General features: G+C 69.9%; 57 protein-coding genes and 3 pseudogenes (1 of these 60 running past the window's edge). 29 read left to right on the forward strand and 31 right to left on the reverse strand.

The features are described from left to right. The 4 genes and pseudogenes from ACFYO0_RS43160 to ACFYO0_RS43175 form a co-directional block, all read left to right on the forward strand. Window positions 1-99, forward strand: a pseudogene (locus ACFYO0_RS43160) (carbohydrate ABC transporter permease); the annotation flags it as partial. Between the two features lie 73 nt (window positions 100-172). Next, complete coding sequence (locus ACFYO0_RS43165) at window positions 173-1,216, forward strand: zinc-binding dehydrogenase (RefSeq protein ID WP_388687246.1); 1,044 nt, start codon at window positions 173-175, stop codon at window positions 1,214-1,216. A gap of 74 nt (window positions 1,217-1,290) precedes the next feature. Next, window positions 1,291-2,112 (forward strand): DeoR/GlpR family DNA-binding transcription regulator, encoded by an 822-nt coding sequence (locus ACFYO0_RS43170; protein ID WP_388687248.1) that lies wholly within the window; start codon window positions 1,291-1,293, stop codon window positions 2,110-2,112. Beyond that, complete coding sequence (locus tag ACFYO0_RS43175; protein WP_388687250.1) at window positions 2,109-2,846, forward strand: HAD family hydrolase; 738 nt, start codon at window positions 2,109-2,111, stop codon at window positions 2,844-2,846. The genes ACFYO0_RS43170 and ACFYO0_RS43175 overlap by 4 nt, the downstream gene beginning before the upstream one ends. 36 nt (window positions 2,847-2,882) lie before the next feature. Here ACFYO0_RS43175 and ACFYO0_RS43180 read toward each other — a convergent pair. The 5 genes and pseudogenes from ACFYO0_RS43180 to ACFYO0_RS43200 all read right to left on the reverse strand — a co-directional run bounded on the left by ACFYO0_RS43180 (window position 2,883) and on the right by ACFYO0_RS43200 (window position 5,898). Beyond that, window positions 2,883-3,148, reverse strand: a pseudogene (locus ACFYO0_RS43180) (DUF4235 domain-containing protein). Beyond that, window positions 3,145-3,648, reverse strand: coding sequence for a DUF3618 domain-containing protein (locus ACFYO0_RS43185; protein WP_388687252.1), 504 nt, complete (start codon window positions 3,646-3,648; stop codon window positions 3,145-3,147). Before ACFYO0_RS43185 ends, ACFYO0_RS43180 begins: the two are co-directional and overlap by 4 nt. Continuing rightward, window positions 3,645-4,064 (reverse strand): phage holin family protein, encoded by a 420-nt coding sequence (locus ACFYO0_RS43190; protein ID WP_388687253.1) that lies wholly within the window; start codon window positions 4,062-4,064, stop codon window positions 3,645-3,647. Before ACFYO0_RS43190 ends, ACFYO0_RS43185 begins: the two co-directional genes overlap by 4 nt. 133 nt (window positions 4,065-4,197) lie before the next feature. After that, complete coding sequence (locus tag ACFYO0_RS43195; RefSeq protein WP_388687255.1) at window positions 4,198-4,746, reverse strand: phosphatase PAP2 family protein; 549 nt, start codon at window positions 4,744-4,746, stop codon at window positions 4,198-4,200. 72 nt (window positions 4,747-4,818) lie between these two features. After that, window positions 4,819-5,898, reverse strand: a complete 1,080-nt coding sequence (locus ACFYO0_RS43200) for a YihY/virulence factor BrkB family protein (protein WP_388687257.1) — start codon at window positions 5,896-5,898, stop codon at window positions 4,819-4,821. 139 nt (window positions 5,899-6,037) lie between these two features. Here ACFYO0_RS43200 and ACFYO0_RS43205 point away from each other — a divergent pair, with 139 nt between their 5' ends. The 11 genes from ACFYO0_RS43205 to ACFYO0_RS43255 all read left to right on the forward strand — a co-directional run bounded on the left by ACFYO0_RS43205 (window position 6,038) and on the right by ACFYO0_RS43255 (window position 15,460). Beyond that, the gene (locus ACFYO0_RS43205) at window positions 6,038-6,391 is read left to right on the forward strand and encodes a hypothetical protein (RefSeq protein WP_388687258.1); all 354 of its coding nucleotides are present in this window, start codon (window positions 6,038-6,040) and stop codon (window positions 6,389-6,391) included. A gap of 151 nt (window positions 6,392-6,542) precedes the next feature. Beyond that, window positions 6,543-8,222 (forward strand): FAD-dependent oxidoreductase, encoded by a 1,680-nt coding sequence (locus tag ACFYO0_RS43210; RefSeq protein WP_388687260.1) that lies wholly within the window; start codon window positions 6,543-6,545, stop codon window positions 8,220-8,222. Between the two features lie 145 nt (window positions 8,223-8,367). Beyond that, the gene (locus tag ACFYO0_RS43215; RefSeq protein WP_388687262.1) at window positions 8,368-8,967 is read left to right on the forward strand and encodes a hypothetical protein; all 600 of its coding nucleotides are present in this window, start codon (window positions 8,368-8,370) and stop codon (window positions 8,965-8,967) included. A gap of 147 nt (window positions 8,968-9,114) precedes the next feature. Next, entirely contained in the window at window positions 9,115-9,903 is a 789-nt protein-coding gene (locus tag ACFYO0_RS43220; protein WP_388687263.1) for a class F sortase, read from the forward strand. 183 nt (window positions 9,904-10,086) lie between these two features. Beyond that, window positions 10,087-11,217 carry a SchA/CurD-like domain-containing protein gene (locus ACFYO0_RS43225; protein WP_388687265.1) on the forward strand — a complete coding sequence of 377 codons (1,131 nt, stop codon included), beginning with the start codon at window positions 10,087-10,089 and terminating at the stop codon, window positions 11,215-11,217. Window positions 11,218-11,319: 102 nt separating this feature from the next. Then, window positions 11,320-11,781, forward strand: a complete 462-nt coding sequence (locus ACFYO0_RS43230; protein WP_388687267.1) for a cupin domain-containing protein — start codon at window positions 11,320-11,322, stop codon at window positions 11,779-11,781. Further along, a complete protein-coding gene (locus ACFYO0_RS43235; protein WP_388687269.1) occupies window positions 11,778-13,046 on the forward strand; it encodes a beta-ketoacyl-[acyl-carrier-protein] synthase family protein in 1,269 nt (422 codons plus the stop codon). The genes ACFYO0_RS43230 and ACFYO0_RS43235 overlap by 4 nt, the downstream gene beginning before the upstream one ends. Then, window positions 13,043-14,284: a ketosynthase chain-length factor gene (locus tag ACFYO0_RS43240; protein WP_388687271.1), complete on the forward strand. Its 1,242-nt coding sequence runs from the start codon at window positions 13,043-13,045 to the stop codon at window positions 14,282-14,284. The genes ACFYO0_RS43235 and ACFYO0_RS43240 overlap by 4 nt, the downstream gene beginning before the upstream one ends. 63 nt (window positions 14,285-14,347) lie before the next feature. After that, window positions 14,348-14,605 (forward strand): acyl carrier protein, encoded by a 258-nt coding sequence (locus tag ACFYO0_RS43245; RefSeq protein WP_388687273.1) that lies wholly within the window; start codon window positions 14,348-14,350, stop codon window positions 14,603-14,605. A 1-nt stretch (window position 14,606) separates the two neighbouring features. Continuing rightward, window positions 14,607-15,089 carry an SRPBCC family protein gene (locus tag ACFYO0_RS43250; protein WP_388687274.1) on the forward strand — a complete coding sequence of 161 codons (483 nt, stop codon included), beginning with the start codon at window positions 14,607-14,609 and terminating at the stop codon, window positions 15,087-15,089. A 38-nt stretch (window positions 15,090-15,127) separates the two neighbouring features. Next, on the forward strand, window positions 15,128-15,460 hold the full coding sequence (locus tag ACFYO0_RS43255; RefSeq protein WP_388687395.1) for a TcmI family type II polyketide cyclase: 333 nt from the start codon (window positions 15,128-15,130) through the stop codon (window positions 15,458-15,460). 91 nt (window positions 15,461-15,551) lie between these two features. Here ACFYO0_RS43255 and ACFYO0_RS43260 read toward each other — a convergent pair whose 3' ends face one another. Both ACFYO0_RS43260 and ACFYO0_RS43265 read right to left on the reverse strand, forming a co-directional pair. Continuing rightward, complete coding sequence (locus tag ACFYO0_RS43260; RefSeq protein WP_388687276.1) at window positions 15,552-16,580, reverse strand: methyltransferase; 1,029 nt, start codon at window positions 16,578-16,580, stop codon at window positions 15,552-15,554. Between the two features lie 73 nt (window positions 16,581-16,653). Continuing rightward, entirely contained in the window at window positions 16,654-17,712 is a 1,059-nt protein-coding gene (locus ACFYO0_RS43265) for a nitrous oxide reductase family maturation protein NosD (RefSeq protein ID WP_388687277.1), read from the reverse strand. Between the two features lie 193 nt (window positions 17,713-17,905). On the opposite strand from ACFYO0_RS43265, the gene ACFYO0_RS43270 reads away from it, so the two are divergent. From ACFYO0_RS43270 to ACFYO0_RS43280, 3 genes are all read left to right on the forward strand, one after another. Beyond that, complete coding sequence (locus ACFYO0_RS43270; RefSeq protein ID WP_388687279.1) at window positions 17,906-18,619, forward strand: hypothetical protein; 714 nt, start codon at window positions 17,906-17,908, stop codon at window positions 18,617-18,619. Window positions 18,620-18,698: 79 nt separating this feature from the next. After that, complete coding sequence (locus ACFYO0_RS43275) at window positions 18,699-19,304, forward strand: sigma-70 family RNA polymerase sigma factor (RefSeq protein ID WP_388687281.1); 606 nt, start codon at window positions 18,699-18,701, stop codon at window positions 19,302-19,304. A 112-nt stretch (window positions 19,305-19,416) separates the two neighbouring features. Then, on the forward strand, window positions 19,417-20,178 hold the full coding sequence (locus tag ACFYO0_RS43280; protein ID WP_388687283.1) for a DUF1775 domain-containing protein: 762 nt from the start codon (window positions 19,417-19,419) through the stop codon (window positions 20,176-20,178). 30 nt (window positions 20,179-20,208) lie between these two features. Here the strand turns inward: ACFYO0_RS43280 and ACFYO0_RS43285 are convergent. Next, window positions 20,209-20,526, reverse strand: a pseudogene (locus ACFYO0_RS43285) (family 1 glycosylhydrolase); the annotation flags it as partial. 114 nt (window positions 20,527-20,640) lie between these two features. Next, the gene (locus ACFYO0_RS43290; protein ID WP_388687397.1) at window positions 20,641-21,330 is read right to left on the reverse strand and encodes an aerial mycelium formation protein; all 690 of its coding nucleotides are present in this window, start codon (window positions 21,328-21,330) and stop codon (window positions 20,641-20,643) included. 168 nt (window positions 21,331-21,498) lie between these two features. Here ACFYO0_RS43290 and dtd point away from each other — a divergent pair, with 168 nt between their 5' ends. Further along, a complete protein-coding gene (gene dtd / locus ACFYO0_RS43295; protein ID WP_388687285.1) occupies window positions 21,499-21,924 on the forward strand; it encodes a D-aminoacyl-tRNA deacylase in 426 nt (141 codons plus the stop codon). 20 nt (window positions 21,925-21,944) lie between these two features. On the opposite strand, the gene ACFYO0_RS43300 is transcribed toward dtd, so the two are convergent. The 4 genes from ACFYO0_RS43300 to ACFYO0_RS43315 form a co-directional block, all read right to left on the reverse strand. After that, the gene (locus tag ACFYO0_RS43300) at window positions 21,945-22,919 is read right to left on the reverse strand and encodes a YgfZ/GcvT domain-containing protein (protein ID WP_388687287.1); all 975 of its coding nucleotides are present in this window, start codon (window positions 22,917-22,919) and stop codon (window positions 21,945-21,947) included. Between the two features lie 34 nt (window positions 22,920-22,953). After that, on the reverse strand, window positions 22,954-23,421 hold the full coding sequence (locus ACFYO0_RS43305; RefSeq protein ID WP_388687289.1) for a Fur family transcriptional regulator: 468 nt from the start codon (window positions 23,419-23,421) through the stop codon (window positions 22,954-22,956). A gap of 208 nt (window positions 23,422-23,629) precedes the next feature. Then, window positions 23,630-24,448: an RNA-guided endonuclease InsQ/TnpB family protein gene (locus ACFYO0_RS43310; RefSeq protein WP_388687290.1), complete on the reverse strand. Its 819-nt coding sequence runs from the start codon at window positions 24,446-24,448 to the stop codon at window positions 23,630-23,632. Between the two features lie 81 nt (window positions 24,449-24,529). Continuing rightward, complete coding sequence (locus tag ACFYO0_RS43315) at window positions 24,530-25,105, reverse strand: FABP family protein (RefSeq protein WP_388687292.1); 576 nt, start codon at window positions 25,103-25,105, stop codon at window positions 24,530-24,532. A 278-nt stretch (window positions 25,106-25,383) separates the two neighbouring features. Here ACFYO0_RS43315 and ACFYO0_RS43320 point away from each other — a divergent pair, with 278 nt between their 5' ends. Beyond that, complete coding sequence (locus ACFYO0_RS43320; protein ID WP_388687294.1) at window positions 25,384-25,746, forward strand: DsrE family protein; 363 nt, start codon at window positions 25,384-25,386, stop codon at window positions 25,744-25,746. A gap of 6 nt (window positions 25,747-25,752) precedes the next feature. Here ACFYO0_RS43320 and ACFYO0_RS43325 read toward each other — a convergent pair whose 3' ends face one another. From ACFYO0_RS43325 to ACFYO0_RS43365, 9 genes are all read right to left on the reverse strand, one after another. Then, window positions 25,753-26,136 carry a VOC family protein gene (locus ACFYO0_RS43325; protein ID WP_388687296.1) on the reverse strand — a complete coding sequence of 128 codons (384 nt, stop codon included), beginning with the start codon at window positions 26,134-26,136 and terminating at the stop codon, window positions 25,753-25,755. Window positions 26,137-26,162: 26 nt separating this feature from the next. Beyond that, the gene (locus ACFYO0_RS43330) at window positions 26,163-26,429 is read right to left on the reverse strand and encodes a DUF3099 domain-containing protein (RefSeq protein ID WP_165343081.1); all 267 of its coding nucleotides are present in this window, start codon (window positions 26,427-26,429) and stop codon (window positions 26,163-26,165) included. Between the two features lie 433 nt (window positions 26,430-26,862). Then, entirely contained in the window at window positions 26,863-27,150 is a 288-nt protein-coding gene (locus tag ACFYO0_RS43335) for a DUF1416 domain-containing protein (RefSeq protein WP_033324392.1), read from the reverse strand. Window positions 27,151-27,187: 37 nt separating this feature from the next. After that, window positions 27,188-28,033, reverse strand: a complete 846-nt coding sequence (locus tag ACFYO0_RS43340; RefSeq protein ID WP_386353810.1) for a sulfurtransferase — start codon at window positions 28,031-28,033, stop codon at window positions 27,188-27,190. Window positions 28,034-28,187: 154 nt separating this feature from the next. Continuing rightward, complete coding sequence (locus ACFYO0_RS43345; protein WP_352376456.1) at window positions 28,188-28,271, reverse strand: putative leader peptide; 84 nt, start codon at window positions 28,269-28,271, stop codon at window positions 28,188-28,190. A 233-nt stretch (window positions 28,272-28,504) separates the two neighbouring features. Then, window positions 28,505-29,254: a DUF2993 domain-containing protein gene (locus ACFYO0_RS43350; RefSeq protein ID WP_388687298.1), complete on the reverse strand. Its 750-nt coding sequence runs from the start codon at window positions 29,252-29,254 to the stop codon at window positions 28,505-28,507. A gap of 338 nt (window positions 29,255-29,592) precedes the next feature. Further along, the gene (locus tag ACFYO0_RS43355) at window positions 29,593-30,795 is read right to left on the reverse strand and encodes a hypothetical protein (protein ID WP_388687399.1); all 1,203 of its coding nucleotides are present in this window, start codon (window positions 30,793-30,795) and stop codon (window positions 29,593-29,595) included. A gap of 326 nt (window positions 30,796-31,121) precedes the next feature. Beyond that, window positions 31,122-31,376: a MoaD/ThiS family protein gene (locus tag ACFYO0_RS43360; RefSeq protein WP_033324387.1), complete on the reverse strand. Its 255-nt coding sequence runs from the start codon at window positions 31,374-31,376 to the stop codon at window positions 31,122-31,124. Between the two features lie 49 nt (window positions 31,377-31,425). Further along, window positions 31,426-32,304, reverse strand: coding sequence for an alpha/beta hydrolase (locus tag ACFYO0_RS43365; RefSeq protein WP_388687300.1), 879 nt, complete (start codon window positions 32,302-32,304; stop codon window positions 31,426-31,428). A gap of 247 nt (window positions 32,305-32,551) precedes the next feature. On the opposite strand from ACFYO0_RS43365, the gene ACFYO0_RS43370 reads away from it, so the two are divergent. The 6 genes from ACFYO0_RS43370 to ACFYO0_RS43395 all read left to right on the forward strand — a co-directional run bounded on the left by ACFYO0_RS43370 (window position 32,552) and on the right by ACFYO0_RS43395 (window position 38,388). Continuing rightward, window positions 32,552-33,370 (forward strand): winged-helix domain-containing protein, encoded by an 819-nt coding sequence (locus ACFYO0_RS43370; RefSeq protein WP_388687302.1) that lies wholly within the window; start codon window positions 32,552-32,554, stop codon window positions 33,368-33,370. A gap of 23 nt (window positions 33,371-33,393) precedes the next feature. Further along, a complete protein-coding gene (locus ACFYO0_RS43375) occupies window positions 33,394-34,413 on the forward strand; it encodes a LacI family DNA-binding transcriptional regulator (RefSeq protein WP_386353820.1) in 1,020 nt (339 codons plus the stop codon). A 175-nt stretch (window positions 34,414-34,588) separates the two neighbouring features. After that, window positions 34,589-35,803, forward strand: a complete 1,215-nt coding sequence (locus ACFYO0_RS43380; RefSeq protein WP_388687303.1) for a S1C family serine protease — start codon at window positions 34,589-34,591, stop codon at window positions 35,801-35,803. 52 nt (window positions 35,804-35,855) lie between these two features. Next, window positions 35,856-36,074, forward strand: coding sequence for a hypothetical protein (locus ACFYO0_RS43385; protein WP_388687305.1), 219 nt, complete (start codon window positions 35,856-35,858; stop codon window positions 36,072-36,074). 113 nt (window positions 36,075-36,187) lie between these two features. Continuing rightward, window positions 36,188-36,922, forward strand: coding sequence for a response regulator transcription factor (locus tag ACFYO0_RS43390; protein ID WP_388687307.1), 735 nt, complete (start codon window positions 36,188-36,190; stop codon window positions 36,920-36,922). Next, a complete protein-coding gene (locus tag ACFYO0_RS43395; protein WP_388687309.1) occupies window positions 36,919-38,388 on the forward strand; it encodes a sensor histidine kinase in 1,470 nt (489 codons plus the stop codon). Before ACFYO0_RS43390 ends, ACFYO0_RS43395 begins: the two co-directional genes overlap by 4 nt. Before the next feature lie 22 nt (window positions 38,389-38,410). Here the strand turns inward: ACFYO0_RS43395 and ACFYO0_RS43400 are convergent, their stop codons facing one another. From ACFYO0_RS43400 to ACFYO0_RS43410, 3 genes are all read right to left on the reverse strand, one after another. Then, window positions 38,411-39,535 (reverse strand): CU044_5270 family protein, encoded by a 1,125-nt coding sequence (locus ACFYO0_RS43400; protein WP_388687311.1) that lies wholly within the window; start codon window positions 39,533-39,535, stop codon window positions 38,411-38,413. Beyond that, complete coding sequence (locus tag ACFYO0_RS43405; RefSeq protein WP_388687313.1) at window positions 39,532-40,209, reverse strand: RNA polymerase sigma factor; 678 nt, start codon at window positions 40,207-40,209, stop codon at window positions 39,532-39,534. The genes ACFYO0_RS43400 and ACFYO0_RS43405 overlap by 4 nt, the downstream gene beginning before the upstream one ends. Window positions 40,210-40,665: 456 nt before the next feature. Further along, window positions 40,666-41,553 (reverse strand): NAD(P)-dependent oxidoreductase, encoded by an 888-nt coding sequence (locus ACFYO0_RS43410; protein ID WP_388687400.1) that lies wholly within the window; start codon window positions 41,551-41,553, stop codon window positions 40,666-40,668. 83 nt (window positions 41,554-41,636) lie between these two features. Here ACFYO0_RS43410 and ACFYO0_RS43415 point away from each other — a divergent pair, with 83 nt between their 5' ends. After that, on the forward strand, window positions 41,637-42,023 hold the full coding sequence (locus tag ACFYO0_RS43415; protein WP_386353943.1) for a MerR family transcriptional regulator: 387 nt from the start codon (window positions 41,637-41,639) through the stop codon (window positions 42,021-42,023). Window positions 42,024-42,218: 195 nt separating this feature from the next. Then, window positions 42,219-43,988, forward strand: a complete 1,770-nt coding sequence (locus ACFYO0_RS43420; RefSeq protein WP_388687315.1) for an Imm49 family immunity protein — start codon at window positions 42,219-42,221, stop codon at window positions 43,986-43,988. Between the two features lie 399 nt (window positions 43,989-44,387). On the opposite strand, the gene ACFYO0_RS43425 is transcribed toward ACFYO0_RS43420, so the two are convergent. From ACFYO0_RS43425 to ACFYO0_RS43435, 3 genes are all read right to left on the reverse strand, one after another. Continuing rightward, on the reverse strand, window positions 44,388-46,382 hold the full coding sequence (locus tag ACFYO0_RS43425; protein WP_388687317.1) for a hypothetical protein: 1,995 nt from the start codon (window positions 46,380-46,382) through the stop codon (window positions 44,388-44,390). A 467-nt stretch (window positions 46,383-46,849) separates the two neighbouring features. Continuing rightward, on the reverse strand, window positions 46,850-48,085 hold the full coding sequence (locus tag ACFYO0_RS43430; RefSeq protein ID WP_388687319.1) for a DUF2993 domain-containing protein: 1,236 nt from the start codon (window positions 48,083-48,085) through the stop codon (window positions 46,850-46,852). 72 nt (window positions 48,086-48,157) lie between these two features. After that, complete coding sequence (locus ACFYO0_RS43435; protein WP_388687321.1) at window positions 48,158-49,972, reverse strand: bifunctional metallophosphatase/5'-nucleotidase; 1,815 nt, start codon at window positions 49,970-49,972, stop codon at window positions 48,158-48,160. A 374-nt stretch (window positions 49,973-50,346) separates the two neighbouring features. On the opposite strand from ACFYO0_RS43435, the gene mshD reads away from it, so the two are divergent. Beyond that, complete coding sequence (gene mshD / locus ACFYO0_RS43440) at window positions 50,347-51,273, forward strand: mycothiol synthase (protein WP_388687323.1); 927 nt, start codon at window positions 50,347-50,349, stop codon at window positions 51,271-51,273. A 20-nt stretch (window positions 51,274-51,293) separates the two neighbouring features. Here the strand turns inward: mshD and ACFYO0_RS43445 are convergent, their stop codons facing one another. The 3 genes in view from ACFYO0_RS43445 to ACFYO0_RS43455 are tightly spaced (each overlapping or abutting the next) and all read right to left on the reverse strand, a layout consistent with a single transcriptional unit that may run on beyond the window. Further along, complete coding sequence (locus tag ACFYO0_RS43445; RefSeq protein ID WP_388687325.1) at window positions 51,294-51,998, reverse strand: ABC transporter; 705 nt, start codon at window positions 51,996-51,998, stop codon at window positions 51,294-51,296. After that, complete coding sequence (locus tag ACFYO0_RS43450; protein ID WP_388687326.1) at window positions 51,980-53,512, reverse strand: ABC transporter permease; 1,533 nt, start codon at window positions 53,510-53,512, stop codon at window positions 51,980-51,982. The genes ACFYO0_RS43445 and ACFYO0_RS43450 overlap by 19 nt, the downstream gene beginning before the upstream one ends. Continuing rightward, window positions 53,509-54,092 carry the 3' portion of an ABC transporter ATP-binding protein gene (locus ACFYO0_RS43455; RefSeq protein ID WP_388687328.1) on the reverse strand. It continues 322 nt past the right edge of the window, so only the last 584 of its 906 coding nucleotides appear in the window; its start codon lies off the right edge, out of view; the stop codon is at window positions 53,509-53,511. Before ACFYO0_RS43455 ends, ACFYO0_RS43450 begins: the two co-directional genes overlap by 4 nt.

Consider the following 54,092-nt stretch of genomic DNA (forward strand, 5'->3'; position numbering starts at 1 on the left):
TGCGCCGCGGCCACCCTCGTCTCCCTGCCCGTCCTCATCGCCGGCTTCGCCGCCCAGGACAAACTCGTCCGCGGCCTGTCCCTGGGAGCAGTCAAGTGAGGACCGCGTCACGCAAGAACCAGATCCAGCCCGCTCCCGTCACCGCGTGAAAGCCCGAACCGAACGGACCCCCATGACCGAGCAGATCCGCCGGGTACTCGTCCGCTCCCTGGACGACATCGCCATCGAGCAGGTGCCCGTACCCGTCCCCGGGGACGACGAACTCCTCATACGTACCACCGTTGTCGGCGTGTGCGGCTCCGACACCCATGCGGCGGCAGGCCACCATCCCTTCATCGACCTGCCCTATCGCCCAGGTCACGAGGCGGTCGGGGTGGTCGCCGCGGGAGGAAGGGGAGCCGAGGACTTCGCGCCCGGCGACCGGGTGATCATCGAACCCAACCTGTACTGCGGCCGGTGCCCCCAGTGCCGCTCCGGCCACTACAACATCTGCCAGGAACTGAGGGTCTTCGGCTGCCAGATGCCCGGCGCCATGACCGACCTGTTCACCATCCCAGCCGACCGTGTCCACCGCGTACCCGTCGGCATGACCGACGTCGAGGCCGCCCTCGTCGAGCCCTTGGCCACTCCGGTGCACGCCGTGGCGAAGGCCGGTGACCTCACCGGCCGTACGGTCGCCGTACTCGGCGCGGGGCCGATCGGTCTGCTCACCCTCCTCGCCGCCCGGCACGCGGGCGCCGGCCGGATCGCCGTCACCGACCTGCTGGCAGGCAAGCGGGAGCGGGCGCTGCGCCTCGGTGCCGACACGTCCCTGCCCGCCGACGCCGCCGACCTGGTCGAGCAGGTCCACGCGGCGCTCGGCGGTCCGGTCGACGTCGTCTTCGACTGTGTGGCCCAGGAGCGGTCCATGGCCCAGGCCACCGACCTGGTCGCCAAGGGCGGTCACATCGTCGTGGTGGGCGTGGGCGCCGCCGGCCCGACCCCGGTCCGTCTGGACCTGGTCCAGGACCGGGAGATCCGCATCGAGGGCACCCTGATGTACACCGGCGAGGACTACCGCACCGCGATGTCCCTGATCGCCTCGGGCGCCGTCGACACCACCGAGATCGTCACCGCCACGTACCCGCTGGAGGACGCCGCCAAGGCATTCGCCGCTTCCGTCGATCCCGAGCAGGTCAAGGTGCTGGTCACGGTGGACGGTCTGGTGGTCCCGTGAGCCGGACGGGCTCCGGCCTCCATCGGCCCGTGTGGGAAACTGCGAGACCGGATCGACCGGGAAGGAGGGGCGCTGTGGCCGCGCGTACGCGACTGTCGCAGACCGCCGTCGAGGAGCGGCGCCAGACCGTGCTGCGGTACGTCGCCGAGCACGGCGAGACCCGTATCGACGAGCTCGCCCGGCAGTTCGACGTCAGCCTGATGACGATGCACCGGGACCTGGACGACCTCGCCGGGCGCCATCTGCTGCGCAAGGAGCGCGGACGGGCCGTCGCCTTCCCCGCTCTCACCATGGAGACCGCCACCCGCTTCCGGGAGAACAGCGCCCTCGCGGCCAAGAACGCGCTGTGCGCAGCCGTCGCCGACCGGATCAGGCCGGGCAGCACGGTGCTCATGGACGACTCGACCACCCTGTTCCCCCTGGTCCCCGCGATGGCGGGGCTGGACCAACTGCACGTCGTCACCAACTCCGTCGGCCTCGCACAGCGCCTCGGGTCCGCGCCCGGCGTGAGCGTGACCCTGCTGGGCGGCCAGTACCGCGGCGACTTCAACTCCTGCACCGGTCCCACCGTCACCCGCGCCCTGTCCCGGATCCGGGCCGACCTCGCCCTGATGTCCGCCACCGCCGTCCTGGAGGGCCGCCTCTTCCACCCCCTGAGCGACTACGTCGAGGTGAAGCTGGCCATGCTCGCCTCCGCCGAACAGGCGCTGCTCCTCGCGGACCACTCGAAGTTCGGCAAGACCGCCACGTACACGTACGGCACCGTGGCCGACTACCACGCCGTCATCACCGACACCGGCACTCCCGACGCGGAACTCGCAGCCATACGCGACCTCGGAGTCCCCGTTGAGACGGTCGAGGTCGAGACGCCCGAACCCGAAGAGCCCTCCCTGTGATCCACACCCTGTTCGAAACACCGAGCGCCTACCGCCCCAGCGACGCCGAGATGGCCGCGCCTGTGCCTCCGGTCGAGGCCGTCCTCTTCGACTTCAGCAACACCATCTTCCAGATGATCGACCTGGAGACGTGGCTCCGCCGGGTCGGCGCCTCCTCCGGCCGCCTCGCCGCACTGAACGAGCCCGGCGCGGTGGCCGAGATCTCCGATCAGTTGCGCACCGCGTTCCGGCTACCCTCCGTCGTCGCCCTCCAGGAAGGCCGGGACCTCTCCTCCGAGCAGCACCGCCGCGCCATGCACGGATGGTGGGAGCAAGTGGACTTCCTGCGAGGCGTGGAGGAGGAGGCCTACCAGGAACTCACCGCGCCCGACGCCTGGTTCCCCTACCCCGACACCGAACCGGTCCTGCGCGCCCTGCGCGAACGCGGACTGCGCATCGCCATAGTCAGCGACTTCGCCTGGGACCTGCGCACCCACCTGTCACACCACGGCCTGGACGCCCTGATCGACACCTGCGTCATCTCCTACGAGCAGGCCCGCGAAAAGCCCGATCCCGAGTTGTTCCTCAAGGCCTGCGCCGGCCTCGGCACCGACCCCCGCGCCGCGCTCATGGTCGGCGACAACCCGGTCCGCGACGGCGGCGCGACGGCCTGCGGTCTGCGCACCTACATCCTGCCGGCGGAACACCGCACCGGTGAGCGCGGCCTGGGGGAAGTAGTGCGGCTAGTGGACTGAGTGGGGGTCCGGCCTCTGGGGGCGCCGTAGGAGCAGTCAGCCGGGCCAGGTGCCCGTCAGGCGGCGGGTGGCGACGGCGCCGCCTCGGTCGACGGCGGCTTTGACGCCGGCGAAGATCGCGCCCTGCACGACGGCTGCCGACACGACCTCGCGCCAGGTCCGGTGCTCGTCGGTCGCGTCGGGGCGTCCTCTTCATGGCCGAGCCTTTTCCAGACCTGCTTGAACACCGAACCGGCCAGGACGCCGCTGAGGGCGCCCATGGCCATGCCGACCGGCTTGTAGGCGAACTTCGAGGCTTTCATCGACACCTCCTGGAGCGGCGGATGAGCACCAGCGCGATGAGCGCGCCCGCCGCGGCGAGCAGCGGGGTGCGGTTGGCCCGCGCCGCCTGCATGCCCCTTCCGGCCTTCTCACGAACCGGCTCCGGAGCCTTCTCCCGGGCCAGCTCTCCGACGTGCGCCGCCTTGACTCGGACCTGTCCGGTGGCGGCGGCGGCCTTGTCGCGGACTTGCCCCGTGGCGGCGGCGGCCTTGTCACGCACCGGCTCCGGGGTCCTGTCGTGCACCACGTGGGCCGCGTGCGCCGCCTTGTCCCGCAGCTGGGCCCTGACCTGTGTGCTCTTCTGAGCGACCTGCTGCTTGACGGCCACCGTCTTCTCCTGGGCTCGAGTCCTGACGTCCGCCTTCGCCGCGAGGGCCTCGACGGTCTCGCCGAGCTCCTCACGAGTCGCCTCGACCTGCTCACGCAGTTCCTCCGAAGAGCGTGCTGCCTCATCACCCGTGGGCGGCTTGTCCTTGGTCATCGCTGTGCCTTCTCCTTGATCTCGGCCACGTCGGCCTTGAAGCTGTCCATGGCCTGCTCGGGCCTCGGCGGGGAGGTCGTGCCGACCTGCTGCCTGCCGAGAGTCGCCATCAGCGCGGTGATGACGGCCAGGACACCGCTGACGATCAGCGCCGCCGCCCACACGTCCAGTACGAGCGAGAGCGCGGCGATCGCGGTGGCCAGCAGTGCCTGCAGGGTGAAGACGCCCACCAGGCCGGCGCCGCCGAACAGGCCGCCGCCCTTGCCGAACCGCCTGCCCTTCTCGGTCATCTCCGCCTGCGCCAGGCGCATCTCGTCGCGGACCAGTTGCGACAGCTGCTGCGAGGCACGCTGCACCAGGTCACCGACCGGTTCCTGCGATCCGTTGCCGGTGCGAGGGGAGCCCCCTGCCGTCATGGGTGCTCACCTGTCCTTCGTCGGTCGGTCCTTCGTCGGTCGGTCCTTCGTCGGCCTTTCCGCGAAATCTGCGGCCTCCTGTTCCGCCGTCCGGTGGGCCCCGAGTACCCCCGCGACGGCGCATCACCACACGTCAGAGCACATGTCGCCACGGCAGTCGTGGGGCGGCGCGTACCAGGGCGGCTGCGGCCAGCCCGATCACGCCGCCGGCAGCCACGTCGGAGGGGTAGTGCGCACCGCTGTGCACGCGCTCCGCGGCCACCATCACCGCCGACATCCCACAGGCGGCACCTGCGGCCGGCCACACCGGCGTGACGGCTCCGGCGAAGGCGAAGCCGGCAGCCGTGTGCCCGGAGGGAAAGGAGGAGCTGGCCGGGCGGCCCCTGAGGTCCTCCGGCGGAACCCATTCCCGTGGCGGGCGGCGCCGCCGGGACACCTGCTTGACGACCGCGTTGGAGAGCACCTGTGCCGTCGCCATGGACGCCACGCCGGCGACGGCAGCCGTACGGCCGCGCCACCCGCCGACAGCGGCCATCAGCCCGGCCGCCGCCCACCACAACTTGGTGTGCTCGGCCGCCTCCTCCACCGCGGGCATGACCTTCCGCACCCAGGGTGGCCGCCACCCGATCGACCACCTGGCGAGCCGGCGATCCCCGCCACGCAGATCCGCCATCGTTCCCATGACCAACCCCATGACCGGCAGACTTCCTGTCCAGGGCCCTCTCACGCCAGCTCGCGGCGATGATCCACCACCTCAGGATTCAAGGCGGCGGCGGTCCTCCTCGTCCCACTTCCGGGTGTCGCGCGGCTGCACATACGGCTCCTTCTCGGCCGGGTAGCCGCCTGCGACGGCACGCTGGCGGGCCAGCTCCGCGTCGAACTCCAGGCCGAGCAGGATCGCCAGGTTGGTGATCCACAGCCACACCAGGAAAATGATCACGCCGGCGAGCGCGCCGTAGGTCCTGTTGTACGAGCCGAAGTTCGCCACGTACAACGCGAACCCCGCCGAAGCGATCATCCAGATCGCCAGCGCCAGGAAACTCCCCGGCGTGACCCAGCGGAAGCCGCGGACCCTCGCGTTCGGCGTCGCCCAGTACAGGATCGCGATCATGATCGTGACCAGGACCACCAGCACCGGCCACTTCGCGATCGACCACACCGTCAGGGCCGTGTCACCGACGCCCAGGGCGGTGCCGATCTGCCGGGCCAGACCGCCGGTCAACACGACGATCAGCGCACTGACCACGGCCATGAGCATCAGCACCACGGTCACGCCCACCCGCACCGGCAGCACCTTCCACACCGGACGGCCCTCGGGGACGTCGTAGACCGCGTTCGCGCTCCTGATGAACGCGGCGACATAGCCGGAAGCCGACCACACCGCGAGCACCAGCCCCACGATCGCCATGACGGAGCCGATCCCGGCGTTGCCCTGCAACTGCTGCACCGCGTTGCTCAGGACGTCCCGCGCCGCCCCCGGGGCGAGACTCCGGATGTTGTCCAGCACCTCCCGCGTCGCCGCCTGTCCGGCGATCCCGACCAGCGAGATCAATGCCAGCAGCCCCGGGAACAGCGCCAGGATCCCGTAGTACGTCAGCGCCGCGGCCCGGTCGGTCAGCTCGTCCTTCTTGAACTCCTTCAGAGTGCCTTTCAGCACAGCCGACCAGGAACGCTTGGGCAGATCCGTCGGGGTGTCCGGCGCCTGCCGCTCCACCTGCTCATCCGGCCCGACCTCGGTTGCCTGAGGTGCCTGCGGGGCCCGGACGGTCTCGGCCTTCTGGTCGGCCACACCGTTCCTGCCATGCCTTCCATGCCGTTTCAGTGTCCGTACCATCCGGCACGAGTATCCGGCCGAGCAGCGCCTATCCATACTTTTGCGGCATTCGAGTGATTGCTGAGGAACGGTGCAACCAACGGTGACCGGCCTGGCGACTTCAACGGGCAGACACACACCCGAGCAAGGGAGATCCGCGGTGACCGCATTCAGCGACACGCTCGTCCCGACCGAGGATGCCTGGGCCGACTGCGACCCCATCTGCGACCCATATGTCTCCTCAGCCGAATCCGGACACGATGCCCACCGCCCGACCCCGTACGGAGGAAGCGGAAGCAGCAGTGACCACCTGTTGCCGCCTCCCGATCCCGCTCAGCGTCTGAACATCGTCGCCCTCGGCGCCGCGGACCAGCGCCGGCTGGACCTGTATGCCGCGCTCACCGTTCGCGGTATCGCACCGCGCCCTGGCGACCGGTACGCCGTGGATGCCATCAGCTCCCTCGGCGACGCGGTCACCGATTCCGTCCTCCGCTGGGTCACCCACCGTTCCTGAGGACCGCGTAGTCCGGTCGTGGGAGTGAGCCACGGCCGGCACATCGCTCCGGGTGAAGAGTGGGCCACCCTCCGTGTTGCGGGGCATGCATGGAGATCCCGGCCGGATTCGGCCGAGTCGGCGGAGATGACCCACACCCTGGAGGCGCGTGATGAACGAAAGAGCCGATCGAGACGGTCGAGCTGGTCGATCCGGCCCGGCGGCCCATGAGGTCCCGGTGCTCATCGTCGGCGGTTCCCTGGTCGGCCTGTCGACCTCGCTGTTCCTCGGCCGGATGGGGGTGCGGCACACGCTGGTGGAGCGTCATGCCGGTACTTCCATCCATCCTCGCGGCCGGGGCAACAACGTACGCACGATGGAGCTGTTCCGGGTGGCCGGTGTCGAGCCGGCCATCCGGGAGGCCGCGGAAACCCTCTCCGACAACCACGGCATCCTGCAGACGCCCACGCTGGTCGGCGACGCGGGCGAGTGGCTGTTCAAGGAGATCGACCCGGGCGGCGGGCTGGCCCGCTTCAGCCCGAGCTCCTGGTGTCTGTGCAGCCAGGACGACCTGGAGCCGGTCCTGCTCGACCGTGCCACGGCACTCGGCGGCGACCTGCGGTTCTCCACCGAACTGATGTCTTTCGACGCCGACTCCTCCGGTGTCAGCGCGGTGGTCAAGAGCCGGCAGACGGGTGAACACACCACCATCCGCGCTGAGTACCTCGTCGCCGCCGACGGCCCCCGCAGCCCCGTACGGGAACAGCTCGGCATCGGCCAGAGTGGCCCCGGCGACCTGTTCCACAACATCAGCGTGACCTTCCGTTCCCACCGCCTCGCCAAGGTGGTGGGCGACCGTCGCTTCATCGTCTGCTACCTCACCAACCCGGACGCCGACGGCGCGCTGCTGCCGGTGGACAACCACGAGAACTGGGTCTTCCACGCCCCCTGGCACCCCGAACTCGGCGAAACACTCGAGGAGTTCACCGACGAGCGCTGTGCCGACCACATCCGCCGCGCGGTCGGGGACGCGGACCTCGACGTCCGTATCACCGGCAAGGCGCCCTGGCACGCCGCCCAGCGCGTGGCCCGCGGCTACGGGTCGGGACGGGTCTTCCTGGCCGGCGACTCGGCCCATGAAATGTCCCCGACCGGCGCCTTCGGCTCCAACACCGGTATCCAGGACGCCCACAACCTCGCCTGGAAACTGGCCGCGGTACTCGGCGGCTGGGCCGGGGACGGACTGCTGGACACGTACGACCTCGAACGGCGTCCGGTGGCGGAGGCGACCAGCGCCCGCGCCGCCGTACGGTCGGCCGAGCACAGCCACCCCGGATTCGCCCCGCCGCCCGGCGTCGGCGGCGGTCCGCGGCAGGGCATCCTCAATGTGGTCCTCGGTCACCGTTACCCGCGCGGCGCCGTCGTCGGCGCCGATCCCGCGGCCCCGGTCGTCCCGGAGAAACTCGCCCTGACCGGGGACCCCGGCAGCCGGGCACCCCACCTGTGGGTACGGCACCAGGGCAGGCGGATCTCCACCCTCGACCTCTACGAGCGATCCCTGGTGCTGCTCAGCGACGGCGACGCCGAGGACGCGAGCGGCTGGCACCAGGCCGCCGTCCGCCTTGCCGAGGAGTTGTCCGTGCCACTCGTCTCGTACCGGATCGGTACCGGAGCCGGCAGCGAGCTGGCGCCCGAGGACGATGCCGACTGGGCGGAACGCCACGGCACGACACGTACAGGCGCCGTACTCGTGCGGCCCGACGGGTTCGTCGCATGGCGATCGTCAGGTCCGGTACAGGATGTGGAATTGACGCTGCGCCAAGTCCTGACGACGGTCCTGGCACTGAGCTGAACCGGTAGCTGATCGGCGCGGCGTCACCCGGCTGAGCGCCCCGAGTGGTGGGCGAGGGACAAGTGACTGACGGTGGTTCACATCGGGGTCGGGTGACTCAGCTGACGAGGTGTCGGCTGCCCGGCCACGGCGGAAGGATCGTCAGATGCGCTCTGCTCGAATGCTCCTGGCCACCGGGGCTGCTGCGGCCGTCCTGGCTATCGGCGCTCCCGGCGCCTACGCGGGTGACTGGGACCAGCAGGACTCCTCCTCCAAGGGCGAGAACTCTTCCTCCTACGGCAAGGACCACGGCAAGGACCACGGCAAGGAAGGCAAGGACTGGAAGGGCAAGCACGACAAGCACGACTGGCCGCACGGCGGTGTGCACACCGGCGGTGGCGCGCTGACCGCGGTCGGCGAGGACCACTGGGGCAAGGACAAGGGGCACGGCAAGGACTGGAAGGACAAGCACGGCAAGCCGCACGGAGGCGTGCACACCGGCGGTGGCGCGCTGACCGCGGTCGGCCAGGACGACTGGGGCACCAAGAACGGCTCGGAGGGCCACAAGGACAAGGGGGACAAGGGGTACGGCAAGGACTGGAAGGACAAGCACGGCAAGCACGACAAGCCCCACGGCGGCGTGCACACCGGCGGCGGCGGGCTGGCCGAGCGGCCGATGACCGCGGGCGGTCTGGCCGTCCTGGCGGTCGCCGGAGCCGGCCTGTACGCGGTGCGCCGCAAGAAGAGCGTCGCGAGCGTGGCCTGACCCTGTGTCGTACGACATAGCCGCCGTGGCCGCCACTCGCACGTTGCCGTGTGGCGGCCCGGCCGGCCCTCCCCGAGCCCATCTCGCGGAGGACCGACCGCCGCGAGCCCCTCCACCCGCTGCCGCGTCCTAGTGAGGTGGTCCCCGATGGCAGCTCCCCCTTATCCCCCTCGTCCCACCTATCCACCCTCTCCCCCTTCTGCCTGTAACTCCCCTTACGCCAGCACCTCCCCCTCTCCCGGCCACGCCCCCTCCGGCGACGACGAGGCCCCGGCCGAGAACCGATTCCGTACGGCCCTGACCATGCTGTGCGCCGCGGCCTTCGTGGTCCTGGCGGCCACCCTGTACGGCGGCGAGGACTCGTCCTCCGGCACCGTCCAACGTTCCCTGCACCCGCCGACTGCCCAGCAGGTCCCGCCCGCCGCACCCCAGGCGGTGACGCCCCCGCCCAAGACGGAGCCGCCTGCGACAGCGGAGAAGCAGCTGCCCCGCTCGCAGCCAACCCTCCTGCACATCCCGAAGATCCTGGTCAAAGCTCCCTTCATCCCCCTCGCCCTCGACGCCAAGGGGCAGCTCGAAGCCCCGCCCGCCGACAACGTCAACCTCGTTGGCTGGTACGCCAAGGGCGCCTCCCCCGGCGAGCTGGGCACGTCGATCATCGCCGGGCACGTCGACACCACCACCTCCGCGGCCGTGTTCGCGCGCCTGCGCGAACTGAGGAAGGGCGATGTCTTCCACATCGCACGGGCCGACGGGATCAGGGCGTCCTTCGTGGTCGACAGTGCGGAGACCTTCAAGAAGGACAAGTTCCCCGACGATCGTGTCTACGCCGACACGAACCGGGCCGAGGTACGGCTCATCACCTGTGCGGGTGTCTACGACCGTTCGGCCAAGGACTACCCGGAGAACCTGGTGGTCTTCGCCCATCTCGTCTGAACCCCGGTATCCGAAGCCCCGGCCACCCCAGCGCAGTTGGGTGCCGGGGTTCCCTCATGGCCCATCACCCGCGTAGTCCATACGAGTCGCGCGCTCCCGGGGACGGGCACAGGATCGAGCCACGCCGATGTCGCAGCACCGCGGCCGACGTCCACCTCTGCCCGCGAAGGAGAAGTGAGCAGGATGACCACTACGTCCGCACCTGCTTCAGAACGGCTGACGCGCCATGTCTCGCAGCGTGTCTCCCAGTCCGTGTTCGACGGCTCCCGGCTTCGTGTCGTCCTGTTGGTGGACGTTCACGACGGAGCCCAGCAGCAGTTCCTGGAGGCGTACGAGCAACTGTGCAACCAGGTCGCGTCCGTTCCCGGGCATGTCAGCGACCAGTTGTGCCAGTCGATCGAGAACCCCTCGCAGTGGCTCATCACGAGTGAGTGGGAGAGCGCCCCGCCGTTCCTTGCCTGGGTGAACAGCGAGGAGCACGTCCAGATGGTGGAGCCGCTGCACAGCTGTGTCCGGGACACGAGGTCGCTTCGCTTCCATGTCGTACGCGAGACCGGTGGCCCGGCGGAAGCCACCCCCGCGAAGCGCCGTCTCCAGGCCTCGCCCCGGATCGGGGACGGCGTGATCCGCCACGCCCTCACCTTCACGGTCAAGCCGGGTAGTGAGGCTGCCGTCGCGAAGATCCTCGCCGACTACGCCTCGCCCGAACCACGGGTCGACGACACCACCCGGCTGTGCCGTACGTCCCTGTTCATGCACGGCAACCGGGTGGTGCGGGCCATCGAGGTGCGGGGCGACCTGCTCACCGCGCTGCGTCACGTCGCCCGGCAGCCCGAGGTACGAGCCGTGGAAGAGGCCATCAACCCCTATCTGGAGCAGGACCGGGATCTCGACGACCCCGAGTCCGCCCGGGTCTTCTTCACTCGGGCCGCGCTGCCCGCCGTACACCATGTGACGGCGGAGCAGGAGGACCCGCAGGCGGAGCGGCATGCCCTGTACTACCCGGCGCGGCCCGGCTGCGGCATGCGGCTGGCCGAACTGCTGGCCCGGCAGGACGAAGCGGCGGCGGGCAGCCCGTACAGCCCGGTGCTGCGCAGCACGATCTTCCAGCGCGACGACGTGGTCGTCCGGCTGATCGATGTGCGCGGCGGCCTCGACGCCGCCGACCCGGTGCTGGCCCTCGGCTTCCCGGACCCCGGCCCCGCGACCAAGCTGACGACGCTCCTGGACGAAGCCGGCGGTGCGGACCTTCCCCGCCTGCTCGGCCTCGCCCGCATGGACTTCGTCACCGACCGCCGCTCGCCCGAAGCCTGACTCGACCGAAGCCTGATCCGTCCACTACGCGGGTCGCGGCGACCACGGCCCTCATGCCGGCCGAACCCTCATGCCGGCACAGCACACGATCGGAGCAACGTCGTGATCAAACCCCGTCCCAGAATCGTGGATCTCAGCGAGGTTGAGCCCAACACCCGGCGCGGCGGCGATCTGCGCGCCATGCTCACCCCCGCCACGGTCGGCTCCACCAGCGGTTTCATGGGCGTGGCCATCGTGCAGCCCGGCGAGCGCATCGGTGAGCATTACCACCCGTACTCCGAGGAGTTCGTGTACGTCCTCTGCGGGGAGCTGGAGGTCGACCTGGATGGCGATCCTCTGCCGCTGCGGCCCGAGCAGGGGCTCATGATCCCCATCCGTATGCGGCACCGTTTCCGCAATGTCGGCAAGGCGGAGGCGCGCCTCGTCTTCCACCTCGGTCCGCTGGCGCCGAGCCCGCCGCTCGGTCACGTCGACACCGAGGGGACCGAGGCAGTCGCGGTCCCCTCGGAGGGAGCCGGCACGACTGGAGGCCGGACGGTCGACCGACGCAAGGTCGGTTCATGACCGGGCGCGTGGCGGTCACCGGCATAGGCGTCGTCGCCCCGGGCGGCATCGGTGTACCGGCTTTCTGGGACCTCCTGGCGGGCGGGCGTACGGCGACCCGGGGCATCACCTTCTTCGACCCGACCGGCCTGCGTTCGCGGATAGCCGCCGAGTGCGACTTCGATCCGGCGGCCCACGGGCTGGACGCGGAGCAGGTCGCACGCTCCGACCGGTACGTGCAGTTCGCCCTGGTCGCCGCGGAGGAAGCGATACGGAACGCAGGCCTGGACCTCGGCCGGGAGGACCCGTGGCGGGTCGGGGTCTCCCTCGGAACCGCGGTGGGTGGCACCACCCGCCTCGAGAACGACTACGTCCTGGTCAGCCAGCACGGACAGCGCTGGGACGTGGACCACCGGGAGGCCGGCCCGCATCTGCACCGCGCGTTCTCGCCGAGCACGCTCGCCTCGGCGGTGGCGGAGAGGTTCGGAGCGCGCGGGCCGGTGCAGACCGTGTCCACGGGCTGCACCTCGGGCCTCGACGCGGTCGGCTACGCCTTCCACACCATCGGGGAGGGCCGGGCCGATGTCTGCATAGCCGGCGCCTCGGACTCGCCGATATCGCCGATCACCATGGCGTGCTTCGACGCAATCAAAGCCACCTCCGCGAACAACGACGACCCCGCCCATGCCTCGCGTCCCTTCGACGCCAACCGTGACGGGTTCGTCATGGGCGAGGGCAGTGCCGTACTCGTCCTGGAGAAGCTCGAACACGCCCTGGCCCGCGGCACGCACGTGTACTGCGAGCTCAGCGGCTACGCCACCTTCGGCAACGCCTACCACATGACCGGTCTGACCAAGGAGGGCCTGGAGATGGCCCGGGCGATCGAGACGGCCCTCGGCCACGCCGGGCTCGCCGGCACAGCGATCGACTACGTCAACGCGCACGGCTCGGGCACCCAGCAGAACGACCGTCACGAGACCGCCGCGGTGAAACGGGCCCTGGGACAGCACGCCTACGACATCCCCATGAGCTCCATCAAGTCCATGGTGGGCCACTCCCTCGGCGCGATCGGGGCGATCGAACTCGTCGCCTGTGTGCTGGCCCTGACCCACCAGGTGGTACCGCCCACCGCGAACTACGAGACCCCGGACCCCGAGTGCGACCTGGACTACGTTCCGCGCGTCGCTCGCGAGCGGAGACTGAACAACGTGCTCTCCGTGGGCAGCGGGTTCGGCGGCTTCCAGTCCGCGGTGGTCCTGACCCGGCCAAGGGAGACGACGCTATGAGTGAACCGCATCCGCGGCGTGCCGCCGTCACCGGAATCGGCGTGATCGCGCCCAACGGACCCAGCACCGAGTCCTTCTGGAAGTCCACTCAGGAGGGCATCAGCGTCCTCGACCGGGTCACCCGCGAAGGCTGTGAGCACCTGCCACTGCGGGTGGCCGGCGAAGTACGGGGCTTCGAGGCCTCGGAGGCGGTCGAGGAGCGCCACCTCGTGCAGACCGACCGGTTCACGCACTTCGCGCTGGCCGCGTCCGACCTCGCATTGGACGACGCCCGCCTCGGCCAGGCCGACACCGACGACGCGCCGTTCTCCGTGGGCGTGGTCACCGCGGCGGGTTCCGGCGGCGGCGAGTTCGGGCAGCGCGAGCTGCAGCAACTGTGGGGGAAGGGCAGTCGCTACGTCGGCCCGTACCAGTCCATCGCCTGGTTCTACGCCGCCAGCACGGGCCAGATCTCCATCCGGCGCGGCTTCAAGGGTCCCTGCTCGGTCGTCGCCGCCGACGAGGCCGGCGGTCTGGACGCTCTCGCCCACGCGGCGCGCGCCGCGCGCCGCGGCACCGACGTGATCGTGGCCGGAGCGACCGAGGCACCGCTGGCCCCCTACTCGGTGGTCTGCCAGCTCGGCTACCGGGAACTGAGCACCGCCGATGACCCGGCGCACGCCTATCGCCCGTTCACCGCCGAAGCCTGCGGATTCGTGCCCGCCGAGGGCGGCGCCATGCTCGTCGTGGAGGACGAGCGCGCGGCTCGGGAGCGGGGCGCGAGCGTACGGGCCACCGTCGCCGGACACGCGGCCACGTTCACCGGCGCCTCCCGCTGGGCGGAGTCCAGGCAAGGGCTCGCCCGGGCCATCGGCGGCGCCCTGGAGGAGGCCGGCTGCGCTCCCGGGGAGATCGACGTGGTCTTCGCCGACGCTCTCGGCGTACCGGAGGCGGACCGTGCCGAGGCACTGGCGATCGCCGACGCCCTCGGCGCACACGGCGGCCGCGTACCCGTCACGGCCCCCAAGACGGGTATCGGCCGCGGCTACTGCGCGGCGTCCGTGCTGGACGCCGCGGCGGCCGTGCTCGCGATGGAGCACGGGCTGATCCCGCCCACCCCCAACGTCTTCGACGTCTGCCATGACCTCGATCTCGTGACCGGCCGGGCCCGTGCCGCAGAACTGCGCACGGCGCTCGTCCTCAGCCGGGGCCTCATGGGGGCGAACTCGGCGCTCGTGCTGCGGCGTGGAGCCCCGTAGGCGTGGGCGAACGACCGAAAGAACGTCTCGTTGCGAGGCGAGGGAGCAAAGGAGAGGAAGCGCATGAGTGAGCAAATCACCGTGGAAGAGCTGTCCGAACTCATGAAGAAGGCAGCCGGAGTCACCGTCGCCCCCGGCGAACTGCAGGAGCGCAGCGACTCCGGCTTCGACGCGCTCGGCATCGACTCGCTCGGTCTGCTCGGCGTCGTGGGCGAGTTGGAGCAGCGGTACGGTACGCCACTGCCTCCCGACGCGGAGCGCTGCAAGACCCCGCGGCAGTTCCTCGACCTCGTCAACGGTGCCCTCGTGGCAGGAGCGTGACATGACCGGACACACGGAGAACGACATCACCATCGCCGCCCCGCTGGACCTGGTCTGGGACATGACCAACGACGTGGCGAACTGGCCTCAGCTGTTCAGCGAGTACGCCTCGGTCGAGATCCTCTCCCGGGAGGGCAACAAGACCACCTTCCGGCTGACCATGAAGCCCGACGAGAACGGCACCGTCTGGAGCTGGGTCTCGGAGCGGGAAACGGACCGCGACGCGCTCACCGTGCGCGCCCGCCGCGTCGAGACGGGGCCCTTCGCGTACATGAACATCCGCTGGCAGTACGAGAAGGTGCCGGAGGGCACCCGGATGGTGTGGACGCAGGACTTCGCGATGAAGCCGGAGGCACCGGTCGACGACGCCTGGATGACGGACAACATCAACAAGAACTCCAAGGTCCAGATGGCCCTGATCCGGGACCGCATCGAACAGGCCGCCACGGAACAACGCCGTCCCGTGCCGTCCCTCACCGACTGACCCGGACGGAGAACAGGTCGATGCCTCAGTCCAAGTCCATGCACCAGAGTCTGATCGTCGCCCGGATGATGCCGGGTTCGGCGCCCGACATCGCCAAGGTGTTCGAGGAGTCCGACCGGGGCGAGCTGCCGCATCTCGTGGGAGTCGCCCGGCGCAGCCTCTTCCAGTTCGGCGAGGTGTACCTGCACCTCATCGAGTCCGAACAGGACCCCGGTCCGGCCATCGCCAAGATGGCCGGACACCCCGAGTTCCGGGACATCAGCGAGCGGCTGTCGGCGTATGTCACCGCGTACGACCCCGCGACCTGGCGATCCCCGAAGGACGCGATGGCCCACTGCTTCTACCGCTGGGAGCGGGATCCCGCGGCCTGAACCAGCGTTTGAAGCGCACAACGCCAACGGCCGCCGGGCCCACGACATTCAGTCGGGGGCCCGGCGGCCGTTGGTCTGCGAAACGCGCTGATCAGCCGGGCACGGTGCAGTCGAACGCGTGCAGATACGGATTGACCGGTCGTACGTCACCGATGACCAGCCCCGCGTCGGTCAGCCGCCGGGTCATGCTCTCGGTGGTGTGCTTGGCCCCGCCGACGTTGAGGAGCAGCAGCAGATCCATGGCGGTGCTGAACCGCATCGACGGGGTGTCGTCGACGAGATTCTCGATGACCACGACCCGAGCTCCGGGTCCGCCCGCCTCGATGACGTTGCGCAGGGTCCGGGCCGTACTGTCGTCGTCCCACTCCAGGATGTTCTTGATGATGTACGCATCTGCCCTGATCGGAACGGCCACCCGGCAGTCCCCGGCCACGATGCGCATCCGGTCCCCGAACTCGCCGCCCACACGAAGCCGTGGATCGGCGTTCTCCACCACCCGCGGCAGATCGAGCAGCGCACCGTGCATCGAGGGGTACTTCTCCAGCAGGCTCGCCACCACACGCCCCTGGCCGCCCCCGATGTCGGCGACCGATGAACTCCCCGACAGATCGAGGAAGTCGGCCACATCCCGCGCGGACTGCACGCTGGACGTCGTCATGGCGCGGTTGAAGACGTCGGCCGATTCCGGGGCGTCCTCATTGAGGTAGACGAAGAACTCCTTGCCGTACAGCTCCTCGACGACGTTCCGTCCGGTGCGCACCGCCTCGTCGAGGCGGGGCCACGCGTCCCACGTCCACGGCTCCGTACACCACAGCGAGATGTTGCGCAGACTGTGCGGGTCGTCCTCGCGCAGCAGCCGGGACATGTCGGTGTGCACGAACGTCCCGTCCGGCCGCTCGGCGAAGACGCCGTAACAGGACAGGGCTCTCAACAGCCGTCGCAGCGGCCGGGGTTCGGCCTTCACCGCGCCCGCGAGGTCCTCGACAGCCATGGGGCCGTCACCGAGAGCGTCGGCAACCCCCAGCCGGACGGCTGCGCGGAGGGCGGCGGCACATGCCGCTCCGAACACGAGCTCCCTCAGCCTCATGGACGGCGGTGGGGCAGTCTGTGCGGTCGTCATGTGCCGCGTTCCTTCCTTCACTGCTCTTGCTCCGCGGATGGATGCGATGGATGCGATGGATACGGCCGGCCGGTCAGCACAGTCCCGCGGGGCTGGACACTCCGCAGGAGTTGCCTTCGAAGGTGTTGCCCTTGCCGGTGTCCGTGTTGACGAGGTCGGCGGGGGCGTTGCCCTCCAGCCGGTTGTCGCTGATCCGGTTCCGCTCGCTGGTGACGCCCACCATGCTCTTGAACAGGACGACGCCGCCCGACAACGGCGACTTGCCGACGTTGTCCGTGATCTCGTTCCCGGTCACGAGAGTCCTCTCGGCACCGGTCAGGACGATGCCGGAGCCCTGCAGGAAGGGCAGCCGCTCGGTCTTCGGGCAGTACTCGTTGTTCCGCGCGATGTGGTTGTCCCGTACGGACAGGTCGCCGGCCCTCGGCTTGTTCTCGTCACCGACGACGAACACTCCGGCGCAGTTGCCGGTGACGTCGTTGCCCGCGACGCTGAGGTTCCGCAGGCGCCGGACGGTGACGCCGATGCGGTTGCCCTCCAGCCGGTTGTGCTCCACGACCGTTCCCCGGGCGTTCGCCGCGCCCTGCTCGGCCGTGACCGTGTTGGCGAGGAACAGGCCCGCGTCGCCGTTGTCCCGCGCGGTGTTCCACCGGAACACGCCGCGGACGGAGCCCTCCTGGGCGATGCCCCACACCCCGTTCTTCACCGCGGTCACGTTCCGCACCTTCAGGCCGTCGGTCCTCGCGCTGTAGACCCCGTTCTTGGCGAAGCCGGTCACCTTCAGGGAGGCGATGGTGACGCCCTCAACTCTGCGGTCCTTCGTCCCCACCACACAGATGCCGTTGCCGTCCGCGGCACAGCTGTTGGCGGCCCTCTTTGTGCCCGGCTTGATCACGACGCCGCGGTCCGCGCCGCGCAGTGTGAGCCCGGGCGTGCTCACGTTGACGCTCTCGCGGTAGGTGCCGCGGCGCAGGAGAACGCTGTCTCCCGGTTCGGCGGCGTCCACCGCCTTCTGGATCGACTCTCCCGGATGGACCACGTGGACCGTATGGCCTGCGGTCGGCGGTGCAGCCCCGAGCCCCGTCCCGATGACTGCTGCTGCGCACGCCAGATAGGCGATATTACGTTTCGTCATATTCTTCACTTTATGCACCAATTGCCGCCCTGCAGGCCGGATGCGCCATCCGGCGGCGTGTCCCAACGGGCAGAGGCACCGGCGGCGGAACTGCCAGTGGCCTGGATCACACGCGCCGGATTGAGTGGCGCACCCGGTGGTTGTCCGTATTGGGCTGTGACGGCCCAACAGCCGGTGCAAGGATGAAGTCTCCATGAGTGCTGGACGGAGTGTTCGTACGCTGAGGGCCGCGATGTTCGCGGTCGTCTGCGTGCTGTTCGCTGTCCAGGGACACGTGATGACGTCCGGTGTCGCGGTGCCCGGTTGGGCACTGGCCGCCGGAGCAGTGGCCGCGGGCGGTATGGCGTGGGGTCTGGCTGGCCGGGAACGCGGACTCTTCATGGTCGGTTCCCTCTCGCTCGCCACCCAGGTGGCCCTCCACGCGGTGTTCTCGCTCGCGCAGGCGGCCGTACGGCCGGGATCGGCGTCGCTCGCGCAGCGGTGGGTGCGCTATCTGCTGTGCACGCCGCCGGGGAGCGGTACGCACTCGGACGGCACGGCGACAACCGCGCACTCCATGAGCCACGGCATGGCAGGCATGTCCTCGATGGACGCCTCAGCCTCCACGGCCCAGGCGGGGCATCTTATGGGCGGCATGTCCCTCACCGGCATGCTCGCCGCCCACCTGGCCGCCGCCCTGCTGGGCGGCCTGTGGCTCGCCCACGGTGAGCGCGCCGCCTTCCGTATCCTGCGGGTTCTCGCCGGGTGGCTCGTCGCTCCCCTGCGGCTGCCGCTCCGGCCGCCCACGCCGCCGTACCGCCCGCGCGTCCGCGCCCCGAGGGGCCGTGCGGTTCGCGCGCTGCGGCAGCTCCTCCTCGTATACGCCATCACTTCTCGGGGTCCGCCCGCCGGGCCCGCTGTCCTCTGACGACAGCCGGAGCCAACAGTCACCGGAACCGCCGAGCTCTCTGCTCCGGCCTGGTTCCCGGACCCCGAGAAGGACACAGGTGTTCACTCCTGCCCTGCACAGCTCACCCTGCCCGCACGACGAGTCGATAACGTCCTGGGCGCTCGCCGCCCGTGGTGGTGACCTGGACGCCGTCGAGAAGTTCGTCCGCGCCCTCCACCGGGACGTCAGCCGCTACGTGACGTACCTCGGCGCCGATCCGCAAGCGGCCGACGACCTGACCCAGGACACCTTCCTGCGGGCCCTCGGCAGCCTGCACCGTTTCGAAGGCCGTTCCTCGGCGCGGAGTTGGCTGCTGGCCATCGCGCGTCGCGCGGTCATCGACAACATCCGGTACGCCTCCGCCCGGCCCCGCCTGTCGGACCGGGACAACTGGCAGTCCGCGGCCGAGCGCGCCCAGCCGCGCGGCCTGCCCGGCTTCGACGACGGCATCGCCCTGGCGGAACTGCTGGCCGCACTGCCCGACGACCGCCGCGAGGCCTTCGTACTGACCCAGATGCTGGGCCTGTCGTACGAGGAGGCAGCGCGGTTCAGCGGCTGCCCGATCGGCACGGTGCGCTCACGCGTGGCCCGCGCCCGCAGCTCACTGATCGAGTCACTGTGCGAGGCCGAAGGCCACCGACCGCCGGCCGCGGTGGCCGCCTGATATCGCGTACGACGCGTACGTCGCCGCCGCCCGGCTCACGGGCCGGGCGGCGGCGCTCCGGAAAACCCCGACTCAGCCCCCTTCACATCGACCATCGGTACGAGGAGTCCCTGTGCATCACCCGAGCCTTGCCCTTGCCCGCAGCCTGCGCCGTGTCGGCGCCCTCGGCGGCCTCACGGCAGCCGCGGTCGCGGTCGCCGTCGCCACCGCGGGACCGGCCGCCGCCCATGCGGACGTCGAGGCGGAGGGCGCCCGGGCCCTCGACCGGAACGTCGCACTGACCTTCCACGCGGAGTCCGAGTCCGGCTCGGCCGGCATCAGCAAGCTGGAGGTGGTCCTGCCGAAGGGCATCGCGCCCGGCGACGTCACCTACAAGGAGGGCCCGGACGGCTGGAAGCTCACCCCCACCGACCGGGGTTACACGGTCTCCGGACCGAAGCTCGCCGTCGGGGAGGACGCCGAATACGTCGTCACCGTACGGCAGTTGCCCGACGCCAAGTCGCTGGTCTTCAAGACCGTGCAGAGCTACAGCGACGGCAAGGTGGACCGCTGGATCGAAGTGGACGACACCAGCGGCTCGGACGGCCACGGCCACGGCAACCCCGCCCCGCGCCTGGACCTGAAACCCGCCGCCCCCGGCGCCGAACCCGTGAGCCCGAGCCCGACGGAGGAGCCCACGACGGCGGCCCCTTCGTCCGACGCAGCCGCGGGCGAGCCGAAGACGAGCACGTCGACACCGGCGGCGGAGCCGGTGTCGAACAACGCGGAGGGCGACGACGGCATGCCCATCGGCGTACCGGTCGGCATCGCCGCGTCCGTCCTGGTACTCGGCGGCGGGGCATGGTGGCTCCACAGCCGCCGCAGCGGAGCCTGAGGAACTGCGGCTCCGGGGCTGGGCGGCTCGTCAGCCGGTCGCGCGCGGCAGTTCCCGCCTGCGGCCGAAGCCGCCCAGCCACGCGGCGGACGGCTTGGGCGTACGCACAAAGGTGACCGGGTCGACCGCGATGAGGCCGAAGGTCGGCTTGTACGAGCCCCACTCGTAGTTGTCGAGGGCGCTCCACGCCAGGTAGCCCCGTACGTCGATGCCATCCTCGAGGGCGGCGGCGACCGAGTCGAGGGCGCCGGTGTAGTAGTCGATACGGCGACTGTCGTCGTCGGTCGCGATGCCGTTCTCGGTGACGATCAGCGGGACGTCGCCGACGATCTCGGCGGCATGCACCAATTCACCCGGCGTCACAACAGGTGACGCCGGGTAACTCGGGCCGAGCAGCCGAGCCAAGCCGATAATCCTCACTCGTACGGGCGGCACGGCTCAGAAGGGTCGGAACACCCGGCGTCAGACGAGCAGGTCGTCCACGTGTGCCTCGCCCTCGCGATACCTGCGCGCGATCTCCGCGCTGCAGTCGTCGGCCGTTCGCTGGAGCTGCCGGCGCCGGCGCGAGACCTGCTGCTCGTACCGTACGAGGCGCGCCATCGCGGTGTTCAGCTCCAGATCCGTGCGGGCCCCGAGATCGGACAGCTCCACCTCCGCGAGCATGTCAGCGGCCAGTCGCCGGTACTCCTCGCTGTGCGGCGTGCCGAGCGTGACGTGCCGGGCCGACGAACGCTGCCGTGCGGGCGCGTCCGTCAGGATCTCCGACAGCCGCTCCACAACGGAAGAGATGGATGAGCCGGCCGATTCTCCCTCGGCAACCGGTGCCGCGGCGGACGGCCGTGCCGGGGCGGGTTCTGCCCGTCGCCCGAGTTCCGCCCCCAGGATGTCGATCCGCCCCTGGACCAGCCGCCGTACATAGCTGAGGTCCGCCTCGTCCCGCTGGGCGCCGCGCCGCATCGTCCGCAGCTCGGGCAGCCCCAGCCCCGACAGATCGCGCTCGACCGGCGGGCTGTCCGTCCGCTGCGCGGGCGGACGCACCCCCACCGGAGGCGCCGTGATCGAAAGCCCCGTACCCGAATGTGCTGCTCCCCCAGCCCCCGCGATTCCCCCCGCCACCGCAGGTGGCGACTGCCCGATCCCCGACGTGCTCATGGTGCTCATATGCCTCAACCGTCCCCTCGACCGGCGTGTGGATGCATCGTGCCACCCCCACTGGCTGCTATGAGCCGGAGTGCATCCGATACGCCCCAGATGGAGGCTTAAGGAGTGATAAGAAGACCCCCTACAGAGGTCAAGCCGACGCACGGCATGATGGTCCGTATGCGTGCGGTGGTACAGAGGGTTGACGGCGCGAGTGTGGTCGTCGACGGCGAAACGGTCGGTGAGATCAACGGCGAAGGGCTGTGCGTCCTGGTGGGCGTCACCCACGAGGACACCAAGGAGAAGGCGGCCCAACTGGCCCGCAAACTCTGGTCGATCCGGATACTGGACGACGAGAAGTCGTGCAGCGACATCGACGCGCCACTGCTCGTCATCAGCCAGTTCACGCTCTACGGCGACGCCCGCAAGGGCCGCCGCCCCACCTGGAACGCCGCCGCCCCCGGCGATGTCGCCGAACCCCTCGTGGACGAGGTCGTCGCCCAGCTCCGTTCCCTGGGCGCGACGGTGGCGACGGGCCGTTTCGGCGCCAAGATGCGCGTATCGCTGACGAACGACGGCCCGTTCACGGTCCTGCTCGAGATGTAGCCCCCGCGACAGACCGCGCCCTACACCTCGACCACGGCCTCCTGGGAGGCGGCCGTCGCGTCCGCCATCAGCGGTGCGTCGAGCGGCACATTGCGCTTCACCAGAGCCAGGGCGATCGGGCCGAGCTCGTGATGGCGTACGGATGTCGTGATGAAACCGATCTTGCGCCCGTCCGGGCCCTCCTCCGCGAGCCGGATCTCCGTACCGTGCGGCGGCAGGTGCACCTCGCTGCCGTCCAGGTGGAGGAACACCAGCCGCCGCGGCGGCTTGCCCAGGTTCTGGACGCGGGCGACGGTCTCCTGCCCCCGATAGCAGCCCTTCTGAAGATGCACCGCCGAGCCGATCCAGCCCAGCTCGTGCGGAATCGTCCGGTGGTCGGTCTCGAAACCGAGCCGCGGCCGGTGATGCTCGACGCGCAGCGCCTCATACGCCAGCATCCCGGCGACCGGACCGTGCTTCTCACCGTCCGCCGCGTACGGCTCCAGGTCGCTGCGGGGCAGGAACAGATCACGCCCGTACGACGTCTCGCGTACGACGACGCCCTCGGGCACCTCGGCGATGGAACCGGCCGGCAGATGCACGACGGCGAACTCGCTCGTCCGGTCGGCGACTTCGACCCGGTAGAAGAACTTCATCGACTCCAGGTACGCGATCAGCGCGTCCTGGGTGCCGGGCTCCACGTGGGCCCAGGTGGTCGTCCCGTCGTCGACGAGATACAGCGCGTGCTCGATATGGCCGTGCGCGGAGAGGACCAGCGCCTCGGTGGCGTGGCCTGGCGGGAGATCGGAGACGTGCTGGGTGAGCAGGAGATGCAGCCAGCCGAGCCGGTCCTCACCGGAGACGGTGACGACGCCGCGGTGCGAGAGGTCGACGAAACCCGCGCCGTCGGCGAGGGCACGCTGTTCGCGGAACAGGTCGCCGTAGTGCGCGGCGACGCCTTCGTCCACGCCCTCGGCGGGCACGGCACCGGGCAGGGACAGCAGGGGGCTCTTCATGGGCATACAGCCTACGACCGAGTAGCTGCTTGTTTTATTTCCTGCTCGCGCTCTTGCCCGAGCAGTCCTTGCAGCGGCCGAAGATCGCGAAGTGCTTCATATCGGTGTCGAACCCGAAGCTCTCCCGCAGCTTCGCCGTGAACTCGGCGGCGACCGACACATCCGCCTCGATGACGTTCCGGCAGTCCCGGCACACCAGGTGAAGATGGTGATGACGGTCCGCGAGATGGTATGTGGGCGCCCCGTGCCCGAGGTGGGCGTGCGACACCAGCCCGAGCTCCTCCAGGAGCTCCAGCGTCCGGTACACGGTGGAGATGTTGACCCCCGACGCCGTCTTCCGCACTTCCACGAGGATGTCGTCGGGCGTCGCATGCTCCAGCGCGTCCACAGCCTCGAGCACAAGCTGCCGCTGCGGCGTCAGCCGATATCCGCGCTGCCGCAGATCACTCTTCCAGTCAGTGCCTTCGGCACTGCTTCCGGTGCTGCTTCGAGTGCTCACCACACCTGAAAGTCTAGAGCTACGTCAGCTACCCAGGAGCAGATCGCTGTCCCGGATTTGCAGCTCGGGTCATCGATGGCTTCGATGAGGCCCGGCCGCGTCCAGCCCTCATGCCACGAGCCTGAGGGCAGGGGCCACTGACCTGGCCCCGCGAACCCACATCCACCAGCCACGGGCGGCGATGTTGTGGGACGCGTTCAGATCCGCGTGCTCAACGAAGCCGCAAGATCTGCAGGCACGCCACGATGCACTTACTGATCTTGTGGTTGATGTCGCGGGCCCGGCGCGCTTCCTTGCCCGCATGCCTCTTCGCCCGCCGCTTGGCGGACTTGGTCCCCTTCCGCTGCAGTTTGCCACGCAGCTTCCGGTCCTGTTCGCGGCGACGGTTCAAACGCCGTCCACTGTGCCGCCGCCCGGTGGAGGTGGTGGCGATGTTCACGATCCCCAGATCCACTCCGACAAACCCGTCCGGCCTGCTGTTCTCCTCGACCTCGGGGATCTCGCAGGTCGCGATCAGATACCACTGCCCGTTCCGGCACAACAGATCCGACTCGCCGCGTCGGTAGCGGGCCAGCAGCTCCAACTGCTCCGGGTGCCCGGTAAAGGCGATTCTCTTCAGCCGCCCTCGGGTGGTCCAGATCGACACCGTGGCGGCGTCCATCTGCCAGGACAGGCAGCGATCATCGAACGGCTGAGCCGCCCCCGCTCGAAACGTGATCGACTTCGAAGTGGCTCTGACATACCGCTTCGAGCCCGGCTTGCCCGGATTTCCCACCCGCGCATGCGCCTTCAACGCGGAATACGCGTCGGCGACCTTGCGCAGCACATGTAGCGCAGCCTGCGACGACAGGCCTCGCGCACGTAGATCGGCGTATGCGAGGACCTGCAGCCCCGCGCGGGAAGTCACCCGCCGAGCGAATGCCTCGGACGACAGCCAGTTCGATGCCTCGTTGCAGGAACGCAGGGTCGCCTCAAGTGCCGTCGCCTGCTCAGGCGTTGGCAGGAGCTTGACCCGCACCACCAACTTCACGATCACGAAGTTGGACGGCGGCCGGTGTCACGTCCGGCCGAGCAGCACCCTTCACTCAAACAAGTGATGCTCGATGTGGAATCACTTGAAGAAGGCGATCCCGTCGTCCGGCATGTCGTCCGGGAGGGCCTTGGCCCAGCGTTCGACGTCCTCCGGGGACACGGCCTTCTTGAGCTGGGCGGACATGTAGGGGCGGAGCGGGACCTCGGGGGTCTGCTTCTCGCCGACCCACATGAGGTCGCTCTTGACGTAGCCGTACAGGCGCTTGCCGCCGCTGTACGGGCCCGAGGCCGCCGTGCGCGCGACCGCGTCCGTCACCAGGTCGATCTGGGGCTTCTTGTCGGCCAGCTCGCCGTACCAGACCTCGACGACGCCGTCGTCACGGACCATCACGACCTCGACCTTGCGGTCGGAGTCGATACGCCAGTAGCCGGTCTCGGTCTCCAGCGGCTTCACCTTGTTGCCCTCGGAGTCCAGGACCCACGTGCGCGAGTGGTACTCGAGGAAGTCCCGCCCGTCGTGGCTGAAGCTGACTTCCTGGCCGAAGTTGCACTTCTCGGCACCGGGGAAGTCGTGGACACCCGCGCCGGTCCAGTTACCGAGCAGGAAGGCGAGGGGGACCAGGTCCTTGTGGAGGTCCGACGGGATCTCGATCATGATCAGCTCAGAAGTCTCGTACGTGGGTGATGGGGGCGTCCGTGACGGCGCTCAGCGCTGGCCCTGGTACAGCTTCTTCACGGTCAGCCCGGCGAAGGCGATGACGCCGACGCAGACCAGGACCAGCAGAACCTCGAAGAAGATCTCAAGCACAGGGTGCTCCTTGGATGAGCGGGGTTGGGCGTAGGGCCGTACACGAAGCCGGGCTCCAGCTTACGCGGCCGTGGTCGGGCACTCCGTGCGAGGTCGCGCGTGAGGTACGCGACTACGATTCGACCATGGCGAAGAAGCTCGTGATCAAGGTGACGGCCGGGGCCGATGCTCCCGAGCGGTGCTCGCAGGCGTTCACGGTGGCGGCGGTCGCCGTGGCCAGCGGGGTGGACGTCTCACTCTGGCTGACCGGCGAGTCGGCGTGGTTCGCGCTGCCGGGCCGCGCCGCCGAGTTCGAGCTGCCGCACGCGGCTCCGCTCCCCGACCTGCTCGAATCGGTGCTGGCCGGTGGCCGGCTCACGCTGTGCACACAGTGCGCGGCCCGGCGCGACATCACGGAGAAGGACGTGCTGGAGGGCGTACGGATCGCGGGGGCGCAGGTCTTCGTGCAGGAGGCGCTGGCCGACGACACCCAGGCGCTCGTGTACTGATACGCCCTACTCCGGCGTCTCCACCCAGAGGCAGAACGGGTGACCCGACGGGTCCAGCAGCACCCGTACGTCGTCCTGTGGCTGATGGTCGGCGAGCGTGGCGCCCGCGGCGACGGCCCGCGCCGTCTCGCCCTCCAGGTCGTCGACCTCGATGTCGAGGTGCAGCATCATCTGCTGGTCGCCGGGCTTCCTGGTCGGCCAGACGGGCGGGACGTACTCGGGCTCGGTCTCGAAGGCGAGCGAGACGCCATCCCCGTCCACGGGCCCGACGAGCACCCAGTGCGGCTCGTCCGCGCGTACCTCGTACCCGAGCAACCGCACGTAGAAATCGGCCAGTTGATGCGCGTCGTGCGCATCGAGCACCACGGTGGACACCTTCGTACGCGTCATGGGGCCTGTTCTGGCGGCGGCGCTGCTCACCGTCCAGGCCGCCGCTTCTTGCCGTCCAGCTCGTCCCACCACTCGTCCGACTTCGGGTCTCCGGACGGATCGTCCCACCAGCGGTCCTCCGGCCCGCGCCGGTTGGCCACCATGGCCGCGAGGGGCGGAATCACCATCGCCACGACGCACATCCCGATGGCCACCGGCATCGACCACAGCCGCACGACACCCCAGGCCAGGACGAAGAGGCCGATGCACGTGCCCATCATGGCGAAGTAGGCGTGACGCCGTCGTGCGTACATACAAGCAGCGTAGATCCGGAAGGGGCCCTTCGGCACACCCCGCATGGGGTGTGCCGAAGGGCCCCTTCCACTCGAGGCGCCTCGCGCGGCCCAGCCGCACAAGTGGTGGCGTCCAACCGTTCCTTGGCAGTGAGCGAGAGTGAACTCCCACACTGGCACGCCCCGAACGGTCTTGGGCGCACTGGTCATCCACTTTCGCATCCGGGCGGCGACACGGATCGTGTCCGTGGTCCGGCCCCGGAAGGGCGGAGTCCCTCACGACTTGGCCACGTAGACGCGGCCAGAGGCGACGGGGAAGCCCTGAACCATCTCACTGGTGGAACAGGGGCCCCGCACGCTGGCACCACACCCGGCATCCCAAATCGCGCTGGTGACACTACCCGGCACCGCACCAGACCCCGCAAGCCTGAAAGCCGACCATCACACGATCGAGCTAAACGGCGATAGCGACCTCGGCCAGCCCGCCCGTCTGGGCGACGACCGTGCGGTCCGCCGTGCCGCCCGGAACCAGGGCGCGTACGGTCCACGTGCCCTCGGCCGCGTAGAAGCGGAACTGTCCGGTCGCAGAGGTCGGGACCTCGGCGGTGAACTCGCCGGTCGAGTCAAGGAGGCGGACGTAGCCGACCACGGGCTCGCCGTCCTTGGTCACCTGGCCCTGGATGGTGGTCTCACCGGGCTTGATCGTCGAGGCGTCGGGGCCGCCGGCCTTCGCTCCACACATGTGCTGCTCCTGAAGGGGTAGTTGAAAAGGTCGGGGCTTACTTGTTGGCGCCGAGCTCGATCGGCACGCCGACGAGGGAGCCGTACTCGGTCCAGGAACCGTCGTAGTTCTTGACGTTCTCGACGCCGAGCAGCTCGTGCAGGACGAACCAGGTCAGGGCCGAGCGCTCACCGATGCGGCAGTACGCGATGGTGTCCTTCGCCAGGTCGACCTGCTCCTCGGCGTAGAGCTCCTTGAGCTCGTCGTCCGACTTGAAGGTGCCGTCGTCGTTGGCGTTCTTGGACCACGGGATGTTGCGGGCGCTCGGCACGTGGCCGGGGCGCTGCGACTGCTCCTGCGGCAGGTGGGCCGGGGCGAGCAGCTTGCCGCTGAACTCGTCGGGCGAACGGACGTCGACCAGGTTCTGCGCGCCGATCGCGGCGACGACGTCGTCACGGAAGGCACGGATCGAGGTGTCCTGCGGCTTGGCCTTGTACTCGGTCTTCGCGCGGTCCGGCACCTGCGAGCCGTCGACCAGGTCGCGGGAGTCCAGCTCCCACTTCTTGCGGCCGCCGTCGAGGAGCTTGACGTTCTCGTGGCCGTACAGCTTGAAGTACCAGTACGCGTACGACGCGAACCAGTTGTTGTTGCCGCCGTAGAGAACGACGAGCGTGTCGTTCGCGATGCCCTTCTCCGACAGGAGCTTCTCGAAGCCCTCCTGGTCGATGAAGTCACGGCGGACCGGGTCCTGGAGGTCCTTGGTCCAGTCGATCCGGATGGCGTTCTTGATGTGGTTCTTCTCGTACGCCGATGTGTCCTCGTCGACCTCGACGATGGCGACCTTCGGGTCGTCCAGGTGCTCCTGGACCCAGTCGGCGTCTACCAGGACGTCGCTGCGGCTCATTCTGTTTCTCCTCCGGGGCAGTTACGGCGGGGGCGTGCGTCGATGAGTGGGTGCGGTACGCGCATGACAGCGGAGGCGTACGTGGCGCACGGGGTGGCCCTGACCTGGTGAGCGCGTCAAAGGGCCCGGGGATCGCGGAAGCCGGCGCTTCCGCTCAGAAGGTGCGACAGAGCATGGCGGCGACACGGCACAGGTCTACTGCCCGCCGCTTCGTCAGATCCGCCTGCTGTCGCTTCATGAGGTCGATCGTAGGGAGGGTGGGGCTGGCATGTCACCGGCGTGTCGGATGATGAGACGTGATTGTCCGCGATGTGGGACGAGAGAGCTGCGGAAGCCCCGTTCAGTCGCACTCATACGGACATTGCAGAGCCGTGGACTTCTTCACAGCTGCTTCGCGGACAGGGGCGTCTCGCCTTTCGGACAACGGCGCATCCGTCGTCAGCTCATCGGTCGTCGTACCCGCCTGCCCTCCTACCCGACGAGCGTGATGTCCGAACCCTTCACCGTGATGTCGACGCCGTTCGGTGCTGCCTCGACCTTGTCGAGCTTGATGCCGCCGGGGAGGCCGTCGATGCGCTGCTGGAAGTCGGTGACCGTGCGGGCCTTGTCCTCGGCGAGCTGGACGCCGAGGTTGGGGAGCGAGTCGGCGCGAGCCCTGACGACGTCGCCCTCGACGCTGACCGTGCTCAGTACGGATACGGGCTGGGGAAGCTTGGCGCCGAGCACGGTGGCCTCGACCTCGACCTTGATCTTTCCGTTGCCGCCGTCGGAGAGGCCGACGACCTCGGCGGTGACTCCACTCGCGAGTTGTACGGGTTCGGACTTGGCGGCCTTGAGGAGTTCGTCGTACGAGATCGTGGCGGTGCCGGTGGCCGAGGCGGCGGTGGCGGAGCTGTAGTTGCCGGAGAAGGCGACGCCGCGCATCTGGGCGGTGAGGTCGTCGATACGGATCTTGTCGGGGCCGGTGTTCTGCGCGGTGCCGCCGGTGTCCGCCTCGTAGTTCTGGATGGCGACCTCGATCTCGTCGAGTTCGCCGCCGACGACCTGGGTGAGGAAGGGGAAGCCCTTGATCGACACGTCGGGGGTGCTGGCCAGGCCCTCGCTGGTCTTCAGCTTGTCCGCTGCCTCGTCCTCGGCGAAGCCGACGGCTACGCGGTCGGCGATGACGAAGAGCCCGCCCAGGATGACGGCGACGATCAGAAGTATTCGCAGTGCGCGCATGTCTTGGTGTTCCCCCACCTCGGCATCGACGGCTTCCGGTGGCCGTCGAGCGAGGGTAACTCGGTTGGGAGGTTGGTCGGCGGGGATGGGGCGGGTTGTCGATCAGCTGTGACAGGTGGGGGTTGGGAGGCCTGGCGCGGACTCTGAGGTCTGCGCCCCCAACCCCCGCTCCTCAAACGCAGGAGGGGCTGATTTTTCGTGGCCGAATTTTGCCGGCGCAGGCCCGCATCAACCAGCCCGTCGGGCGTTTGAGGACGAGGCCGTTCAGGCCGATGGGGTCCGGCGCACAGCCCCAGGGATGGGACGGGTAGGGGCGGCGGGGCGAGAAAACTCCCGCCTCAGCCCAGCGCCCTGCCCAGCAAATAGACCGCCGGAGCCGCCGCCGCCAGCGGCAGGGCCACTCCCGCTGTGAAGTGGACGAAGCGGGACGGGTAGTCGTAGCTGGCGACCCGGTGGCCGATGAGGGCGCAGGCTCCGGCCGCGGCGCCGAGGAGGGCACCGCCCGTGCCAAGGCCTGTCACACCGCCGGCCGCAAGGCCCGCACCCCCTGCCGCCAGCAAGGCGACGAGCAGCGACGCCGGCGTCGGGAGGGGGAGCGCGCGCGCCAGGACCGCCGCCGCTACCGCCGCCCCGCCCACCGTCACCGCGTCCGAGGCCGCCGCGAGGTGGCCCGCCGCGAGGATGGCCAGCGCCGCCGAGGCGACCGTGGCCATCAGGCCGTACATGCGCTCGTCGGGTTCGGCGTGGCTGCGGAGTTGGAGGACCAGGGTGAGCAGGACCCAGACGCCGAGGGTGCCGAGGATGGCGGCGGGAGCGTTCTCGCGCCCGGCCGCCAGCAGCACGGCGTCCGCCGTGAGCGCGCCCGCGAAGGCCAGCGCGATGCCCTGCCGGGCGGGCCACATGCCGTTCAGCCGGAACCAGCCCGCCGCGGTCACCGCCTGCAGGATCACCAGCGGGACGACGAGTGCGTACTCGCCGATCGCCGCCGTTCCCGCGAGCAGCGATCCGAGTACCGCCGTCAGCACGGCCGGCTGCCCACCCGGTTCGATGATCGGCGAACGCCCCTCGGCACGGGCCCGCTGGGCGTCCGTGACCCGGGGGTTTCCGGTGAGGGTGGGCGGCCCGTACGCGGGGGTGGGGCCGGAGGCGGGGACAGCGGCAGCCTGCTCGTCAACTGCCGCCGAAGCGGGCGCAGTCGCGGGCATGGGCGAAGGTGCGGATGCAGCAGCGGACGCGGGCGCGAAGTCCCCGTACGCGGGCCCCTGTACGTACCCATGGCTCTGGCCTTGGTTCGCGTGACCCCGGGCCGGAGCCGGAGCCCCGTGCCCCTGAGACTGCTGGTCAGACGTCGGCGTCGGAGCCCCATACCCCTGGGACCGCTGGTCCGACACCGGCACCGGAGCCCCGTACCCCTGGGACTGCTGGTCCGACGCCGGCACCGGAGCCCCATACCCCGACGCCTGGGCCTGAGCCCCGTTCCCCTGAGCTCCGCGATCCCACCCCGAACCAGGAACCCCGTACCCATGCCCCGTCCCATACACCGGCTCAGCCGGAGCCGGAGCCGGCGTCGCAGCCGGATTCGGGTTCGGATTCGGGTTCGGGTTCGGGTTCGGAGCTGGGTTCGGCGCCGCAGCCGGAGGCACGACCCGCGCAGGCCGTGCATGCGTCTGCGTCTCCCACGTCTGCCCCTCCCACTGCTGGGTCTGATGCTGCGCGTCCTCGTCGGACGGCTGCTGCCCGGGCCAGCGGGGCTGCTGCTGATGGGAGTCGTGCCCGTCATGGGAGCCGTGGCCCTCGTGGGAGCCTCCACCACTCTCGGCTTCGCTCGAGCGGGGGGACCCCCACTGCTGGTTGCTCATGATGCCCGTCACCCTCCTGCGAACGGCGGGAGCACCTCGACCGTGCCGCCCTCGGCCAGCCGTACCGTCTCATGTCCGCGGGTGCCCACGGGGTCACCGTCGATGAGGAACGAGCATCGCCGCAGGACGCGGACGAGTTCGCCGGGGTGTCGTTCGCGCGCCGCGTCAAGCGCCTCGGCGAGAGTCTCCGCCTCGTACGGCTCCTCGGCCACGCCGGCGGCGGCCTTGGCGGCGGCCCAGTAACGCACCGTGCCCTGTGCCATCAGGTTCCTCGATCAATGCTTGTCATTGTTAACGGTCGACACGGCCAGGCTAGCCGGACGCCGAAGCCGCCCACGCACCGATCCGCCCCAGCAGCGCATCGTCCGCCGCGTGCTCCGCGTGCCCCATACCCGCCTCCAGCCACAGCTCGGCGTGGTCCTCGCCCGCCGCGTCGGCCAGCATCCGGGGGTGGTCCAGCGGGAAGTAGCCGTCCAGTTCGCCGTGGACGATCAGCAAGGGCGTGGGGGCGATCAGCGGGACCGACTCGACCGGGGAGAGGGGGACCGGGTCCCAGTCGCGGTGGTGGATCCGGGTGCGCAGGCCGTAGCGGCTGATCGTGCGGCCCAGCGGGCGGGTCACGACCCAGTGGAGTCGGCGCATGGGCTTCGTACCGCGGTAGTACCAGCGAGCGGGGGCGCTCACCGACACCACCGCGTCCGTATACGCTCCTGTGCGCCCCACCTGTTCCTGAGCGGGCCCCGGGCGGTGCATCGCCGCGTGCCGCAGGACCACGGATCCGCCCATCGAGAAGCCGACCGTGGCGACGCGGGTGTGGCCCAGCTCTCGTGCCCAGGCGACCGCCGCCGCCAGGTCGAGCACCTCCCGGTCGCCCACCGTGGAGAGCCCGCCGGAGGCCCCGTGGCCCCGGAAGGAGAACGTGACGACGGCCGCGTGCTCCGCGAGGATGCCTGCCACCCGGCGTACGTGTGGCCGGTCGAGATCCCCGGTGAAACCGTGTGCGATGACGATCGCGAGCTCGCCGGAAAGATCGGAAGAGGGCACGGACGTGCCCTTTCCGGGCTCGTACATGGCGTCGATCGTCACCCCGTCGACCGTGCGCAGAAATCTCCGACGCTCGGCTCGCCGGGCTGTCTCAGGTAGTGGACGATTAAAAGATCGCGTCACATGACCTGCCGGACCTTGGTTCATGTGGGCTATTCTGCTGGGCATGAGGACTCGGGCAGCGTAGCCCCCGGGTCCTTTTGCGCTTTCTGGAGCGATGTATACGAACGCTGTATACGACGCGAAAGCGCGAACCGCGGCACCCGGGGGCGCGGGAGCCGCAAAGAGTTCGAAGCAGTGCCGTAAACGTCCTCGCAGGGACCGAGGAGGAACCAGACGTTATGGGCGAGCGAACCATGCACAACCGTAGGACGACCCGGGTAGGTGGGACACGATGAGTTCTTTGCTGCTCCTGACCAATGCCCTTCAGCCGTCGACGGAGGTGCTTCCCGCTCTCGGCCTGCTTCTGCACAACGTGCGAGTGGCTCCGGCGGAAGGCCCCGCTCTCGTCGACACCCCTGGTGCCGACGTCATCCTCATCGACGGCCGCCGTGATCTGCCGCAGGTGCGCAGCCTGTGCCAGCTGCTGCGGTCGACCGGTCCTGGCTGTCCACTGATCCTCGTCGTGACGGAGGGCGGCCTCGCTGCCGTGACCGCCGACTGGGGCATCGACGACGTGCTGCTCGACACCGCCGGTCCGGCGGAGGTCGAGGCGCGGCTGCGGCTGGCCATGGGCCGCCAGCAGATCGTCAACGACGACTCCCCCATGGAGATTCGTAACGGCGACCTGTCCGTCGACGAGGCGACCTACAGCGCCAAGCTCAAGGGCCGGGTCCTGGACCTGACCTTCAAGGAGTTCGAGCTCCTGAAGTACCTCGCGCAGCACCCCGGTCGTGTCTTCACGCGCGCCCAGCTCCTGCAGGAGGTCTGGGGTTACGACTACTTCGGCGGCACCCGGACGGTCGACGTGCACGTCCGGCGACTGCGCGCGAAGCTCGGTCCGGAGCACGAGTCACTGATCGGGACCGTCCGGAACGTCGGTTATCGATTCGTTACGCCGGAGAAGCTGGACCGCACCGCGACCGAGGCGAAGGCCCCGGCAGACCGGCCAAAGCCGGATGATGCGGACGAGACGGCGCACCTTGACGCCACCTCGGACGCCGGGCTCACGACGGAGGCCGAGGAAGCCGCCGTACGCCCTGCCCAGAGGTAGGTCCATCCGCGTAGACTCCGCGCGTGGCCAAGGTGACTAGGGATGATGTGGCGCGACTTGCGGGTACTTCCACCGCCGTCGTCAGCTATGTCATCAACAACGGACCCCGGCCGGTCGCCCCGGCCACGCGCGAGCGCGTTCTCGCCGCGATCAAGGAGCTGGGGTACCGGCCCGACCGGGTCGCCCAGGCCATGGCCTCGCGGCGGACCGACCTCATAGGCCTGATCGTGCCGGACGCGCGCCAGCCGTTCTTCGGCGAGATGGCGCACGCGGTCGAAGAGGCCGCGTTCGAACGCGGAAAGATGGTGCTCGTCGGCAACTCGGACTACGTCGGCGAGCGCGAGGTCCACTATCTGCGGGCCTTCCTCGGGATGCGGGTCTCCGGCCTGATCCTCGTCAGCCACGCGCTGAACGATCTGGCCGCCGCCGAGATCGAGGCGTGGGACGCCCGGGTGGTGCTGCTGCACGAGCGGCCCGAGGCCATCGACGACGTCGCGGTCGTGACGGACGACATAGGCGGCGCCGAGCTCGTCACCCGCCATCTCCTGGAGCACGGCTACGACTACGTCGCCTGTCTGGGCGGCGTCGCGGAGACCCCCACGGTCGGTGACCCCGTCTCCGACCACGTCGAGGGCTGGCGGCGTGCGATGCACGAGGCCGGGAAGTCCACGGAGGGTCGCCTCTTCGAGGCGCTCTACAACCGGTACGACGCGTACCAGGTCGGGCTGAAGCTGCTGGCCGGTCCGCAGCGGCCGCCCGCGATCTTCTGCTCGACGGACGACCAGGCGGTCGGTGTGATGCGGGCGGCTCGTGAGCTGCGTATCGATGTACCGGGCGAGCTGGCGGTGGCCGGCTTCGACGACATCAAGGAAGCCGCACTGACTGATCCGCCGATGACGACGGTCGCCTCGGACCGCTCGGCCATGGCCCGTGCGGCGGTCGACCTGGTCCTCGACGACGGTGTGCGGGTCGGCTCTCGCCAGGAGCGGTTGAAGCTTTTCCCCTCACGGCTGGTGGTACGCCGGTCCTGCGGCTGCGAGTAGCTCCGCGGGAAGGGCTGTTCTTCGACCATCGCCGCCGCTTGCGTCACAGCACCGTGCCGTAACCCCTTGTTTCACCTTCACCGGCCCGCGGCTTTATATCGGGCAAACGCGGTTCTGGCGGGCTTCTCAGGGTGGACTCAGGGAGCTCTCATGCTTGCGGGCCAGGCTCTGAGTCATGACCGAGAGCTTCCGCCGCAACGGCGAGTACCCCGAGGGCGAACAGCAGCAGTCCGCGTACTCCCAGCAGGAGCACGCCACTTCACAGCAGGAGAACTCCTCTTTCGCGGGGTCCTCCGCGGGCTCCCCCATAAATCCGGAGTGGCCGCCTCCGCCGGCGTACGACCCGCCGGCGTACGAGCCGACGCACAACGCGGCGCCGGAACCCATGCACAACGCGGCGCAGGCACACGAGCCGACGCACACCGCGGCCCCGGCGCACGACCCGTCGCAGCAGGCCGCCGCCCCCACCGCTCTCCTCACGGAGCCTGTCTCGGCCGGCGCCACCCGCCGCAGGCGCGCCCGGGGTCCGCTGGCGCTGCTGGCCGCCGTGGCGATAGCCGCCGCGGCCGTGGGCGGTGGCACCGCGTACGCCTTCCAGGAGCTGAGCGGCGGCAACGACGTCGCCACGACCAGCACCACCACGAGCGTCGTGCCCACGAGCCAGAAGGGCACCGTCGCCGGGGTCGCCCAGGCGGTCAGCCCGAGCATCGTCGAGATCAACGCGACCTCCGCGGTGGGCGAGTCCACCGGGTCCGGCGTGATCATCACCAGCGACGGCGAGATCATCACCAACAACCACGTCGTCTCCGGCGCCGACTCGATCAAGGTGAGGACGAGCGACGGCAAGGCGTACTCCGCGGAGGTCGTCGGCACCGACAGCAAGAAGGACCTCGCGCTGATCAAACTCAAGGACGCCTCCGGGATGAAGGCCGCGACGCTCGGCAACTCCGACGGCGTCAAGGTGGGCGACGAGGTCGTGGCGATCGGCTCTCCCGAGGGCCTGACCGGCACCGTCACCAGCGGCATCGTCTCCGCGCTCGACCGCGACGTCACCGTCTCCACAGACGAGGACCAGGGGCAGGGTCAGGGCCAGGGCGGCGGCAACGACCAGTGGCCGTTCGGCTTCGGCGGCCAGGAGTTCAACGGTGACACCGGTTCGTCGACGACGACGTACAAGGCGCTCCAGACGGACGCCTCCCTCAACCCCGGGAACTCCGGCGGCGCGCTGATCGACATGAACGGCAACATCATCGGCATCAACTCCGCGATGTACTCGCCGGCTTCGGCCACTTCGGCGAGCGCGGGCAGCGCCGGCCTCGGCTTCGCCATCCCGATCAACACCGTCAAGTCCGACCTCGACACGCTGCGCGCGGGCGGCTCGGACAACTGAGCCACCCCACTGAGCTGCCACTCAGCAGCTCCGGACGACCTTGGAGGTCGCCATGACCAGGAACGTATCGATCAAGCAGGTGTCGCACGGCGCGGCAGGCGAGGCTGCCCTGCCCGCCATCACCGACCCCGCCGCCTTCGCCCTCGCCCTCGATGTGGCCCGCGCCCTGCACCCGCCGCTCGCCCGGGCGCCCGAGGTGGCCCCGGCGCCCGTCACCGCCGCCCGGCCCGCACGCAGGGCATCGGCCCGCCGCCTTGCCGTGCGGAGTTGAGCCGGTTTACGAGCTTGATCCGTACGACGCCGCAAACGTTCCCGGAAACGTGCGACGCTGAAGGCGGCTCGAACCGGCCCCCACCACCTATCCCACCCGAGGAACGAACTCCGATGAGCTCCGCCGAAGGCGACCGTGACATCCAGCGCATCCTGATCGTCGACGACGAGCCCGCGGTGCGTGAAGCACTCCAGCGCAGCCTCGCCTTCGAGGGATACGACACCGAGGTCGCCGTCGACGGTGCGGACGCGCTGGAGAAGGCGACCGCGTACCAGCCCGACCTGGTCGTCCTCGACATCCAGATGCCCCGCATGGACGGACTGACCGCCGCCCGCCGGATGCGCGGCGCCGGCACCACCACGCCCATCCTCATGCTCACCGCCCGCGACACGGTCGGCGACCGCGTGACCGGGCTCGACGCCGGCGCCGACGACTACCTGGTCAAGCCCTTCGAACTCGACGAGCTCTTCGCCCGTATCCGCGCCCTGCTGCGCCGCAGCTCGTACGCGGCGTCCGTGGCGGGCGCCGCTCAGGACAACGAGGCCCTCTCCTTCGCCGATCTCCGCATGGACCTCGCCACACGCGAGGTCACACGGGGCGGGCGGCAGGTGGAGCTGACCCGCACGGAGTTCACGCTGCTGGAGATGTTCATGGCGCACCCGCGCCAGGTCCTCACCCGCGAGCAGATCCTGAAGGCCGTCTGGGGCTTCGACTTCGAGCCCGCCTCCAACTCCCTTGATGTGTACGTCATGTACCTGCGCCGCAAGACCGAGGCGGGCGGCGAGCCGCGCCTCGTGCACACGGTGCGGGGCGTGGGGTATGTGTTGCGATCGGACGGCGCGGAGTGACGAAGGGAACGGCAAGGTTCGTACGGCGCGTCCGGTCGCTGCCGATTCGCTCGCGCCTGGCGTTGCTGGTGGCGGCGGCGGTGGCGTTCGCGGTGGCGGCGGTTTCGGTGGCTTGCTGGTTCGTTGTGCAGGGGAAGCTGTATGACGAGCTGAACGACGATCTGACGACGAAGGCGGAGAGGTCGCAGCCGCAGGACATTCGCACGGTCCAGTCGCTTCTCGACCACTGCACCGACACTCCGTCGGACACGCCGGGCTTCCCGCAGCGGAACGACTACTACTTCCAGTTGGTCACGTCGGACAACACCTCCTGCGTCTACTCGAACTCCGCGGGCAAAGTGACGGTCGCCGACAGTGACACCGACGTGATCGAGTCGGGAAAGGGGCAATTCCGTGACGGCACCGACAAGGACGGCAAACACGTACGAGTGCTGACGGTGCCCCTGGTGGTCACAGTGGGCCCCAGCACCCCGAGTGTGTCCGACGACGCCGCCCTCCTCATCGCCTACCCCCTCAACAGCACCGAGTCCACCCTCAACGAACTGGCCCTGCTCCTCCTCGCCGTCTCCGGTATCGGAGTGGTGGGCGCCGGAGTGGCCGGCCTCTGGGTCGCCCGCGCCGGTCTCCGCCCCGTGGACCAACTCACGGACGCGGTCGAGCACGTAGCCCGCACCGAAGACCTGACCATCCGCATCCCGGTGGAGGACGACAGCGAGGACGAGATCGCGCGCCTCTCGCGCTCGTTCAACTCGATGACGGCTTCGCTGGCTTCGTCCCGCGACCTGCAACAGCAACTGATCGCGGACGCCGGCCACGAACTGCGTACGCCCCTGACCTCACTCCGTACGAACATCGAACTCCTGAGCCGCAGCGAGGAGACGGGCCGGGCGATCCCGCCCGAGGACCGCAAGGCGCTCCTGAACTCCGTGAAGGCCCAGATGAGCGAACTGGCGTCCCTGATCGGCGACTTGCAGGAGCTGTCCCGCTCGGACTCGGGCCAGCAGGGTGACCGCGTCCAGATCCTGGACCTCCAGGAAACGGTGGAGTCGGCGCTGCGCCGCGCCCGCCTGCGTGGCCCGGAACTGACGATCACGGCGGACCTCCAGCCCTGGTACGTACGCGCCGAACCGACGGCATTGGAGCGGGCGATCGTGAACGTCCTCGACAACGCGGTGAAGTTCAGCCCGGACGGCGCCACGATCGACGTGAACCTCAAGGCCGGCGAACTGACGGTCCGGGACCACGGCCCCGGCATCCCCACCGAAGACCTCCCTCACGTCTTCGACCGCTTCTGGCGCTCCCCGTCAGCCCGCGCCCTGCCAGGCTCGGGCCTGGGCCTGTCGATCGTGGCACGTACGGTCCAACAGGCGGGCGGCGAGGTGACTTTGACGTCGGCCGAGGGCGGCGGAACGGTGGCGACCATCCGGTTGCCCGGCGCTCCGACACCGCCGCCCATGCTGGACTGAGGCGGGCCGGGTAGGGCCGGTCTCAGCCCGCCTGTGACGGTGTCTGCTTCATGCCGTCGACCACGGCGCGGTTCTTGATGGCCATGGTGAACATCACCGTGCCGGGCTTGATCAGGGCTTCCTCTCCCTTGAGCTGCTTCACCTGGACGCTGCGCGTGCCAAGGTAGACATGGGTCTTCTTGTCGAAGATCCACTCCTCGCGCTGCCCACTCGTCTCGTCCAGCCGGGCCACCGCCACCCCGTGCCGACCGGCCGCGTCCACCGCGTCGTCGACGACGACGACGCCCGGAATCCTGGCGGCGGCCTCGAACAGTGCCGAGTAGAGCTCCGGCGGCGGGTAGCTCTCACCGAGCAGGTCACCGATGGTGGTGAAGGCCTGCTGATCGGGGGAGTTCCCCTGCCCCTTGGTCTCCTTGTAGATCTTGGCCAGCAGTGCGTCGGGGTCGGTGGTCAGCTTGGCCAGGTAGTCGTACGACGGGCTGCCCAGATGCGCCTTCGGGGTGTTGCCCTGCTCGTCGGGCAGGCTCAGGGTCTCGCCCTCCGGGCTGTCGTTGACGGCGGGGTCGATCAGCCAGCCCTTGACGCCGTCCGGGGAGTTCCAGATCTGGCGGCGGTGCAGTTCGTGGCTGGCCAGGCTGGTCTTGTCGTCGACGGTCTTCAGGAAGGTGTCGGCCAGCACGGACTCGATGTAGATGTACTGGCCGGGCTTGACGGTCGGGTGGTCGCTCTCGGCCACCGCCAGTGAGATCTGGTCGATCAGCTGGGGCACTCCCTTCGTGGTCGCGGTACCGAGGTCGGTGGTCAGGGCCGGGCCGGTGGCGACGCCGCTCTCCCGCACCCCTTCGCCACCGCCGAGTGTCACCATCCCGGCGACGACCACCGCGGACAGGGCGGCCGCCATCGCGGGCAGCGTGATCGCCGGGCGCGGCAGCCGGAATCGCCGTGTCTTCCCGGGCGCCGCCGTGGCCCCCGTGCGCTCTTCCCGCTCTTCCCGCTCTTCCCGCTGGATCTGCTCGTGGATCTGGGCCATCAGACGCTCCTTGTGGAACTCGTGGCGGCCCGTCGGCAGGTCACGCGCCGTCTGGGAGAGGAGCTGTGCCTCCTGGTCCCACTCGGCAGGGTGCTGCCGGGACGTGTTCGCGTTCATCGGTTTCCTTCCTGTGCGGGCCGGATCGCGTTCATGTGATCGCCTCTTGTCTGTCGGGCGGGGCGGGGGCCTTCCCGTTTTCCACGAACTTTCTCGAGTGCGGTTTCGGGAGCGGGGCGACCCAAGTCGCTTTTGGGACGCGCCAGTTGGGCCTCGGCGATCGCGCGCAGCTTCTTGCGGGCCCGGGAGAGCCGGGAGGCGACGGTGCCCACCGGGATGCCCAGCGCCTCCGCCGCTGCCTCGTAGTCGAGTCCCTCCCCCAGGCAGAGCGCGATGACCTCGCGCTCGGGTCTACGCAGGGCCGCCAGCGCGGTGAGGGCGGTGGCGAGGCGGCGCCGGTCGTCGACGCGGTCGGCGACCTCCTCGGCATGGTCGGGCACGGAGAGTTCCGCCGCAGCGGCGGCGTTCGCGGCGCGGCGGTAGCGCCGGTTGCTGCGGTACTGGTTGCGCGCCGTGTTCGTGGCGATGCCCAGCAGCCAGGGCCGTAGGGAGCCGCCCTCGGGGTCGACTCCGTCCCGCAGCCGCCACGCCTCCATGAAGGTCGCGGCCATCACGTCCTCGGCCGTCGACCAGTCCGCGGTCAGCCGGAACGCGTGGTTGTAGACCGCGCGGGAGTACGTGTCGAAGAGCTCGGCGTAAGCGCTCGAATCCCCGGCCCGTACCCGGGTTCGCATATGAGTGGTCACCTCTATGAGCTGTACGGCAGGAGGTGCCGCCTTCCCGTGACGTGCGTCACAAGGTGGTTGGGGTGGTTGGGGTCTGGTGGGGAAGTACTGGTCATGGCCACCCGTTGAGGACTCGCTGGTGATCGCGCGACGGATGTCGCCCACCGGTCAGATCTGGTTCTCGCCGCCGTCGCACACCAAAGAGGGCGACGCCGTCCGGCATCGCCCTCAATGCCTCCCGGTCACAGAAAGCAGTAGTGCGGGGTGCTCATGAACGCCACGCCACGGTTCTCCGAGCTTCAACGCGCCTCGCGCCACCGCCGACATTATGAGATACGGCCCGGGCCCGGTGCACGAGACGATCGGGCGGCGAGGTGACGTTGCCACCGGCAGAGGGCCGCGGCACGGTGCGATGATCCGCTTGGCGGGGGCGTCCGCGGCCCCCGGCGTCGAAATCTGAGCCGGTCATGAAGGCTTGCGGAACTGTTCGATCAGCGCCGCGTAGCCGTTGTCGCGGTGTCCCTCGGCCGCTGCCCGGTCGGTCAGCGCCTTGATGAGCCTTGGGAGTTCGGCGTTGACGCCGAGGAACTCGCTCTCGTTGATGAGGTGGTCCATCGCGGCCAGTTGAGTGTCGATGGTGGCGTCGAGGGCTGGGTACGCGCCGTCGTCGATCTGTTGCGCGTAAGCGGGCAGCCAGTCGCTCACGGTCTCGATCCCCTTTTTCGCGAGCGGGGCGAACGTCCCGGCGTCGACCCCCGCCGCGCCGAGCAGGGCGGCACCTTGGAGGAAGCCGTTCCCGATGCTCCACATCAGGCTCAGCACAGCCACTTCATACACCGCCGACAGGCTGTGGTCGTCGCCGAGGTGCGTCGTTTCCGCGGCGAGGCTCTTCAGGGCCGACTCGTGCCGGTCGAAGGCAGCCCGCGGCCCGCTGCAGACGATGACGGCGTCCGCCGTGCCGATGGCCTCAGGTATGGCCATGATCGCGCCGTCGAGGTAGGTGCTCCCCTGCCGTGCCGCCCACTCGGCGGTCTCGCGGGCCTGTGCCGAGGTTCCCGAGGTCAGGTTCACCAGGACCCGGCCGTCGAGGACCTCGCCCACCGGATCGAGGAGTTCGTGCACGGCGTCGTAGTCCGAGACGCAGACGACCACGAGCGGACTGGCCGCGACAGCGTCACGGGCCGAGTCGGCGAGCCTCGCGCCCTTGGCGACAAGCTGGCCGGCCTTCGCCGCCGTGCGGTTCCACACGGTCGTGGGGTAGCCGTCGCGCAAGAACGCTCCGGCCAGCGCCTGGCCCATCAGCCCCAGGCCCATGACCGTCACGGAAGTGTGGCTTGCATCGCGATTCTTCATCATGTGCTCCCCTCCAAGTGGCTTGGCAGTCATGGAAGAATCCTCAACGTTCATACTGGTATGAAGGTCAAGGGGGATTGAGCGTGCTGATCGGGGAGTTGAGCCGGAAGACCGGGGTCCGCGCGCATCAACTGCGCTATTACGAGGCACAGGGCCTGCTCGAGCCGAGCCGCGGCGCCAGCGGCTACCGCGAGTACGCCGACAACGCCGTCCTGACCGTGGCGCAGATCAGGAAGCTGCTCGACGCCGGACTGTCGACCGAGGAAATCAGGTTCCTGCAGCCCTGTGTCACCGGCACGGCTCCTGACCTCGAGCCCTGCCCCGAGCTCCTGGAAGGCCTAAGAACACGCCTGCGCGCGCTGGACGAACAGATCGACACCCTCACCCGCTCCCGCCAGGCGCTCCGTGACTACGTCGAGGCCACCGAACGGCGGGTGCCACGGGACAGCCGTATGTCCGGAGCGGAGTGATCTCACCCCGCTCCGGACATGGATCCCGCCGCTGGACCAGGACGGACTGGTCCGCGCCCTGACGGGCGGGACGACGAGTGTCGTACGGGCTGGGACGCCTGCCGCGGTCCCGGCGACCTGACGCCGGAGCTCACCCCGCAGAAAGACCGCTGCCGACGCGATTTAGGCTGGGGCCTTGAACAGGGGGAGCGGGCAGTGCGAGTGGAGCGAATAGAGCGGCACCGGGTCGGTGAGGCGGCGGTCTCGGCCGTACGCGAGGACTTCACCAACCGCATCGGCTCGCAGGTCCGGTCGATGTCGAAGGCCGGCCCGGTGACGTCGTACGAGTGGTGGACGCTGGCCGAGGAGTTCGTCGACTACCTGGGTGCGCTCTCTGTCGAGACGCCTGATCTCCACACCCCGGAGGCGAAGGCGGTGCTGCAGGACGCCGCCGAGGCCGCCGCCGGAACCGTGGCGTACGCGGCGTACTACCCGCACAACCACTTCCAGGTCTTCCTCAACTACGTCAACTGGGGCATGGTCTACGACGCCGGGTCCGAGGGCAGCGCCGAGTCGGTCACCGCTGCTCAGTGGCTCGACGCCTTCTGCCTGGCCGTTCTCGCCGACAAGGCCCAATGGCACGGCGAGGCATTCCACTTCGCCCGGGAACAACCCCAGAAGGGCAACGCCGGATGCCCCGACGCCGAGCTGATCAACGGCTTCATGGCATACGTCATCGGCGACACCGGAGACGACGACACGAACCACCCCCCGTCCCGCGAGGAGAAGCTGGCCGCAATCAACGCGGCACTGGCCCGAATCTGGCTCCTGGACGCCGAGGTGACCGAAGACCTGCTCGACCGGCCACACACCACCGCGCTGTACGCCCTGCGGGCCCTCACCGTGGGCGACCAGGAAGCCTTCGGCACCGCGGTCGTGAGTCTCCTCCTTCCGCACGCCGCCCTCCCCGGCCAGAGCGCTTCCCCGAGCACCCTGCTGCCGCTTCTCCCCCTCGCCCTGACGGCCCTCGCCCACCGCCGCGAGGGCTGGCCGCTCCCCGTCGACACCGACTACCTCCCGCACGCGCTGGTCACCGGTTTCGAGACCGCGCCGCCGAGGGTGGGTCCGTACGGCCGTGACCGGCGCGCGGACGCGATCATCGAACTGGCCCACGGTGTGGTCGAGTTCGAACGTCCCGTGGATCCGCAGCCGCTGACCCTCGAGAGCGCGGCCCAGTTCGAGCGGTTCACCAGGGAGGCCTTCACGCCGGCGCCCGGCGAGCGGCTCGCCGTCTGGCAGTTGGCGCACGCGATGACCGACCAGGAGATCCTCTTCAAGACCCGCGCCTCGCACTCCGCCGACGTCACGGACCTCCAGCTCGGAAACCTGCGGCTCGCCGCGGAGTTGGGCGCCGCGCTCTTCCGTACGACCCTCGCGGAACCCGGCGCCGACGTCGAGCTGACGATCGACGGTACGACGGTGAGGTATCCCGCGGGCCTCGACGAGGAAGCCGCGCCGGACTCCTGGCACAAGGCCGTCGACTTCGCCCTGATCACGGGCCGCCGCGAGGACCTGGCACCGCTGGTCCTCGCCGGCCCGACGCGCGCCCGCAAGGACGGGTCCCTCTTCGCCTCGTACCGTGAGGCCCTGCACGACTACCTGCGCGGCGAGGACCCGGAACCCGCAACGGACCGCGCGCTACGGGACTACGAGAAGGCGAAGAACCAGACCTTCCTCCCGCCCCCGGCCGTCCTCTTTTCCCAACTCGTCGAGGGCGACGAGGAAAGCTTCAACCTCGCTCTTCTCGACGCTCTGGAAGCCCATCGCGACCACCACCGGGTCGCCGACCGCGCAACGGACTGCGACGCCGTGATCAACCTGGACATCCTGGCGCTGACCTGCCATGCGCGTCGTCGGGGCTGGAACATCCGGGTCACGTCCCCGTATCTGCCGACGCGGGTGCTGCTGGCGGCGGAGCCGTTCTAGAGCCCGTCGCGTGCCCGAGCGGAGGGGGTCGACGAGGTGGAACAGACGGTCAAGGCCATGGCCGAGGGCGGCACCGAGGGCACGGTCTTCCGCGACGGGGACGGCAACGCCTACGACGCCGACAACCAGCCGATCGATCTCGTGGCCCTCTGACGCCGCGAACCGGCCGCCCGGGCTCTCCCCCCTCGGGCCACCCAGTCGTCCGTATGTCCGGGGCGGAGTGAGATCACTCCGCCCCGGACATGCGTTCCCCCGTTCTCCCCCGGCAGAGGAACGAACGACACTCACGCTAGGCATCGCCGGCGATCCGTGCCACGTCACGTGTGCACGGTTACCGGGGGTCGCGCCCACCCGGTGCACGGGCGGCGCCCCTCACGCACAACCGGAGGGGCGAATTCGTCAGCCGTGCACAGGGCGGGACGGCAGGAGAGGGCGGCCCGTCGTGGCGTGGAGGGCGAAGGCCAACGGGCGCACTCCGCTCAGTACGTGTTCGTCGTCGTCCGGGAGGGTGTCGCCGTCCAGGTCCAAGGTGAGTTCGCGTTGGATGAGGGGGGCAGCGGTGCGGAGGTGAGCGCGTACCGTCGCGGGGGAGAGGTCCAGAGCCGTGGCCGTCGACTCCACGTGGGTGTCGTTCTCCAGCCAGGCGCGCAGGGTGCGTGGGAGGTCGCGGGGGTCGTCCTTCAGCGGGCGCAGGAACGACTCCGCCCAGGCCCGTACCTCGGGTACGGACACCATCGCCACGAAGTCGGCCTCCGGGTCGGTCGAGAGGTCGTCGTGGCCGTGCGCGATGACGATCTTGAGGGCTCCCGAGACCACGATCTGGTTCAGGACGCTGTCACGGTCGAGGCCCAGCAGGTCGAAGCAGGTGTTCATGCGGTGCGTCACCGTGTTGCGGTGGATGCCCAGCAGACGGCCGGCCGCCTTGTGCCGGACCTCCAGGCCCAGGTCCAGGGTGCGCAGCAGCTGATCGCGGCGGCTCATGGGCAGGGTCAGCAAGGGGTGCAACAGCGTTCCGGCCCAGCGGCGTGCCGTCTTCGGGGGCAGTACGTCCACGAGATGCATCCGGTCTTCGGCGAGCGCGACCCGGTCGGGCAGCCGGCTCGCCTGCGCGAGGGCGTTACGGGCCTCCTCGTAGGCGTCCGCGACGTCGCCCAGCTCCCGCACCCGGCTGCCGCCCATACGGTGGCTGGGCAGCGAGGTGACGATCCGTCGCAGTGCTTCGGCCGTCTCAGAAGTCGTCCCCGAAGGCGTCCCCGAAGCCATACCTGAAGGCATGTCCGAAGGGTCGTACGTGTTCCCGGGGGCGGCGTCGCGCGCCGGGTCCACCACGATCAGGTGGTTGAAGACCGGGCAGCGCACCAGCAACGCGTGGTCGGCGACCGCGCGTTCACCGAGCCGGGCGGTGATCTCCCGGTCCTCGTCCGCACAGTCGATCACGTACACCCGTACGGACTCCATGTCGAGCAGTCCCGGTGCGAGCGGCGCCATCACTCGCTGGGCGGCGGCCTCCTCGCCGATCATGAGCAGCTGGAAGGCGCTCAGCTTCAACTCCCGTACCGTGTCGGCCACTTGGTGGTGACGCCGGCCCGCCTGGTCGATCAGGCCCAGCACCTTGGCCGCGTGCCGCGTCAGATCGGTCCCGGCATCGTCGAACGGGCGGCGCGCGGTCACCGCAAGCACCGTGCCCGAACCCGCGCCGGCGAGCGGCACGAACCTCGTGTTCGGCGACGGGGCACCGGACGGCTCCACGCTCCGGGCCATCAGCAGCGGCGCGAACGTCACCGGCGCCGTCGTCGGCGCCGCGGCCAGCACACCCCGCTGCGGATCGCTGACCAGCACCTCCCCCTCCAGCGCCGCCGCCAGCCAGTCGGCGACCCGCTGCATCACCGCCACGTCCGCGTCGTCGAGCCGGTCCGGAAGCCGGTGCAGCAGGGCGGCGAGCTGTTCGGCCTGCCACTCCGCGTGCCGGCGGCGGTATTCACGCAGCCGCGGGGCCAGTTCGCTCCACTGCTGGAGCGACTTCGTCGTGGTCAGCAGCGGCAGGTTCAGCCGGGCCGCCGAAATGCGGATCGCCGCCGGAACGGACGCGGCCCCGTGCCGGTCGACGGCCACGACAAGGGCCGTGGCCCGCTGCCGTGCCAGCTCCCGCAGCAGCCGCTCGGCCGCCTGCTTGGCCTTGTCCTTGTCCTCGCCCGACTGCCGGTCGGCGGGCCCGTCCCCGAACGGGCGGATCACCACCAGCTCGTCGCCGACATCTCCGAGCGGATCCCGGTGCCATAAGGTCCCCCGCAGCACCCGTACGGCATCGACGACCCGGTCGGCGGCCGGCAGGCTGCCGTCGACGATGCGCAGCGAGAAGTCAGGCTCCGCGCACAGGTCGCCCAACGTGAGCATGACGTCCTCCCTCCGGGATGCCCGGTGGCCTCCGGCGGCCTTACGGTTCGCGAAGTCCCTTGGGCTTCGTGAAGTTGTGCGAAGGGTCATTGTCGCCGAGTCGACTTCAGGAAGCCACACGGGATCGGGACGCCCCGCACCTTTGCGCAGCCGCAGTCCCCTCACGGTGTCCACCGCCCTGGCCGTCACCGGCCTCGCGGCCACCGCCGGGCCCGTCGGCGCGGCCCGGGCGGCCCGAGCGGCCCGAGCGGCCCGAGCGGCCCGAGCGGCTCGTCCAACGTCTGGGGAGTGGACTCCGGCAACACGGACCTCATCCCCGACGGCACCCCGACGGCCGCGAGGACAAGATCCAGGAGAACCTGGCCCCGGCGAGTTGCGCCAAGTGACACAGCCTGCCGCCCTCCACAGCAGCGTGCCTCCGCCCGATCCTGAACTCGGGCGGAGGCACGCTCAGTTGATACCGGAGATCATCCTCCGACCGACAACCCCTCCCCCGTGACCCGCACCCGGATCCCGTCCTTCTGTACGCGTACGTCCTGCAGTCGTACGTCCCCGTCCGACGGTTTCGGGAGGCGGAAGCCGAGGGAGAGGCGGTCGACCAGGACCGGGCGGGTGAGCTGGGTGAGGCCGTCGAGGAGGGCCGGGTCGAAGCCGAGGCGCTTCAACAGCGCCGGGTTGTCCACCGCGGCGTCGATGAGGTTGAGGTTCATCGCCTCGCGGGCGAAGTCCGCGGAACCGGTGAGTTCGGCGAGCTTGGTGTCGTCGCGGAGTGCCTCCTGGACCGCCGACTGCGGTACGCCGAGGCGTTGGACGATCGCGGGGACCGAGAGCAGCGCCTTGGCCTTCTTGGTCTCCTTGGCCAGGCGCTCGGCCGACGTGGGCGTCAGATGCAGGCCCTCGGAGGAGCGGGAGCCGGGGCGGTAGGTCGCCAAGTTGCCGATGTCCAGGCGCATTCCGTCGATCTCGGTGGAGATCCCGCGGTCCCCGTCCCGCTGGATCCGCGCGTCGGCGCGCAGCCGCAGATCCTGCCCGGCGACGGGCAGCGTGCCGCGCGCCCGCACCTCGTCGGTGCCGTGACCGGTGAACGTGACCTGGGATGCGCCGAGTTCACGGTTCAGGTCCGCGAACGAGAGCAGCACCTCGCCCTGCAACCGGGGGATGGTGGCGCCGCGTATGGAGGTGGGGCCGCCCTCGATCCGTATGCCCGTGGCCGTGGCCGACACCTTGGCCAGGGAGACCCGGTCCGCCGCCACGTCCGGCACGGTCACCTTCACCGTGTCGACCCGGCTGTCGGCGAGCTGGGTGAGGAAGGGGAAGCCGCCGATCTCGACCTCGGGCGCGGCGCTCAGGTCGAGCTGGTCCTTGAGCTTGTCGGCCGCCGCGTGCTCGGCGTAGAGGAGGGCCCAGCGGTCGGCGAGGGTCAGGAACGCCGCGAGGACGACGAGCCCGATCACGGCCTTCAAGGCAAGTGGCAGGCCCGCGAAGCGGTTTCGGCGGCGACGGGTGCGGGCGCCCCGGCGGTGGTTGGGCGGGACCCAGTCCTCGCCGGTCTCATCGGAGTCCTCACGATCTTCGTAGTCGTCGTGCTCCTCATGCAGGAACTCCTCCAGTGGCCCGTCGTCCAGGGCGCCGAGCTCGTCGTACGGGTTCGTGTAGGGAGGCGTCGCTGCGGGATGCGTCTCTATGGGGTGGGGGGTACGCATCAGCTCATCTCACCATGCGTACCGACCCCACCCGCAAGCTGTACTGCTAGTAAGGGAGATTCCTCACGGTCGTCACTGCACCACCGTGATCCGGTTCGCCGCAGGCGGCGAAATCGGGTTCGTGGCCGAGGAGTTCGCTGTGAGGTACTTCTCCAGGGCCGTCAGGTCGTCGGAGCCGACCAGGTCGTTCGTGCCCTGGCCCAGCGTGGTGAAGCCGTCGCCGCCGCCCGCGAGGAAGCTGTTGGTCGCGACACGGTAGGTGGCGGCCGGGTCGATGGCGGCGCCGTTCAGCTTGACCGAGTCGGCGACGACACGGTCCGCGCCGGTCTTCGTCAGGTCCAGGGTGTACGTCAGGCCCGAGGAGACCTGGAGGACCTTCGGCGCGGCCGCGTTGACGCCGGTCACCTGCTCCTGGAGCACCTTGATGAGCTGCGCGCCCGTGAAGTCCTGCAGGTTCACCGTGTTGGCGAACGGCTGCACGGCGAAGCCCTCGGCGTACGTGACGACCCCGTCGCCCTCGGCACCCTTCGCCGCGTACGTCAGACCCGTCCGGATGCCGCCCGGATTCATCAGCGCGAGATCGGTCTCGGGGTCGAGCTCCTTGCCGTGCGCGAGCTGCGCGTCCGCGATCAGGTCGCCGAGCGGGGACTCGGTGCCGGTGCTGGGGATGTCGGCGGAGATGTGGCCGATGGCGCGGTTGCCGATCGGCGCCGCGAGGGTGTTCCACTTCTTGATCAGCTCGGTCATGTCGGCGGCCTTCGCGACATCCCGGGTGACCACGTGGTTCGCGGAGTCGACGGCCGTACGCGCGATGTCGCCGGTCCAGCGGTCGTACGTCAGCGTCGTGTCGGTGTAGAGCCGGCCGAAGGACGCGGCCGAGGTGACCGTACGCGGCTTGCCCGACGGGTCGTTGATCGTGCAGGCGTACGCGGTGTGCGTGTGGCCGGTGACCAGGGCGTCGACCTTCGGCGTGATGTTCTTCGCGATGTCCACGATCGGGCCGGAGATGCCGTCGCCGGCGCCCGGGGAGTCACAGTCGTAGTTGTACGCCGTGGACGCCGGGAAGCCGCCCTCGTGGATCAGCGCGACGACCGACTTGACGCCCTGCTTCTCCAGCAGTTTGGCGTACTTGTTGATCGTCTCGACCTCGTCCTTGAACTTCAGGCCCTTGACGCCCTCCGCGGAGACGATGCCCGGGGTGTCCTCCAGGGTCACGCCGATAAAGCCGACCTTGACGCCGTTCTGCTTCCACACCCAGTAGGGCTTGAGGATCGGCTTGCCGGTCTTCTCGCCCAGGACGTTCGCCGCGAGGTAGGGGAAGTTCGCGCCCTCGAAGGTCTCGCCGTCGTTGTAGCAGCCGTCGGTGGGGTGGCAGCCGCCGTTCTGGAGGCGGGCCAGTTCCTTGGCGCCCTCGTCGAACTCGTGGTTGCCGACGCTCGTCACGTCCAGGTCGAGCTGGTTCAGCGCCTCGATGGTGGGCTCGTCGTGGAAGAGCCCGGAGATCAGCGGGGAGGCGCCGACCATGTCGCCGCCGGCCGCGGTGATGGAGTAATTGTTGCCCTTACGGGCCTGGCGCAGATGCGTCGCCAGGTACTCGACACCACCGGCGTCGATCGTCTTCGTCGTCCCGTCCTCGTGCACCTCGGTGACCCGGCCGGAGGAACCGGCCGGCGGCTCCAGGTTGCCGTGCAGGTCGTTGAAGGACAGCAGCTGTACGTCCTGGTAGCGGCTCGGCTTCTGATAGCCGCCGGGCTTCTTGCTCTTGGTCTCGCCCGCTGCCGCCGGCATGGCGGCGAACAGTGCGCCGACGGTGGCGACTCCGGCGGCAGCCGCGATCAGACGCCTGGTCCGGCGTCTGCGTTGGTGCGGCTGGGGTTTGGCTGACATGTGCCCCCCTGTGGGTCGGCTGAGTTCTGGGCGCAGCCTAGAGTCAACGCGCGTAGCGCGAACAGGGGTTCAGGGTTACGGACTGGTTGCCATCGGGATCATTTCGACATGAAGGGGACGGGCTGCCACGCCCGGCGTCCCGTTTGAGGGGCGCGGGCCCGAAAGGAGCACGGGCCGAAAGGAGCGCGGGGCTGTGGCATATGCGGCTCCGCCGCGATGGGACCCGCTCATGGGGGTCCCCCGCTCGAGCGCAGCCGAGCGAGGGGGAGCGACCAGCCACAACGGACCCGCAGAGTCGAACCCGCACCTCCAGCGGAGCGCTTCGCTTCGCACCGCATATCCAGTGGGGGCGCGAGCCCCTTACTCTCGTACTCATGACCAGCGACGACACGGCACCGGCCGTCCCTATTCGCACCCTCGACACCCTCTCCGAGCTGACCCTCGAGCAGACCGAGGACGTGCTCGCGCTCCTCGCGGAAGCCGCCCGGACCGACGGTCAGCAGGCGGTGTCGGAACAGGGGCGGCTGCAGCTGACCGGAGGCCCGCGGGTGGGCGTAAGGCATCTGCTGCTGAGCGTCCAGGGGCAGCTCGTCGGGTACGCCCAGCTCGAGGACACCGACCCCGTCGAGGCCCCGGCCGCCGAGCTGGTCGTCCATCCGGCGCATCGCGGGCGCGGGCACGGACGCGCGCTGGGCAGCGCACTGCTCGGGGAGTCCGGCAAGCGACTGCGGGTCTGGGCCCACGGCGGTCACTCCGCCGCACGCCACCTCGCCCAGGTCCTCGGCCTCACCCTGTTCCGCGAACTGCGCCAGATGCGGCGCCCGTTGACCGACTTCGACCTGCCCGAGCCGAAGCTCCCCGAGGGGGTGAAGGTACGCCCCTTCGTCCCGGGCGCGGACGACGCGGCCTGGCTCACGGTGAATGCCGAAGCCTTCGCCCACCACCCCGAACAGGGCTCCCTCACCCAACGCGACCTCGACGACCGTAAGGCCCAGCCCTGGTTCGATCCTTCCGGCTTCTTCCTCGCCTTCCGCGGCGACGAGTTGATCGGCTTCCACTGGACGAAGGTCCACGCGGAGGAGGGCCTGGGCGAGGTGTACGTCCTGGGCGTACGCCCCGGCGCCCAGGGCGGCGGCCTGGGCAAGGCCCTCACCACGATCGGACTCCGTCATCTGGCGGCCCAGTCCCTGCCCACAGCGATGCTGTACGTCGACGCGGACAACACGGCCGCGGTGTCGGTGTATGAGCGGCTGGGGTTCGTGACGTACGAGGCGGATCTGATGTACCGCACGGAGTCCTGACCGGACCGACCGCACGCGTCCTAACCGGACGGGGTCCCGAAGGGCGCCGACCCCCGCAGCTTCCGCGCCCGTACGGGTTCCGTGCAGGCCATCACTCCTGCCAGGGCCGCCGCGGCCAGGAGCCCCGCCCACCGTTCGTGGGCGCTGTCCCAGCGCGGGTCGGCCGGGGCCACGAAGAGCGCCCAGTCGTCGGGCAGCAGCAGGGCCGCGGCGAGCGCGGTGAGCAGCAGTGCGGCCGATACCGCGGCTCCCGGCCGGCTCGCGTCGGTGTACCGCACGGCCGCGCTCGCCGCGGCGAGCGCGAACACGGCGGTGGCAGCCGCCTCCAGGGTGACGGCGCCGGCCGGGGGCCGCGCCTCCTCCGGTACGAGGAGCAGCGCGGCCGTCCAGCAGAGCGCGGCGAACGGGGCCACGAGGGCCACCCTCAGCCCGGTGCGCACCGGGCGCCGGGTCGGCACGGCGGAAGTGGTGTGCCGGGCCGGGTCGTCCAGCAGGAACGCCAGACCGAGGGCGAGAGCGAGCGCGGCGCCCCGCAGCAGGTAGAGGGAGAGCACCGGGTCGGGTTCGCCGGACTGCACCCGAGGGGTGCCGGCCATGACGAGCGCCAGGGCGCCGCCTGCCGTGAGCGCGCCCCAGGGCAGGGTGCGCCATACCGGCGGGACGAGGTCAACGGCCGGGAGGAGTGCGCGCCCCGCGGCGGCTACTCCTACTCCTGCTCCTCGCATGAGTCACCGTCCGCTCCCTTGTCCGCGGCCGGCACATCCAGCAGTTCCGCCACCCGTGCCATCGACGTCTTCGGGGAAGTGAGCTCCGTCCAGTGGGCCTTCACATTGCCGATGACGTCGTAACGCGGCATCTGGAGCAACTCCCGTACGATCCTGGTGTGTTCGGCACTCATGAACAGGGGTTCCGTGGGCGCCAGCACGGTGTCGGAGCCGGAGACGCTGTCGTCGAGACGGACGTTGCGGAACGCGGTCATCGGGTCGGGATCCGCGCCCAGCGCCAGCCACATGGCCGTGACCAGGCGTGCGTCGCACAGGGTGCTCGCGGCCTTCTCGTCGCCCGCCACCAGTACGGACGCGACGCCGACCGCGAATTCGGGGATCCGGTTGCCGCCCCAGGCCGTGAGCGCGGTCACGTGTCCGCGCTCGGTGGACGGGGCGAGGGCGGGGTCGTCGTCCAGCCCGTAGCGGGCGTCGATGCGCTGCCGTACGGTCAGCCGCTCGCCCCCGGCGGCACCACCCGCGAGGTTCTGGACGCGGTCGGCCACCGCGGCCCAGTCGGCGGTGCGGCCCGTCCACTCCGGGAAGGCGCAGTACGTCGACCGGTCGTGCTCGACGCACGTCTGGACCTTCTCCGGGGTGAGCGACACCCGTTCGCGGGCCGCGGTCACCTCGGGTGAGGGTGAGACGCCCCCGGACTGGGCGACCGCACCCAGCACCGCCAGGGCCAGCGCCCCGACGACGACCTGCTTGACGACGACCGCGCGCCCGCCGCTGACCAGCACCGCGAGAGCCGCCGCGAACAGGCCGAGCCCGAGGAGGTACAGGGCGTGCCAGGCTGCGGGGCGGCCCAGCAGGTCGGAGGGGAACGGAGTGCTGCCGCTCTCGGTGACGACCGGGGCCAGCCACGCCGTCCAGTCGTCGCCCGAAATCGCTCCGACGACGAAGAGCAGAAAGACGAGAAGGACAGGCCCGGCGAAGGAGGAGCGGATCACGCGAGCGACGAAGACGCCGAGCACGCCGAACAGCAGGACCGTCAGCGGGCCCACGGACAGTTCGGCGGGCGAACCGTGCCCGACCGCACCGGGCTTGAGCGCCTCCCAGGTGAACTGCCCGAGGACACACGCCGCGGTGAACAGGACCGCCGGGACCAGGGACAGCACATGGGCGATGGTGCGCCGCCACGGCTCGACGACCAGTACGTCGAAGTGGCGGTCCGTGTCGTGCCGATGGGAGCGCAGGACGGCACGGTTGACGACCAGCATGACCGCGAGGCCGAACAGCATCGGCATGCTCTGCGTGTCCCGGTCGACGTTCTGGAGCACCGGGTAGTCGTCGCCGTTCAGAACGATCCCCCACAAGATCCAGCCGACATACACGATCGCCACGGCGATGACGGAGATGTGCAGGCGCAGCTCACGCGCCTCGAAGCGGGCGAGGGCGAACGTGGCCGCCCAGGGGCGTGGCGGGTGCGCCGGCTCGACGGCCCGGGCGGGTGTCTCGAGTATCGTGCTCACGCCGCCGCCACCTCCGCGCCCGCCGCGCCGCCCGTGCCCTTGCCGCTCTCGCCGTCGAGGGTGAGCAAGTAGCCGTCCTCCAGGGTCGGTTCGACGAGTTCGGCCCCCTTGGGCGGGTCGCCGACGTTGCGGAAGGAGCCCGTGCCGGTACGCCAGCCGGCCAGCGCGGCCGGGTCACGTTCCGTGCTGCTCCACACCCGGCCCGCCGCCCGCGCGGTCAGCTCGGCCGGGGTGCCCTCGAAGCGGACGCTGCCGCGGGCCATCACGATCACGCGATGGCAGAGCATCGCCACGTCCTCGGTCTGGTGGGTGGACAGGAGCACCGTCCGCCCCTCCCCCGCCTGCGCGATCAACTCCCGGAACCGCATGCGCTGTTCGGGGTCGAGACCGACGGTCGGCTCGTCGAGGACGAGGAAACCGGGGTCGCCGACGAGCGCGGCGGCCAGCGCGACCCGCTGGCGCATACCGCCGGAGAGCTTCTTGATGCGCTTGTTCCGCACGTCGGACAGGTCGACGGCATCCAGCACGCGCCGCACCTCCCGGTGCCGGGCCCCGCGGTCCCACTGCTCCTTGAGGATCG

This window comes from Streptomyces sp. NPDC006365, from assembly GCF_042870755.1.
Taxonomy (GTDB): domain Bacteria; phylum Actinomycetota; class Actinomycetes; order Streptomycetales; family Streptomycetaceae; genus Streptomyces; species Streptomyces xiangluensis.

Excerpts from the sequence above, each read along its gene's own strand:
- ACFYO0_RS43165 (WP_388687246.1), top strand. The coding sequence starts at position 173 with ATGACCGAGCAGATCCGCCGGGTACTCGTCCGCTCCCTGGACGACATC.
- ACFYO0_RS43185 (WP_388687252.1), bottom strand. The coding sequence starts at position 3,648 with ATGACCAAGGACAAGCCGCCCACGGGTGATGAGGCAGCACGCTCTTCG.
- ACFYO0_RS43190 (WP_388687253.1), bottom strand. The coding sequence starts at position 4,064 with ATGACGGCAGGGGGCTCCCCTCGCACCGGCAACGGATCGCAGGAACCG.
- ACFYO0_RS43195 (WP_388687255.1), bottom strand. The coding sequence starts at position 4,746 with ATGGGAACGATGGCGGATCTGCGTGGCGGGGATCGCCGGCTCGCCAGG.
- ACFYO0_RS43200 (WP_388687257.1), bottom strand. The coding sequence starts at position 5,898 with ATGGTACGGACACTGAAACGGCATGGAAGGCATGGCAGGAACGGTGTG.
- ACFYO0_RS43210 (WP_388687260.1), top strand. The coding sequence starts at position 6,543 with ATGAACGAAAGAGCCGATCGAGACGGTCGAGCTGGTCGATCCGGCCCG.
- ACFYO0_RS43215 (WP_388687262.1), top strand. The coding sequence starts at position 8,368 with ATGCGCTCTGCTCGAATGCTCCTGGCCACCGGGGCTGCTGCGGCCGTC.
- ACFYO0_RS43220 (WP_388687263.1), top strand. The coding sequence starts at position 9,115 with ATGGCAGCTCCCCCTTATCCCCCTCGTCCCACCTATCCACCCTCTCCC.
- ACFYO0_RS43225 (WP_388687265.1), top strand. The coding sequence starts at position 10,087 with ATGACCACTACGTCCGCACCTGCTTCAGAACGGCTGACGCGCCATGTC.
- ACFYO0_RS43235 (WP_388687269.1), top strand. The coding sequence starts at position 11,778 with ATGACCGGGCGCGTGGCGGTCACCGGCATAGGCGTCGTCGCCCCGGGC.
- ACFYO0_RS43240 (WP_388687271.1), top strand. The coding sequence starts at position 13,043 with ATGAGTGAACCGCATCCGCGGCGTGCCGCCGTCACCGGAATCGGCGTG.
- ACFYO0_RS43245 (WP_388687273.1), top strand. The coding sequence starts at position 14,348 with ATGAGTGAGCAAATCACCGTGGAAGAGCTGTCCGAACTCATGAAGAAG.
- ACFYO0_RS43250 (WP_388687274.1), top strand. The coding sequence starts at position 14,607 with ATGACCGGACACACGGAGAACGACATCACCATCGCCGCCCCGCTGGAC.
- ACFYO0_RS43255 (WP_388687395.1), top strand. The coding sequence starts at position 15,128 with ATGCACCAGAGTCTGATCGTCGCCCGGATGATGCCGGGTTCGGCGCCC.
- ACFYO0_RS43260 (WP_388687276.1), bottom strand. The coding sequence starts at position 16,580 with ATGACGACCGCACAGACTGCCCCACCGCCGTCCATGAGGCTGAGGGAG.
- ACFYO0_RS43265 (WP_388687277.1), bottom strand. The coding sequence starts at position 17,712 with ATGACGAAACGTAATATCGCCTATCTGGCGTGCGCAGCAGCAGTCATC.
- ACFYO0_RS43270 (WP_388687279.1), top strand. The coding sequence starts at position 17,906 with ATGAGTGCTGGACGGAGTGTTCGTACGCTGAGGGCCGCGATGTTCGCG.
- ACFYO0_RS43290 (WP_388687397.1), bottom strand. The coding sequence starts at position 21,330 with ATGAGCACGTCGGGGATCGGGCAGTCGCCACCTGCGGTGGCGGGGGGA.
- dtd (WP_388687285.1), top strand. The coding sequence starts at position 21,499 with ATGCGTGCGGTGGTACAGAGGGTTGACGGCGCGAGTGTGGTCGTCGAC.
- ACFYO0_RS43300 (WP_388687287.1), bottom strand. The coding sequence starts at position 22,919 with ATGAAGAGCCCCCTGCTGTCCCTGCCCGGTGCCGTGCCCGCCGAGGGC.
- ACFYO0_RS43315 (WP_388687292.1), bottom strand. The coding sequence starts at position 25,105 with ATGATCGAGATCCCGTCGGACCTCCACAAGGACCTGGTCCCCCTCGCC.
- ACFYO0_RS43320 (WP_388687294.1), top strand. The coding sequence starts at position 25,384 with ATGGCGAAGAAGCTCGTGATCAAGGTGACGGCCGGGGCCGATGCTCCC.
- ACFYO0_RS43325 (WP_388687296.1), bottom strand. The coding sequence starts at position 26,136 with ATGACGCGTACGAAGGTGTCCACCGTGGTGCTCGATGCGCACGACGCG.
- ACFYO0_RS43330 (WP_165343081.1), bottom strand. The coding sequence starts at position 26,429 with ATGTACGCACGACGGCGTCACGCCTACTTCGCCATGATGGGCACGTGC.
- ACFYO0_RS43335 (WP_033324392.1), bottom strand. The coding sequence starts at position 27,150 with ATGTGTGGAGCGAAGGCCGGCGGCCCCGACGCCTCGACGATCAAGCCC.
- ACFYO0_RS43340 (WP_386353810.1), bottom strand. The coding sequence starts at position 28,033 with ATGAGCCGCAGCGACGTCCTGGTAGACGCCGACTGGGTCCAGGAGCAC.
- ACFYO0_RS43345 (WP_352376456.1), bottom strand. The coding sequence starts at position 28,271 with ATGAAGCGACAGCAGGCGGATCTGACGAAGCGGCGGGCAGTAGACCTG.
- ACFYO0_RS43350 (WP_388687298.1), bottom strand. The coding sequence starts at position 29,254 with ATGCGCGCACTGCGAATACTTCTGATCGTCGCCGTCATCCTGGGCGGG.
- ACFYO0_RS43360 (WP_033324387.1), bottom strand. The coding sequence starts at position 31,376 with ATGGCACAGGGCACGGTGCGTTACTGGGCCGCCGCCAAGGCCGCCGCC.
- ACFYO0_RS43365 (WP_388687300.1), bottom strand. The coding sequence starts at position 32,304 with ATGAACCAAGGTCCGGCAGGTCATGTGACGCGATCTTTTAATCGTCCA.
- ACFYO0_RS43370 (WP_388687302.1), top strand. The coding sequence starts at position 32,552 with ATGAGTTCTTTGCTGCTCCTGACCAATGCCCTTCAGCCGTCGACGGAG.
- ACFYO0_RS43380 (WP_388687303.1), top strand. The coding sequence starts at position 34,589 with ATGACCGAGAGCTTCCGCCGCAACGGCGAGTACCCCGAGGGCGAACAG.
- ACFYO0_RS43385 (WP_388687305.1), top strand. The coding sequence starts at position 35,856 with ATGACCAGGAACGTATCGATCAAGCAGGTGTCGCACGGCGCGGCAGGC.
- ACFYO0_RS43390 (WP_388687307.1), top strand. The coding sequence starts at position 36,188 with ATGAGCTCCGCCGAAGGCGACCGTGACATCCAGCGCATCCTGATCGTC.
- ACFYO0_RS43400 (WP_388687311.1), bottom strand. The coding sequence starts at position 39,535 with ATGAACGCGAACACGTCCCGGCAGCACCCTGCCGAGTGGGACCAGGAG.
- ACFYO0_RS43405 (WP_388687313.1), bottom strand. The coding sequence starts at position 40,209 with ATGCGAACCCGGGTACGGGCCGGGGATTCGAGCGCTTACGCCGAGCTC.
- ACFYO0_RS43410 (WP_388687400.1), bottom strand. The coding sequence starts at position 41,553 with ATGAAGAATCGCGATGCAAGCCACACTTCCGTGACGGTCATGGGCCTG.
- ACFYO0_RS43425 (WP_388687317.1), bottom strand. The coding sequence starts at position 46,382 with ATGCTCACGTTGGGCGACCTGTGCGCGGAGCCTGACTTCTCGCTGCGC.
- ACFYO0_RS43430 (WP_388687319.1), bottom strand. The coding sequence starts at position 48,085 with ATGCGTACCCCCCACCCCATAGAGACGCATCCCGCAGCGACGCCTCCC.
- ACFYO0_RS43435 (WP_388687321.1), bottom strand. The coding sequence starts at position 49,972 with ATGTCAGCCAAACCCCAGCCGCACCAACGCAGACGCCGGACCAGGCGT.
- mshD (WP_388687323.1), top strand. The coding sequence starts at position 50,347 with ATGACCAGCGACGACACGGCACCGGCCGTCCCTATTCGCACCCTCGAC.
- ACFYO0_RS43445 (WP_388687325.1), bottom strand. The coding sequence starts at position 51,998 with ATGCGAGGAGCAGGAGTAGGAGTAGCCGCCGCGGGGCGCGCACTCCTC.